Genomic DNA, 56,225 nt, shown 5'->3' on the forward strand with positions numbered 1-56,225 from the left:
GACCGCCGCGCGGGCGGCGGCGACCAGGGGCAGGCGCGCGGCCTCGTCACCGAACCAGCTTTCGCCCGCCTCGCGGACGGCGGCGGCGCTCGCCTGGGCGAGGGCGTAGAGTTCGGCCAGGCGTCCCGCCTGATGCGGGTCAGCGTCACGCCCCGCCGCCGCCAGATGATCGCGCGTTGCGTCGAGCAGCGCGGCGACGCCCCCGGCCTGCACCGCCGCGAAACGCAGCGCGCCGCCGGTGAACCAGGGGTCGCGGACATAATCGCCGGGTAGGCCGATCCGGTCGTCGGGCCGGATCGCGGCCTGGCGCCAGCGAACGACATGCGTTTCCGACCGCTGCATCCCGGTCACCTGCCACACGCTGCGATCGATGTCGGGGGGCGTCCTTGCCAGGTCGAGCAGAAGCAGCTGCCGCCCGCCGGGCGCGTCCACCGTGACCAGCGCGTGCGACAGGATGCCCGCACCCGAGGCGAAGCTCTTGCCACCCGACAGCCGCGTGTCCTCGGCGGTCAGCGGGGCTCCGGGCAGGTCGGCGTTCCACACCCCCAGCGCCGCGCCCGCGTCGACCGCATCGCGCAACCGCGCGCGTTGATCGTCGCTGCCATAGCGGTTGACGATCTGCATGGCGTCGACATGCCCCTCGAACAGCCGCCCCAGCGCCAGGTCGCGACGTCCCACGCGGTAGAGAAGGCGGAGCAACGCCAGCATGTCGCCCGTCCCCGCCGGATCGGCGAGCGTGGGCAGTTCGGCGGTCCGTGCCGCGATCTGCGCGCGAAGATCGCTCATGCCGCGCGTTCCGACCAATGCGTCGTCAGGCCGGCCAGCATCGCCTCCGCCATCGGGAAGGGCAGGGTGCGCATGCCACCGGGCGGCACCGGCACCACCCGCATCGCGAAACCCTCCGCGTTGGGGGCGTCACGCGCGACGCCGACCAGATGGTCGTCATCGAGCCCGATCATCGCCGACAGCGCTGCGAACTCGCGGTCCGCAAAGCCGCGCCGGGCGATGGCGTGCGCGCGATATTGCCAGAGCTGGTCGGCGGGATGGGCGACCGCGATCCCGGCCAGACCCTGTCGGTCCAGCCGGTGAAGCGCCTCCGCCAGGCCGCTGGGTGCCCGCCCGCTGCGCCGGTCGGAGGTGTGAACGACGCTGGCCGCATCGCGCCGCACCCGCAGACCGGCGCGCGCCGCATCGTCGATCAACCGCCCATCCTCGCCACTGGCCAGCGGCGCGAAGCCGCCCAGACGGCGATAGGTGCCGCCGCGCAGGCCCATATTGGCGCCGCTGCCATAATGGTGGGTGACCGACGCTTCCCAGATGACCGGATCGATCCGCCGCCGTAGCGCGAAAAGCCGGTCGTAATAGCGCTCCACCCGGTCCTGGTCGGGGCTGGCACGGTGTCCTGCGCGGATGACCCGCCCCGCCACCAGATCGGCCTGGTCGAGCGCGGCGACCATCGTCTTGATCCAGTCGGTCTGCGGCCAGCTATCGGCATCGCTGGTCAACAGGACATCGTGCGGCGACGACAGCGTCGACAGACCAAGCATCATCGCCCGGTGCCGCGCGAGCCCGGCATTGGAGGCGGTGGCGGGGGGCGCGTGGCCGACGCGCAGATCGAACCGCGCGTGTCGGCGATACGCGTCGCCCACTTGCGCGCTGTCATCGGTACAGCCGTCGAGCAGCAGGCACAGGGTCCAGGGACCACGCCATTCCAGCACGGCCATCGCCTCGAACAGGCGCGGCAGGCGCAGCGCCTCGTTGCGCGCGGGGATGCAGATGGCGACGTGCGTGGTCCGATCGCCCGGCGCGCGAGGGCCGCTCAAGCGGCGACCTCTCCCTCTTCGCCCCCGTCCCAATAGCGGATTCGATCCGCATGGATCCTGATCATCACCACGCCGGGCGTGTCGATGCCATTGGGGAAATAGCGGTCCAGATCCTTGGTCCAGTGCGCCTCGAACTGGCTTTTGTCCTGGATCAGCGTGGCATGGCCTTCGATCGCGATGAACAGCGGCGGGCCGCCCAGCATCCCGACCGCGCCTGTATAGCTGAGTACCACCTGGGGGTGCGCGCGGATGTCGGCGATCTTGCGCGACTGTTCATAGGCGAAGAAATAGCTGTCGCCGTCATAATCGACATCGCCGTTGTTGCTCATCGGTCGCGCCGTCAGCGCCCCCGACGCATCGTGCGTGGCGAGCATGGCGAAGTCGAGCTTCGCCATTTTCTTCGACAGGTCCGATAGGGTCAGCTGCGCCATGTCCTGCTCTCCGTCATACGGGCTGGCGGATCGGCCAACCGATTGATTTTCCTTCCATGGCGAAACGGCTGTCGTCCCGACTTGTTCATCGATGTTATCGCTCGGGGTCATCATTCCATGTCATGAGCGGCGCCGGGCTTGGCGACCTGCATGGCGGCAGGTGCTCCGATGCGGAAAATGATGTGGAGAAAGACGGATTCGTCTGGTCCTGAAGGAACCCCGCCCCCGGTCATGCGCTGGCGACCTCATGACAATAGGCCGCGCCGGCGCCGTGATGCCCAAGACCGCCCCCTTTCGAGCAGCAGGTCCCCGACACTCGTGACGCATGCAACCGACGACCCGATGAGGACACCCGCGAACAAGGTGGAATGGACCGAGGAATCGCGCCTCGCCGCGCTCGATCGCTATGCGATAGTCGACACCGCGCCCGAACCCGAATTCGACGACGTGGTCCGGCTCGCCGCCGATGTCTTCGAAGCGCCGATGGCGATCGTCAGTTTCATCGCCGCCGATCGCCAATGGTTCAAGGCCAGGGTCGGCATCGCGGCGAGCGAGGTCCCCCTCGACGGCACGATGGGCGCGCAGGCGATCCTGCAGCCGGGTACCTTCGTCGTGCCCGACGCCGCGCGTGACGAACGCTTCGCGGACCATCCCCTGGTCGCCGGTGCGCCGCATCTGCGCTTCTATGCCGGCGCGCTGCTCGCCACGCCGGAGGGCTTGCCGATCGGCACGGTCAGCGTCCTCGATACGGCACCGCGCCCGGACGGTGTCACCGAGCGGCAGCGCCTGACGCTGGAATTGCTGGCGCGGCAGGTCATGACCCAGCTCGAACTGCGGCGCGAGATCGCGATGCGCGATGCGCGGGCGGCAAGGATGGAGGCGGAGATCGCCGGGCGGCTCGCCGCCGACCGGGCCCAGCAGGAAAGCGAGCGGCGGCTGAACGCAGTGCTCGACAATACCCGCATGGCCGTGTTCCTGATGGATGATGCGCAGCAGTGCATCTATGCTAACGCCGCCGCCGAGGCGCTGACCGGCTATTCGCTGGCCGAGATGCGGGGGCGGCCGCTGCACGATGTCGTTCATCACACCCGCCCCGACGGCTCGCATTATCCGCTGGAGGAATGTCCCATCGACCGCGCCTTTCCCGAGCGTGCGCAGATGGACGGCGAGGAGATGTTCGTTCGGCCGGACGGCAGCTTCTATCCGGTCGGCTTCACCGCCAGCCCGCTGCACGACGAGCATGGCCGTCCGATCGGCACGGTGATCGAGGCGCGCGACATCACCGCCCGGCGCGCCAGCGAGGCGGCGATCCGCGAATCGGAGGCGCGGTTCCGCAACATGGCCGATCACGCGCCGGTCATGATGTGGGTCACCGACGTCGATGCCCATTGCACCTATCTGAACCGCGCCTGGTTCGACTTTACCGGGCAGGATCCCGAGTCCATCGGCGCCTTCGGCTGGCTGGAGGCGGTCCACCCCGAGGATCGCGGCTGGTCGGGGGAAGTCTTCCTCAAGGCCAACGCCCGGCAGGAAGCGTTCCGGCTGGAATATCGCCTGCGCCACCGCGACGGTCATTATCGCTGGGCGATCGATGCCGCCTCGCCGCGCTTCGACGCGGATGGCGGGTTTCTGGGCTATATCGGCTCGGTCATCGATATCCATGAACGGCGCGAGACCGAACAGGCGCTACGCGCCAGCGAGGAACGCTATCGGACCCTGTTCGAGGCGGTCGACGCCGGTTTCTGCATCGTCGAGATGATCTTCGACGGCGACCGGGCGGTCGATTATCGCTTCGTCGAGGCCAATCCCGCCTTCCGCCATCAAACCGGTCTGGTCGATGCGGTGGGTCGGACGGCGCGTGACATGGTGCCGGACCTCGAATCGGTTTGGTTCGAACGCTATGGCCATGTCGCGCAAAGCGGCGAGCCCGTCCGCTTCGAGGAAGGATCGGAAGCGATGGGGCGGTGGTTCGATGTCCACGCCCTGCGCGTCGGGGCGCCCGAGATGCGCCGGGTCGCCATCCTGTTCAACGACATCAGCGCCCGGCGCATGGCGGAGCTGAAGCTGCGGCGGATGAACGACACGCTGGAGCTGCGGATCGAGGAGGCGGTGGCGGAGCGCAAGCTATGGGCCGACGTCATCGAGAATACCGACGCGCTGATCGGCGTGGTGTCCGCCGATTTCCGCTATCTGGCGCTCAACACCGCCTATGCCGACGCGTTCGAGCGCATCTATGGCATTCGGCCGCGTGTCGGCGACTCGCTGCCCGACCTGATGACGCCATTTCCCGATCACCGCGATGCGGTGCTCGGTGTCTGGAAGCGCGCGCTGTCCGGCGAGGAGTTTACGATCGTCGAGGAATTCGGCGTGCCCGAGCGCGACCGCCCCTGCTACGAACTGCGCTTCAACGCGCTGCACGACCGCAGCGGCAAGTTCGTCGGCGCGTTTCAATATGCGATCGACGTGACCGACCGCCTGCGCGACCAGACGCGGCTCGCCCAGGCGGAGGAACAGCTTCGCCAGGCGCAGAAGATGGAGGCGGTCGGCCAGCTGACCGGCGGCATCGCGCATGATTTCAACAATCTGCTGGCCGGGATCATCGGCAGCCTGGAGATCATCCAGCGGCGGCTGTCGACGGGGCGCACCGACGGGCTCGACCGGTTCATCGACGGGGCGCAGACCTCGGCGCAGCGCGCGGCCGCGCTGACCCAGCGGCTGCTGGCCTTTTCACGCCGGCAGACGCTCGACCCCCGGCCCACCGACGTGAACCGGCTGGTGTTCGGCATGGAGGACCTGATCCGGCGGACGGTCGGCCCGGCCATCACGGTGGAGGTGGTGGGCGCCGGGGGACTGTGGCCGGCGAAGGTCGATGCGGCACAGCTGGAAAGCGCGCTCCTCAACCTGGCGATCAACGCGCGCGACGCGATGCCGGGCGGCGGCCGGCTGACCATCGAGACGGCGAACAAATGGCTCGACGACCGCGCGGCAAGGGCGCGCGACCTGCCACCCGGCCAGTACCTGTCGATCTGCGTCACCGACAATGGCACCGGCATCGCCAAGGACGTCGTCGACCGCATCTTCGACCCGTTCTTCACCACCAAGCCGATCGGGCAGGGGACGGGGCTGGGCCTGTCGATGATCCACGGTTTCGTCCGCCAGTCGGGCGGGCAGGTGCGCGTCTATACCGAGGAAGGGCAGGGCACGACCATGTGTCTGTACCTGCCGCGCCATATGGGCGAGGTGGACGAGGATATGGTCCCCGACGATGTGATCCCCGACGACGGCGCCGGCCGCACCGTGCTGGTGATCGATGACGAGGCGACCGTGCGGATGCTGATCGTCGAGGTGTTGCGGGACGCCGGCTACCGCGCGATCGAGGCGGAGGACGGGCCATCGGGGCTGCGGATCCTGCAATCCGTCGGCGACATCGATCTGCTGATCACCGATGTCGGCCTGCCCGGCGGGATGAACGGGCGACAGGTGGCCGATGCCGCGCGCGAGAGCCGCCCCGACCTGAAGGTCCTGTTCGTCACCGGCTATGCCGAGAATGCAGCGGTCGGCAACGGCCATCTCGCGCCCGGCATGGCGGTGGTGACCAAGCCGTTCGTCATGACCGACCTGGGCAACAAGATCGTCGAGATGCTGAACCCGGTATAGCCGGGCGGCGCGAGGACGAACCCTTTTCCGTCGCGCCATGAAGGCGGATCCGGCGGCGCGGGGGCGTCCGCCTCCACGCGCCGGCGGAGATATATTAACGATTGCGACGCCATATCGGCGCCATGCAGCCGGATTACTCGACCGTGATGTGCCTGGAGCCGGATGGTCCGTCACGGCCCACCCCGCCGGCCGAACACATATCCGATACGCCGATGGGCGAATTGATGCGCCAGTCCGATGTGATGCGCGGCCTGGGAGCGCCGTTCGTGGCCGACCTGCTGGCGGCGGCCGAGCGGCAGCTCGATCATGCACCGCGCACCGCCCGCCTGATCCGAAGCTGGGGAAGTACGGCGGCCTCCTCGGCGATCGCCATGCGGGTCAACGCCGCACTGCACGCCCTGGCGCGGCATGGCGCGGTTCCGCTGTTGAGCTCGCTGTATGCCGGCGAGCATCGCCGCTTCGACGAGGCGGTGGCCCAGGCGCTGGCACGCCATGACGATCTGCTGGTCGCCTGGCTTCATCAGGTGCCGCAGACCAACGAGGTCGGACGTGCGGCGGCGTTCCAGGCCGCGCTGATGCGGCTGGCGCGCGATCATGGTCACGGCTTCGAGCTGTTGGAGATCGGCGCCAGTGCCGGGCTCAACCTCAATCTTTCGCGCTACGCCTATGATCTGGGTGGGGTGCGGGCGGGCCAGCCGGATTCCTCGGTGCGAATCGCGCCGCAATGGCGCGGGCCGCCACCGCCGGACGCGCCGGTCGTCGTCGCCAAGGCGTGCGGCGTCGATCTCCATCCCGTCGACATCCGCGATCCGGGGGCTTGCGAGCGGTTGGCGTCGTTCGTCTTCGCCGACCAGCCCGAACGCGCGGCGCGGCTGGGGCACGCGCTGGCGTTGGCCCGGCATTATCCACCACGGGTCGACGCGGGGCACGCCGCGCCATGGCTCGCGGCCCGATTGGCCATGCCGCCGATGGCGGCCGGGCGGCACCGGGTCGTCCTCCATTCCATGGTGCTGCAATATGTCGCGGCGGACGAACGCGCCGCCATGGAACGGACGCTGGCCGACGCGGCGCGCGGCGCCAGCCCTGCGTACCCCTTGGCCTGTGTCGGTTTCGAATGGGATGCGCGGCGCGAACGCGTCGAGCTTCGGCTGCGTTCCTGGCCGGATGGTGGGGACCGCATCCTGGCCTATTGCCATCCCTATGGCGCCTGGATCGATTGGCAAGACGCGTAACCGGACGTCATGCGAAATGGGGAACCGTTTCATCCATAATTAACGCGCCCATCCTATTCCTCCGGCGGCGGGAATCATAAGATCAACGGGGGAATATGATCGTTTATCGTCTGCTTGCGACGGTCGCATCTTTGTGTTTCGTGACGCCTGCTCTTGCAGAAACTGTCGTGAAACCCGGCGGCGAGTCGCCGCAGACGACCGCGCCATCCCAGGATACGATTTCGACCGGTGTCGCCAAGGGGCGGGACCGCCTCGACAGCGCGACCTCGACCAGCATTCTGCGCCCCGAGGAGATCGAGACGTTCGGCCCGCGCTCGACCGGCGACCTGATGCGCGTCATTCCGGGCATCCGCTCTGAAGCCTCGACCGGTGAGGGCGGGGTCAGCCTGTCGGTCCGTGGCCTGCCGATCGCCAGCCAGGGCCTGAAGTTCGTGCAGTTGCAGGAAGACGGACTGCCCGTCCTGGAGTTCGGCGACATCCTGGGCGCCGGCCCCGATTTGTATCTGCGCACCGATCTGAACATTGCGCAGATCGAGGTGATCCGCGGCGGATCGGCCTCGACCTTCGCGTCCAATTCCCCCGGCGGCCTCATCAACTTCGTATCGAAGACCGGTACGCAGGAGGGCGGCGCCGTCGCGCTGACCGCCGGCATCGACTATCGCCAGTATCGCGCCGATTTCGATTATGGGGCGAAGCTCGGCGATGGTCTGCGTTTTCATATCGGTGGCTTCTACCGGCAGGGCGAAGGCCCGCGCCGTACCGGATATGACGCGCAGAAGGGCGGCCAGATCAAGCTGAACGTCACCAAGGAATTCGCCGGCGGCTATATCCGCCTGTACGGCAAATATCTGGACGACCGCACGCCTTTCTACGACGCCGCGCCCTATCGCGCGACCGGCACCAACGCCGATCCCCAAGTGCGCCCGGTGGTCGGTCTGAACGGCATCCATGACACCATGCTGTCGCGCTATATCCGAACCAGTCTGGTGCTCGACGGCGACAACAACGTCGCCGTGCATGACATCGCCGATGGCTTGCGCAGCAAGGCGGCGACGATCGGGATGGAGACCCGGATCGACTTGGCCGGTTGGACCGTCACCGAACGGTTCCGCTATGCCAGGATGTCGGGTGCCTTCGTCGCGCCGTTCAGCAGTGCGTTCCTGCCGACATCGGCGTTGCCGCTGATCGGCGGGCCGGGCGCGACCCTGTCCTATGCCAATGGTCCGCTTGCGGGGCAGGCGATCGCCAATCCCGGCACGCTGAATGGCAATGGCCTGTTCGCGGTCCTCAACCTCCTCGATCTGCAGAACAACAATCTCGACAATGTCACCAACGACATTCGCGCCAGCCGCGTATGGTCGGTGGGCGGCGGCGACCTGACTACGACGGCGGGCTTCTACGCATCGCGCCAGACGATCGATCGGGATGCGCTCTGGTCGACATTGATCAGCGATGTGCGCGGCGACGGTAGCGCGGCGCTGCTCGACGTTCGGACCCGTACGGGGCAGTTGCTGACGCTGAACGGCATTTATGCCTTCAACCTGGCGCTGGCGAACGGTACGCGGCGCCGCACGATCGATGTCGATTACGCGGTCAATGCGCCCTTCGCCTCGGTCAATTACCATATCGGCCGCATCGCGATCGGCGCCAGCATCCGTTACGATTTCGGATCGGCGAACGGCCGGATCATCAGCGCGGACCTGGGCGGCGGCCGGGTCGGTACGGTGACGCGGGACATGAATGGCGACGGCATCATTTCGCCCGCCGAGCAGAAGGTCGGCGTCTCGCCGTTGAGCGCGCCCGCGCCGGTCGATTACAACTACCACTATCTGTCCTATTCGACGGGCATCAACTTCCGCATTTCCGATCCGCTCGCGGTCTTCGCCCGCTACAGCCGTGGCGCCCGCGCCAATGCCGATCGCCTGTTGTTCACGCCGGTGGTCAGCACCACGACCGGCGGGCTGCTGATGCCGTCGGCCGCCTATGACCCCGTCAAGCAGGCCGAGGTCGGGGTGAAGTATCGCACCGACATGCTGACCCTGAACCTGACCGGCTTCTGGGCCCGGAGTCAGGACAGCAATGTCGACCCCGTGACCTCGCAATTCATTTCGCGGGATTACGAGGCCAAGGGGCTGGAGTTCGAGGGCGGCTTTCGCCGGGGCATATTCGGCCTGACGGCGGGCGCGACCTATACCGATGCGCAGATCGTCAACGACCGCGTCAATCCGGCGTTCGAAGGCAATACTCCCCGGCACCAGGCGGCCTTCATCTTCCAGGCCACGCCGCAACTGACGATCGCGGGCTTCACCATCGGGGCCACGGTCGTCGGCACGACGGACAGCTATGCTCAGGACAATAATGCGCTGAAGGTCCCGGGCTTCGTCACCACCAACGGCTTCGTGCAGGCCAGGGTCGCCGACCGCATGACGATATTGTTCAACGCCAGCAACCTGTTCGACGTCGCCGCCTTCACCGGCTTCGATGAGGCGAGCATCCCCGCATCGGGCATCGTCCGGGGGCGTCCGCTCAACGGACGGACCGTATCGGCCACCGTCCGCTTCGACTTCTGATCGCCAATACGTACCTCCGCCGGCTCTATGGAAAGAAACGAACAATGCTTTCGAACATGAACATCCCCAAGAAACTGGGCGTATCGTTCCTGGTGATCAGCATGTCGGCGGCGGTGATGACGATCGTCTTCTTCGCCAATATCTGGGAAATCCGCAGCGCGACGGCGCGCAGCAACCATGCGCAGGAAGTCTATGCCAAGGCCCTGACGCTGGAGACGTCGATCCTGCGCGAGAACAGCCAGCTGCGCGGCTTCCTGGTCACCGGCGACAAGAGCTACCTCAAATCCTATGACGAGGCGCGCGAGGAATATGACACGACCAGCCGCGAGTTGGAGACGCTGCTGGTCGATCCGGCCAAGCGGGCGCTGCTCGCCAAGTCGGTCGAGGAGAAGGCCCGCTGGCGGCGGCAATGGAGCGACCGGCTGACCGCCTGGGTGAAGGCGGGGCGGCGCGACGAGGCGCAACAGGCGGTGCGCGACGCGGGCAAGGCGGTGCTGACCAGCGCGATCGTGCTGCCGCTGCGCGACATCCGCGCTGAGGAAACCGCCGCCATTCAGGAAAATGCGGCGTCGCAGGAGCGTGCGATCACCACCGCCATCGTCGCGCTGGTCTTGGGCGGCATCATGCTGATCGGCATCGCCATCATGTTGCAGATGCTGCTGAGCCGCAGCATCGCCCGGCCGATCACCCGGCTGACCCAGTTGATGGCGGAACTGGCGAAAGGCAAGAACGACGTCGACGTGCCCGGCAGCGAGCGCGGCGACGAACTGGGCGACATGGCGCGCGCGGTGGTGGTGTTCCGCGACGCCGCGCGGGCCAAGGTCGGCGACGACCGTGAGCGCGAACAGGCGCTGCAGGCGATCGGCGGCGGGCTGCACAGCCTGTCGCAGGCCGATCTGACGGTGCGGCTGACCGGCCTGCCGCCGGCCTTCCACCAACTGGCCGAGGACTTCAACGGCGCGGTGCAGAATCTCTCCAGCCTGACCAGCGACGTGCGCGGCAGCGCCGGCGCGATCCGCACCAATATCGAGGAGATCCGTCAGGCGACCGATCATCTGTCGGCGCGCAGCGAGCAGCAGGCGGCCAGCCTTCGCGAAACGGCGGCGGCGGTCGGCGAGATCACGCAAGGGGTGCGCGACGGCGCGGTCAACGCCAGCGACGCCAATCGCGCGGTGACCGAGGCGCGCGACGAGGCCGAGAAGGGCGGCCAGATCGTCGCCAAGTCGATCACCGCGATGAACGGTATCGACCAGGCCAGCCGCGAGATCGTCGACATCATCGCGGTGATCGACGGCATTGCGTTCCAGACCAATTTGCTGGCGCTGAACGCGGGCGTCGAGGCGGCGCGGGCGGGGGATGCGGGCAAGGGCTTCGCGGTCGTCGCCTCGGAGGTGCGCGCGCTGGCGCAGCGTTCGGCGGATGCGGCGTCCGACGTCAAGTCGCGCATCGTCTCGGCGATCGACCATGTCCGCTCGGGCGTGACCCTGGTGGACGAGACGGGCAACGCGCTGCAACGGATCATCGGCAAGGTGTCCGATGTCAGCGCGGTGGTCGACGTGATCGCCAAATCCTCCGAGCAACAGGCGCACAGCCTGAGCCAGGTGAACATCGCGATCGGCGAGATCGACTCGGTAACGCAGCAGAACGCCGCGATGGTCGAGGAATCGACCGCCGCCGCCACGATGCTGGCCAAGGAATGCGGCGCGCTCGTGTCGTCGGTGATGCGGTTCAACGTCGATGCCGGACCGAACGGCGTATCGCCGGTCGGCGCGACCGAACGCTCCATGCGCCCGGCGCTGCGCCGCGTGTCGTAACGTCGTTATCCCCGCGAGACGCCGGGGCGCGTCACCTGTTTTGTCCAGTCGGCGATGCCCAGCCGTGACGGCAACGCGCGCAACAGCCTGACCAGCCCCTGGCCGGGACCGCCAGGGCAGGCGTCCTGCACGCGCGCGACGGTCTTGCGTCCGGCCGCGTCGGTCCAGGTCACGCTATAGGCTGAGGTGTCGGACACGGCCGCCGTGCAGGCGACCGGCACATCGTCGCCGGTCGCGGGGCGATAGCGCGCGAGGTCGCGGACCAGCGCGCTGGGCACGGGCGCGGGAACCCGCGTCGTGCGCGCGCCGAGCACCGCCGTATGCCGCTCCCCGACGAAATGGACAGCACCATCGGGGGCGACCGACACACTATAGACGGGACAGAAGCCGAAGCACGGACCGACCGCGACGCGCACCGTCTCGCCCGGCGTCGAAGTCGCCGGCCGGCCGGCCCTACCCGTGGTCGCGCATCCACCCAGCATCATCGCCGCCGACAATGCCGCCATCGTCAGGTAGCGGGTCATCGTGCGGCGCTCCGCAGGCCGGGGGGAAGCATGTGGACGGGGCAATAGCGATAGGTCGTGCCCGCGCCGCGCATGCGCAGCGTGAAGGTCAGCGCGTCGGTGACGGTGATCATCTGACGTTCGGTGAAACGCGGGGCCGGGCCCATGCCCGCAGCGATGCAGGACTGGCTGACGTCATAGCGCCGCCCCTTGCGGGACAGGATGCGGACGCGGCAGGCATGGGAATGCGCGCTGCTGATCCCGCGTCCGTCATATTGCCGGATCGCCACATTGGGCGCGGTCCCGCAGGACACGCCCTTTTCAACATAGATGCCGGGCTTGAGGGGATAGACGCCACCCGGTCGGGGCGCCGTATCGACACTGGCGGTGGCCGCCGTCGCGCCGGCCAGCGCCGCCATTCCCATCCATAGCAGCATAAATGTGCCTTTCTCCTTGTCCGGCCGCGGCATAAGCGGGCGACGTTGAACGCAAGACGGCGCGGATCGCGCGGACCCTTGGGGCCGGGAATGGCGGCCGTACGCGCGCGAACGACCGGCCGCCCCCGATCCTGCCGGGGGCGGGGCGTCGATCAGTGACGCAGGCTGTCGGGGACGATGCCGCCATTCTCCGCCAGCTTGTCCATCACCGCCTTGTGAAGCGCGATATTCTGCTCGGCGCTGCCATCCTCGCCGGCATGGACATTCAGTTCGTTCGCCAGTTCCTTGCGCGCCGACAAGCTGGAATCGAGGTCGAGCAGCTTGAGCAGATCGACGATCGAGCGTTGATAATTGCCCCCGCCATTCTTCATCGACGCCATTTCGGACAGTACGGCCCCGACATCGACCGACTGCTGGGCGGGGGCGGGCGTCGGCGCGGCCGCTGCGGGGGTGGGGGCCGCCTGCGTCGGGGCGGGGGTCGGGGCGGGGGCCGCGGCAGGCGTGGCCGGCGCGGTGGCCTTGTCACCGCCGTGGTGGAAGATCTTGCCCAGGATGTTGCCGAAGATGCTCATTCTATGCCTTTCCTTCGCTGTCGCCGCGTTACGGGCGGTCCGCGCTCCAACGATGCAGAGCGGCCTGGGGTCCGCAGGGAACGTCACGCGGCGATGCGGGGTTATGCAGGTGGATCCATGCAATTTCAGGGGTTTGCCGACATGACCATTCGCGCCACCATTCTCGCCACCACCGCTCTGCTGGCCCTGGCCGGCTGCGGTCGCGGCAACGACACCGCGCAGACCAACATGACGAACGACACCGCGATGACGGCGCAGCCCGACGCGACGACGCCGACCCCGGCGGCCAGCGCCTCGCAGAGCTTCGTCAACGCCGCCGCCGCCAGCGACGCCTTCGAGATCGAAACATCGAAGGTGGCGCTGACCAACGGCGCGTCGGCGTCGGTCAAATCCTTCGCCCGCAAGATGATCGAGGCGCACACCGCCTCGACCGCCAAGCTGAAGGCGACCACCGCCGGCCTGTCGCCGGCGCTGACCCCCGATCCGACGCTGAACGCCGAGCAGCAGCAAAAGCTCGACCGACTGAAGGCGCTGAACGGCAACGCCTTCGACCAGGCCTATATCACCGAGCAGACCGCCGCCCATCAGCAGACGCTCGATACGCTGAAGGCCTATGCCGCCTCGGGTGACGTGCCCGCGCTCAAGAGCTTCGCGAACGAGATGATCCCGACCGTGACGGCGCATCTGAACATGGCGAAGTCCCTCAAGGCCTGATCGCCGCCGGACGATCGGACCGGACATGGCCCGCCCGGACCTTCGCGGTTCGGGCGGGCTTTTCCATATCGCCAGCCTTGGCCAACCGCCACGCCGCCGGTTAGGATCGCGGCGGAGACCCATGACGATGCCCAGACCGCAACCCCTTGCCCGTGTCCTTCGCCTGTCGATTCTCGCCGGGCTGTTGGCCTGTCCGCCGGCGATCGCGCGAGAGGCCGGCGCGCGCGACCTGGGCGACTGGACGGTGGCGCGGAGCGGGGACGGGCAGGGCTGTTTCCTCACCCGGCTCTACGATCGCCCCGGCGAGACGACGCTGTTGCTCGGGCTCGATCGTGACGGGACCAACCATCTGACGGTCCTCAATGCCAATTGGTCGATCGAGCCCCGGCAGAAGCTGAAGCTCGATTTCCGCCTGTCCAAGGGCGGCTATGCCAGACATTTCGCGGTCGGCATGGCATCGGATGGCAAGCGCGGCTTCGTGACCAGCTTCGAGACGCAGTTTCCGGCCTATTTCGCCAGTTCGCATATGCTGGCGATCGCGCGCGGCGATGTGCCGGTCGAGCGCCTGCCGCTGGACGGCAGCGGCGCGGGCGTGGCGGCCCTGCGCCAGTGCGTCGCGAAACTGGGCGACGCCCCGCGCGCGGCGAGCGGGGAAAAGGGTGGTTTGCAGGACATTCCGCGCGACCCTTTCGCCACCGGATCGCCCCGCAAGTCGCGTCGATAGCGCGTACCGGACAGGGGCCGGCGACGAAACGCCCTTATTTTACGGTATGTTACGGCCGCGCATCGATTGGTCGAAGATGAGGCACAGTCGATCAGAAAGCGGATTGTCGGATGATTGCGGCTCGGCTTGCTTGATTCAGTTGGTCAACGACTGAAAGTTTAGTGATGTCTGCTTACGCGTCCAAATCCCTGCTCGCCCTGGTCACCCTGGCCGGCGCCGTCAGCCTCGGCGGCTGCGCCACCAAATCCTATGTCCGCGAACAGATCGCCCCCGTCAGCCAGCGCGTCGACACGCTGGAGGCGCGGTTGCAGGAAACCGACGGGACGGCAAAATCGGCGCTGGCCGAGGCGCAGGCCGCCTCGCAACAGGCGCAGAACAACGGCCAGCGGCTCGATCAGTTGAACGGTCGCGTCGATGGCATGGACCAGCGGCTGACCGTGCAGGAACGGCGCCCCGCCAAGCGGGCACGCCACTGATCGCCACCCGGCGATCCTGACAATCCCCTTTCGCCTGTCGGCCGTCCCCGAACGGGGGGCGGCCGATCTTTTGTGAGTATGCCGAACCGATGAAGCAAGTCGTGCGGGCGCTGGCCGGGCTGGCGCTGATCCTGCCGCCGGCGATGGTCGATGCCGCGCCGCTGGCGAAAACCGGCCAGTCCGCCCGGTCCGCCCGGTCCGCCAAGGCGAAAAAGGGAGCAAAGGCTACCCCCGCGCCCACCCCGTCGCCTGCGATCCTGCCGTCAGAGGCGGTCGACCGGGTCGTGGCCTGGGTTACCGGCGCGGGCGACAATCACGGGTTGCCCTGGGTGGTCGTGGACAAGACCCAGGCCGCGATGTTCCTGTTCGATGGCAAGGGCAAGCCGATCGCCGCCGCCCCCGTGCTGATCGGCATCGCGCTGGGCGATGAGGCCAGTCCGGGCGTCGGCAGCAAGAAGCTCGCCGATCTGGGACCGGCCGAGAAGACCACGCCGGCGGGACGCTATCTCGCCCGGTTCGGCCTGCCGGTGGCGGGGGAGCGGGTGCTGTGGGTCGATTACGCGACGTCGGTGGCGATCCACCCGATCCCGACCGATGCCGGCGCGCGCGAAAAGCGGCGCGAGCGGATGCTGTCGCCGACCCCGGACGACAATCGCATCACCTTCGGCTGCATCAACGTGCCGAAGACCGTGTATGCCCGGCAACTGCGCCCGATGTTTCGGCAGAAGGGCGGTTATGTCTATGTGCTGCCCGACACCAAGCCGATCGAGGCGGTGTTCCCGCGCCTGCGCGTGCAGGCGGTGGCGGCGGGGATCGCGGGATAAGCGCCCACCGATCGACGTCCATGCAGCCTTGCGCGCCGGTCGCGCGTTCGGTCGTCGGGGATCACGGGTCCCATCCATTTTCGTAAGGAGACGATCGATGAACACCGACACGCTTACCGGCTCGGCCACCAACATCGGCGGTCAGGTCAAGGAAGGTCTGGGCTCCGCGCTGGGCGACACGTCGATGCAGGCCGAGGGCAAGGGCGATCAGCTGAGCGGCACCGCGCAGAAGACGCTGGGCGAGGCCAAGGATGCCGTGCGCCCGATGATCGATTCGGCGCGCCAGTTCGTCCAGGATCGCCCCTTCGCGGCCGCGGCGCTGGGCGGCGTATTGGGCCTGGCGCTGATCAACACGTTGCGCGGCAAGTAACACATATATCCCGGCGGGCGGGGATCGTCCCCGCCCGTCGCTCACCCCATGCGCCGCCGTATCCAAGTCCGCGCGTGACACCGATGGCGCGCGGCGGCAGAGCGTATGGAATGGCCCGCTCCCTTCCCCGACCGCCCATATGGCAGCGCCTCGTGCGCCGGGGCACGGCCTGGCCCCGCTGGATCGCGAAGCAGGCGCGCTCGATCGAATCGCTGTTCGTCGTCGTCGCGGTGGTCGTCGGCATGGGCGCCGGATTGCTGACCGTCATCCAGGGTGCGGTCGCCCGCACCCTGCAACATATCGCCTTCGGGCTGCCCGCGAACATGCGGTTGAGCGGCATGCCCGACCTGGACTGGCGACAGCTACTGATGCTGCCGGTAGGCGGGGCCGTGCTGGTCCTGTTCAACCGTCTGGTGCGCGCGCGCCGCCGGTCGCTGGTCGACGCGGTGGAGGCCAATGCGCTGCACGGCGGTCGCCTGTCGGTGCGCGACAGCGCGATCGTCTCGGGCCAGACCATGTTGTCCAACGGGTTCGGCGCGTCGGTGGGGCTGGAGGCGGCCTATGCCCAGCTCGGCGGGCTGATCGCCTCGCTGATCGGGCGGTGGCTGAAGCTGCGGCGGATCGAGGTGCGCACGCTGGTCGGGGCGGGCGCGGGCGGCGCGATCGCGGCCGCCTTCGGGGCGCCGCTCGCCGGGGCCTTCTACGCGTTCGAGGTCGTGATCGGCGCCTATACGCCCGCCGCCATCGCCCCGGTCGTCGCGGCGGCCCTGGCGGGTGCGCAGACCGCGCAGCGGCTGGGCGTCGTGCCCTATATCGTCCATGTCGAGCGGGGGCCGGCCATCCATGGCCTCGGCTATCTCGTCTATGGGGCGCTGGGCGTGATCTGCGCGGTGGTGGGCATCGTCATCATGCGCGCGGTCGGCATGGTGGAGGGACGCGCCCGCGCCGTCCTGCCGGGCTGGGGGCGGCCGATCGCCGGCGGGCTGCTGCTGGCCGCTCTAGCCGCCGTTTCCCCGCAGGTCCTGTCGGCGGGGCACAGCGCGCTGCACATCAACATGATGGCGGCCATACCCTTGACCGTTATCGCCACCGTGCTGGTGATGAAGGCGCTGGCGTCGATCATATCGCTGGGCTTCGGCTTTCGCGGCGGGCTGTTCTTCGCGTCGCTGTTCCTCGGCACGCTGATCGGGCATCTCTATGCCGGGCTGCTGGGGTGGATGATCGGCGCCTCGGTGCTCGATCCAGGCAATGCGGCGATGGTCGGCATGGCGGCGCTGGCCGTGGCGGTGATCGGCGCGCCCTTTACCATGACCATGCTGGTCCTGGAGGCGACGGGCAATTTCAGCCTGACCGGCGCGGTGCTCGCCGCCAGCCTGGTGTCCTCGACGATCGTCCGGCAGTTCTTCGGCTATTCCTTCTCGACCTGGCGGCTTCACCTGCGCGGCGAGACGATCCGCAGCGCGCGCGATGTCGGCTGGGTCAAGGCGCTGACCGCCGGGCGGATGATGCGCCGGCAACCCAATCTGGTGCCGCAGGACATGACCGTTGTCGAATTCCGGCGCCGCTTTCCGCTGGGCTCGACCAGCCGGGTGGTGCTGGTCGATGCGGACGAACGCTATGTCGGCATCGTCACCCCCGTCGCCGCGCATGACGCGACGGTGGAGGGGGATGCCGCCATCGGCACGCTGGCGGACGGACAGGATCAGGCGCTGCGGCCCGACATGGACATCCAGATGGTGATGGCGGCGTTCGACGCCGCGCGCCGCGACGAACTGGCGGTCGTCGATGCCGAGGGCCGCGTCCTGGGCCTGTTGACCGAGGCGCATGTCCGGCGCCGTTATGGCGAGGAACTGGAAAAGGCGCAGCGCGAATTGTTCGGCGAAGCCTGAGCCCTCATGCACCGACCGGACGCCTGGGGCATCGGCGTCGGCCACGCGATGCGGATCGCTGGTGGGAGCATTGGCAGCGTGACGAAAGCTGATAGGCAAGGGGCCATGCCCGTGCGCGATCCGCTCCCCCCATCCTCATCCGTACCCGATGCGGCGCGGACGGCGACGTTGCTGTTCCGGCTGTCGATCGGGGTATTCTTCATCGGCGGGTTCATCGCATCGTCGATCAGCCTGTTGGTGCCGCGCGTGCGCCTGGCCTGGGGATTGGGTTACGGCGCGGCGAGCGCGGTACAGTTCGCGTCCTTCTCCAGCTATCTGCTGTTCGCCTTTCCCGCCGCCGCGCTGGTCGCGCGGGCCGGCTATATGCGCGCCAATGCCACCGGGCTGGCGATCATGGCGCTGGGCAGCGGGCTGCTGATCCTGGGGCTGGGGATGCAGGCCTATCCCGCCGTACTGATCGCGCTGCTGGCGCTGTCGACGGGCGCGACCTTTCTTCAGATCGCCAGCAATAATGCGGTGGCGATGGCGGGTGATCCCCGGTTGGCGGCGACGCGGCTGAACCTGCTTCAGGGATTCAACTCGCTAGGCACCGTCATCGGCCCGGTGCTGGGCGCGAGCACGCTGATCCCGGCGGCACGGGGGGCGGGCGGCTGGCTGCCCGTGCTGCCCTTCGGCCTGGCGGCGCTGGTGCTGACGGGGCTGGCGCTGGGCTTTGCGCGGTACCGCGATCTGTTGGGCGGGCTGGCACCCAAAGCGCGTGCGCGTGGGACATGGATGGCGGCGCTGCGCCATCGCCGGTTGCAGGGCGGCGCGCTGGCGATCTTCGCCTATGTGGGGGCGGAGGTGACGATCGGCGCGCTGCTGACCGACTTCCTGATGACGCGGCACGGCGGGGGCTGGTCGCCGGTCGCCGCCGCGCGGCTGGTCGCGCTGTACTGGGGCGGGGCGATGGTCGGGCGGTTCGCGGGCGCGTGGCTGCTGCGGCGGATGGAGCCGGGGCGCTTGCTCGCCGGGGCCGCGACGCTGGCGCCGTGCCTTGTGCTGGTGGCGCTGTCGGGGCAGGGGATGGTGGCGACGATCGCGCTGCTGGCGGTTGGGATCGCCAATTCGATCATGTACCCGACCATCTATGTCCTGGCATTGCCGCCGCGTGCGGAGGAGGCGCCGGCCGGTGGCATGGTGCTGTGCATTGCGGTGGTGGGCGGGGCGGTGGTGCCGCTGCTCACCGGGCTGCTCGCCGATCGGATCGGGTTGCTGCCGGCGCTGTTGCTGCCCGCCGCCTGTTACCTGCCGGTTTGGGGCTTTGGCTGGACCTCGCGCGCGTCGTCCACGCGCGAGCTGGCCCTGACGATCAGTTCATAGGGAAGCTCCAGCGCGGGCATGACGCCGTCATCGGGTGGCCGGTCGACCAGCAGGTCGATCGCGGCGGCGGCCATTTCGACATTGGGCTGGCGGATCGTGGTCAGCTGCGGCCAGGCCATGCGCGCCAGTTGCGCATCGTCGAAGCCGGCGATGGCGAGCGATTGCGGCACGGCGATCTGCGCGGCACTCGCGGCGGTCAGCACGCCCAGCGCCATTTCATCGTTGCTGGCGAAGATCGCGCTGGGCGGGTTGGCCCCGCGCAACAGCGTCTCGGCGGCCAGCAGGCCGGAGCGGAAGGTGAAGTCGCCCTGCGCCACATGCGCCATGTCGGGCACGATGCCGAAATCGGTCATCGCCTCGTAAAAGCCCATCCAGCGCCGCTCGGACGCGGTGTGCTGCGGATTGCCGCGCACGAAGCCGATGCGGCGATGCCCCTGCGCCAGCAGATGCTCGGTCATCGTGCGCGCCGCCGCGCGGTCGTCCATCCAGACGCGCGGGGTGCGCCCGGTGTGGGTGCCCGGCGCGATCCGCACGACCGGCACGTCATGCCGTTCGAAGATCGCGATCAGGTCGTCGCGGTCGCCAATCGGCGGCGTCAGGATCGCCCCGCCCAGCCGCAGACCACGCAGGCTCTCCTCCAGCCGCTCGCGCCAGTCCGCCCGGTCGAACGCCACCGTCTCGATCACCAGATGCCGGCCCAGCGCCCGCGCCCGGCCCAGCGCACCCAGCAGCACGTCATTGGCATAGCTGCACGCCGGATCGTCGAAGAACAGCCCGATCAGGAAGGAGCGCGTGCTCGACAGCCCGCGCGCGAATGCGTTGGGCTGGTAGTTCATCTCGGCGACGACGCGCGCCACCGCCTCGCGCACTTCGGGGCGGACATGCGCCTCGCCATTGATGACGCGCGACACGGTCTTGGGCGAGACGCCGGCCTGACGCGCCACATCCTTGATGGTCAGCGGCTTCATCGCGGCGCACCGAAGGGAAGGGGAATCGAAGAACGCCGCATAATCTGTCCATTTTAGTCACGCCGCGCCCGCCCGCAACGCGCGACGCGGGAAGGCCCTGTCCCGGCCTTGGGCAGGCGCCGCGCCGAGCCGTCTCCGTCGATTGAGCGTTGACACCGATGTCATACATGGCGATCATCACAAGCGAAACGGGGTTTCACCGGGAGAGGATCGCGTGGGCAGGGGAGGCATGGCTCCCCCGTGCCGTGACGGTCGTTGGCGCTCCTGCCCCACCCCGACCGCCAGGAGCCGTTCATGACCTATCGCCTTGCCCTTGCCGCCGCCCTTCTCGTCGGGGCCGCCCCCGTCGCCCTGTCGGCGCAGCAGGCGGCCCCTGTCGATGGCGCGTGGCGCAACACGGATGCCCCCGCCGCCGAGCGCGCCCGTGCGCTGGTCAAAGCGATGACGCGCGCCGAAAAGCTCGCCTATGTCCATGGCCTGTTCCCGCCGATGACCAAGGAACGCCATGCCGACATGATCCCCTCGGCGGGCTATGTGCCGGGCGTGCCCCGGCTGGGCGTGCCGACGCTGCGGGAGAGCGACGCCAGCCTCGGCGTCGCCAACCAGGTCGAACAGCGCAAGGGCGACACTGCGACCGCCCTGCCGTCCAGCCTGGCCACGGCAGCCAGTTTCGATCCCGCCATCGCCTATGCCGGCGGCGCGATGATCGGCGCGGAGGCGCGGGCCAAGACCTTCAACGTGCTGCTGGCGGGCGGGGTCAACCTGACGCGCGACGCCTGGAACGGCCGCAATTTCGAATATCTGGGCGAGGACCCGCTGCTGGCCGGCATCATGGCGGGCGAGTCGATCCGGGGCGTCGAATCGAACCACATCGTATCGACCGTGAAGCATTACGTGCTCAACGCGCAGGAGACCGGGCGCAACATCCTGGACGCGCGGATCGACGAAAAGGCTTTGCGCGAGAGTGACTTGCTGGCGTTCAAGATCGCGATCGACGGCGGTCGGCCGGGATCGGTCATGTGCGCCTACAACAAGATCAACGGCGACTATGCCTGCGAGAACCGCTTCCTGCTGACCGACATATTGCGCGGCGAATGGCGCTATCCGGGCTTCGTCATGAGCGACTGGGGCGGGGTCCATTCGACCGAGAAGGCCGCGCTCGCCGGGCTCGACCAGGAATCGGGGCAGGAGCTCGACAAGCAGATCTATTTCGGCCAGCCGCTCGCCGACGCGATCGCGGCCGGGCGTGTGCCCGAGGCGCGGCTGGACGAGATGGTGGAGCGTATCCTGACCGGCGTCATCGCCAGCGGGCTGTACGACGATCCCACGCCCGCGACTGCGCAGGCCATCGACTATGCCGCGCATGCCAACGTCGCCCAGCGCACCGCCGAGGCCGGCATCGTCCTTCTGAAGAACGACCGCGACGTCCTGCCGCTGGCAGCGAGCGCCAAGCGGATCGTGGTGATCGGCGGCCATGCCGATGTCGGCGTGCTGTCGGGCGGCGGGTCGAGCCAGGTGCGCTCGGTCGGTGGCGTGCCGATCGAGATTCCGCTGGCCAAGGGTGCGGCGGCGTCCTTCGCGCGGATCACCTATCACAGCTCGTCGCCGCTGCGCGCGATCCGGGCGGCGGCGCCCGGTGCGCAGGTGAGCTTCGTCGACGGGCGCGATCCGGCGGCGGCGGCCGCCGCCGCCAAGGCGGCCGATGTCGCCATCGTCTTCGCCACCCAGTGGCAGACCGAGGCGCAGGATGCCCCCTCGCTGTCGCTGCCCGACAATCAGGATGCGGTGATCGCGGCGGTGGCCAAGGCCAATCCGCGCAGCGTCGTCGTGCTGGAGACGGGCGGCCCGGTGCTGATGCCCTGGGTGAATGATGTCGCCGGCATCGTCCAGGCCTGGTATCCCGGCCAGCGCGGTGGCGAGGCGATCGCGCGCGTGCTGTTCGGGCAGGTCGACGCCTCGGGCCGCCTGCCGATCAGCTTCCCGCGCACCATTGCACAACTGCCACGTCCGCGCCCGGTGCTGCCCGCCGGCGTCACCGCGCTGACCGATGCGTCGAGCAATGCCGGTGTCGTCGATACCGGCGACCTCGCCCCCTTCCCGGTCGATTATCGGGAGGGCAGCGATGTCGGCTATCGCTGGTATGCCGCGCGCGGCGACCGGCCTTTGTTCCCGTTCGGCCATGGCCTCAGCTACACCCGCTTCCGCTTCGGCACGCCACGCTTCACCGGTGGCACCACCCCGGCGGTCGCGGTCTCTGTCACCAACAGCGGCAAGCGCGCGGGCGTCGTCGTGCCGCAGCTATACGTGACAGGTGAGGGGCAGGGGCCGCTGCGGCTGGCGGGGTTCCAGCGGGTGACGCTGGCCCCGGGCGAGACGCGGCAACTGTCGATCGCCGCCGATCCGCGCATCCTGGCACGCTGGACCAAGGGCAAAGGCTGGGCGACGGCGACCGGGTCCTATCGCCTGACGCTGGCCACCGATGCCGAACATCCGGTCGCCTCGGGCGATGTGACTGTGGCGGCGGGGGCACAGTCGACCAACTGATCGATCCGACCGGCATAGGTGAAGGGCAATTTCGTTGACACCGATGTCGGTCGGTATAGCAAGGCTTTGATACAAAGACTTGGCCGATAAACGGCCGGGCAGAACACAGCGGCGCGATGACGTCGCGAACAGGGAGAGGTGGGATGAAGGGGAAGACGCTTGCGCGCGCACTTGTGCGCTCGACATCGATACTGGGGCTGAGCGCCGGGCTGTTGCTGGCCACACAGGCCCAGGCACAGGTCGCCGCCGGTGATCCGCAGCAGGGCACGCCGCAGGCCGATACCGGCAACCCGCCGCCGCCCGCCGGCGAGGCCAGCCCCACCAACGCCCAGCCCGAAACCAATAGCGGCGATATCGTCGTTACCGGCGTGCGCGCCTCGCTGGAGCGCTCGATCGCGATCAAGCGCGACTCGAACGGCGTGGTCGACGCGATCAGCGCCGAGGACATTGGCAAGTTCGCCAACACCAACCTGGCCGAATCGCTGCAGCGCATCACCGGCGTGTCGATCGACCGGCGCAACGGCGAAGGCTCGACCGTGACGGTGCGCGGCTTCGGCGCGCAATATAATCTCGTCACGCTGAACGGGCGTCAGCTCGCCACCTCGAACATCGTCGCGGTCGGCGGCGACCAGGGCGGCGACGGCGCGGGCGGCTTCGGCCGGTCGTTCGACTTCTCCAACCTCGCCTCCGAAGGTGTCAAGACGCTGGAGGTCTACAAGACCGGCCGCGCCGCCATCCCCTCGGGCGGGATCGGTGCGACGATCAACGTGGTCAGCCGCCGTCCGCTCGATGCGGCCGATACCGGCTTCATCGGCTCGCTGGGCGTCAAGGGCAGCTATGACAACAGCTCGGCCGACTGCATCGACTGCGGCGCGCGCGTCACGCCCGAGGCATCGGGCACGGTTGGCTGGTCCGACAGCGAGCAGCGCTTCGGCGTGTCGCTGTTCGGCAGCTATCAGAAGCGCAATTTCAGCTTCGCCAGCGTCGCGCCGGACAATTGGAACATCCGCTCGCTGAGTGACTTCCTGAACCCGTCCAACGGCTTCGTGAACGGCGCGACCAAGATCAACAACCGCCCGACCGGCAACCCGCTGGTCTCGGTGCCTAACGATTTCCGCTATCACTTCTCGGAGGCCAGCCGCGAGCGCATCAACGGTCAGGCGATCATCCAATTCCGCCCGACCGACACGCTGACCTTCACTGCCGATGGCCTGTACGCGCAGCTCCGCCAGTCGGAGCGCCGGTCGAGCCAGTCCAACTGGTTCAACCGTCCGTTCGGCGAGGTGACGTTCGACGATGCCAGCAACGGCATCGCCACCACCCAATTCCTGGCCGAGACGATCAACGGCGTGAAGGACGCCGCGTTCGAGCAGGCGTATCGCGCGCAGAAGAACAAGCTGTACGATTTCGGCGGCAATATCGAATGGAAGCCGACCGACCGCTTCAGCCTGTCGATCGACGGCCATATCGGCGAGGCGCAGAGCGCGCCGGACAATCCCAACGGCCAGACCTCGACCACCGTCGCGATCAACGCGCCGATCGTGGCGGCGCACAGCCTGTTCTGGACGCCCGACGGCTTCCCGCAGCAGACGCTGACCATCAATGACGGCACGCGCAGCACGACGCCGACCGGCCAGAGCTTCATCAAGGGCAACAACAACGGCATCCTCGATGTCGGCGATCTGTCGAGCGCGGTGCAGCGCCAGTTCGCGTCGAACCAGACGCAGCGGATCAAGGAGATCCGCGCCGATGCCGGCTGGGAGCTGAACGACCAGTTCCGCTTCGACGCCGGTGGCGACTATCGGACCACCACCACGCGCCAGACCCAGTATAACACCCGCCAGGTACTGGGCGACTGGGGCAACTCGCTGCCGCCCGACGTCGCGCAGCTGGCCCCGGGCCAGGTCTTCCAGTTCTGCAACACCTGCAAGTTCGAGCATAACGACCCGAACGCCGACGCGAACACCCAGATCGCGTTCCGCACGCAGGACGCGACCAAGCTCTACAACACGCTGTTCAACCATTATATCGGCGTGACCAACGACGGCGTCGACCATCGCAACAATATCGACGCCAACAGCGACAATTCGGTGCGCGAGAATATCTGGGCCGGTTACCTCCAGGGCACCTGGAACGGCACCGTCTTCGGCCGCACCGCGCAGATCGTCGCCGGCCTGCGGTACGAGAACACCAAGGTCAGCGCGGTCTCGCTCCAGCCGGTGCCGCTGGCCATCGTCTGGACCGCCGACAACGACTTCGTCGTCCAGAACAGTACCGATCGCCAGGCGATCACCGCGCGCGGATCGTACAACAACTGGCTGCCCGCGATCGACGCCAAGCTGGAGGTGATGGACAATCTGTTCGCCCGCGCCTCGTACAGCAAGACGATCTCGCGTGCGCCCTATGGCAACCTTTTCGCCTCGACCGGTGTCGGCGCGCCGGGGCGGCCGACCGCGATCGGCGGCATCGCCACGGGCTCGGCCAACAACACCGGACTGCTGCCGCTGTCCTCGGACAATATCGACGTCACGCTGGAATGGTATCCGCGCAAGGACGTGTTCCTGTCGGCGGGCTTCTTCGACAAGCGGGTGCATAATTTCATCGGCAACACGGTCGTCAACCGCAACCTGTTCGGCCTGCGCGACGCGACCTCGGGCGCGGCGGGCACGCGCTCGGGCGTGGCGAAGGAGCAGCTGACAGGCACCTTCGGCGCCGACATTACGGACGTGAACCTGTTCACCTATACCGCGCTGCTCCAGCAGAATGGCGGCAATGTCGCGGCGACCAACGCGCAGTTCGGGGCGAACTACAATACCCAGAGCCGCGCGCTGAACCAGGGTTTCGTCGACCAGGTGCTGGGCGCGCTCGACGTCAGCTCGAACGCCAGCGATCCGCTGTTCAACTTCGCGGTGAATACGCCGATCAACAACCGCGACGCGCATATCTATGGCGTCGAGCTCGCGGGCCAATATTTCCTCGGGGAAACTGGTTTCGGCATCGCGGCGAGCTACACACTGGTGCGCGGCAATATCGGCATCGACATCGCCGCCGATCCGACGGTCAACACCTTCGCGCTGGTCGGCCTGTCGGATACCGCCAACGCCACGCTGATCTACGACAAGCACGGCATCTCGATGCGCCTGTCGTACAACTGGCGTGACAAGTTCCTGAGCGACATCAACCGTGGCGGCGACCGCAACCCGGTCTTCACCGCGCCCTATGGCCAGCTCGACCTCTCGATGAGCTTCGACCTGACGCCGCGCTTCGCGCTCGGCTTCGAGGCGATCAACCTGACGGAGGAGGGCGTCCAGACCTATGGTCGCGACCGCATGAACACCTGGTATCTGGCGGAAGGCTCCGCCCGCTATCTGGTCGGTGCCCGCTATCGTTTCTGATCCCGGAACTCGGAAGGCCGCTGCCCCCCCGGCGGTCTTCCGGGTATAGAGGGTGATCATGACCTTCGTGCTGCTCAACAATGTCGACCACCGCGACCTTCGCGTCGCGGTCGGTCATCACGCGCGTTACGGCGACGCGATCAACCAGACGCGCGTCTTCCCGCCCGAGTTCGAGGAATTGCAGCGCGACTATGCGATCCTGCTGCGCCGCGACGAGAGCGACAGGCTCTATGCCACGGTGCTGCTGGGCCTCGACCCCGACGAGAATCTGTTCCTCGACGGGGAGCGTTGGGACGCGCGCTATATCCCCGCGACGCGGGCGCGCGGGCCGTTCTCGATCGGGCATGATGCGGACGGCGCGCCGATGGTGTTCGTCGATCCCGATCATCCGCGCCTGACCCCGGAGGGTATGCCGGTGTTCCGCGACCACGGCGGCAACGCGCCGCTGCTCGACCATGTCTCGGCGATGCTCCAGCGCATCTATGTCGGGGTGCAGACCGAGGCCGCGCTGTTCGACGCGCTGGAGGGCGCGGGGTTGCTGACGCCTGCGCTGCTGCAACTCGATCTGGACGAAGGGCGGCGCTACAATATCCCCGATTGCCTGACCATCGACACCGACCGGCTGGCGGCGCTCGACCCCGAGACGCTGGCGATGCTGCACGCGCAGGATCATCTGCGCCCCGCCATCTGGATCGCCTCGTCGCTTGGCAATCTGCGCCATCTGATCGATCGCAAGATCCGGAAGGACGCGCATGGCTGACCGCCTGCCCGTGACGGCGCGGGTGCGCGAAGTGGCACCAACCGGTGCGCCCGATCTGGCGGCGCTGGTCGCGGACGGCGTGCCGGTGATCCTGCGCGGCCATGCCGCCGACTGGCCGCTGGTCCGCGAGGGGAAGCGTTCGGCAGCAGCGGCGGCAGACTATTTGCGGCGCTTCGATCAGGGGCGGCCCGTCACCGGCTATGTCGGCGATCCGTCGATCCGGGGGCGTTTCCATTATGACGCGAGCGGCACCGCGCTGAACTTTCAGGCGCGGCCCTTCGCTTTACGCGAATTTCTGGACCGGCTGCTCGGCGACCGGTCGGGTACGGCCTATTATATGGGGTCGACCGATCTCGATACCTATTTGCCCGGCTTTCGGACCGAGAACGAGCTGGCGCCGGCGGGGGCGTTGTTCGCGCAGCATCCGCCGCTCGCCAGCATCTGGGTCGGCAACCGCACCATCGCCTCGGCGCATTACGACATGGCGAACAATGCCGCGATCTGCGCGGTCGGGCATCGTCGCTTCACGCTGTTCCCGCCCGACCAAATCGGCAATCTCTATCCGGGGCCGCTGGCGCCGACGCCGGGCGGGCAGGTGGTGAGCATGGTCGATTTCGCCGCCCCCGATCTCGACCGCTTTCCCCGCTTCGCCGATGCGGTCGCGCATGCGCAGGTGGCCGAACTCGGCCCCGGCGATCTGCTCGTCTATCCGGCGCTCTGGTGGCATCATGTCGAGGCGCTGGACGATTTCAACGTGCTCGTGAATTACTGGTGGAACGCCGCCCCCGACTTCCTCGACAGCCCGATGGACACGGTGATGCACGCGATCCTGTCGCTGCGCGACCGGCCGGCGGCGGAGAAGCGGGCCTGGCGCGCGATCCTCGATCATTACATCTTCGGGTCCGACGAGGCGGTGACCGGCCATCTGCCGCCGGCGGTGCACGGGCCGCTTGCCCCGCTGGATGATCAGGGTGCGCGGCGGCTGCGCGCCTATCTGCTGCACAGGTTGAATCGATGAGCGATACGCCCCCGCCCACTTGTGTCGTCATCGCCGGGGGCGGCACCGCCGGCTGGCTGGCGGCGACGGCGCTCGTGCGGCAGCTGGGGCCGCTGGTCGATGTCACGCTGGTCGAATCGGACGAGATCGGCACGGTGGGCGTCGGCGAGTCGACCATCCCCACCGCGCGCAGCTTCCACGCCTTTCTGGGGGTGGACGAGGCGGCGTTCATGTCCGCGACCCAGGCGACGTTCAAGCTGGGCATCGCGTTCGAGCATTGGCACGAAGTGGGCGCGCGCTATTTCCACCCCTTCGGCACGGTGGGCCGGTCGATCCCGATCGCCGATTTCCAGCATTTCTGGCTGGAGGCGCGCGCGCAGGGCTTCGGGCGCGACTATACCGATTATTCGCGTGAGGCGCGTGCGGCGGCGGCGGGGCGGTTCGCACGCGATGCGAACGAGACGCTGGCCTATGCCTATCATCTCGATGCCACCGCCTATGCGCGCTTCCTGCGCGCCATCGCCGAGCCGGCCGGCGTGCGCCGGGTCGAGGGGCGGATCACCCGGATCGAGCACGACGGCGAGGGTGGCGACATCGCCGCGCTGCATCTCGAACGCGGTGAGCGGATCGCGGGCGACCTGTTCATCGACTGCACCGGCTTTCGCGCGCTGCTGATCGAGGGCGCGCTGGAGACGGGGTTCGAGGACTGGAGCCACTGGCTGGCCTGCGACCGCGCGCTGGCGGTGCAGACCGAGGCGGTGCGCGAACCCGTGCCCTATACCCGCGCCACGGCGCACCGTGCCGGCTGGCGCTGGCAGATCCCGCTTCAGACGCGGGTCGGCAACGGTCTGGTCTATGCCGGCGATCATATGAGTGACGACGAAGCCACGGCGACCCTGCTCGGCGCGGTCGAGGGGCGGCCGTTGTTCGACCCGCGCCCCTTGCGTTTCCGCGCAGGCGTGCGGCAGCGCGCATGGAACCGCAATTGCGTCGCGCTGGGGCTGGCGGCGGGGTTCATTGAGCCGCTGGAATCGACCAGCATCCATCTGGTGATGATCGCCGTGATGCGGCTGATCCAGTCCTTCCCGTTCCGTGGCGGCGATACGGGTGCGCTGGCGGCGCGGTTCAACGCGCAGTCGGCGCACGAATGGGCGCATATCCGCGACTTCATCATCCTGCATTACGCGCAGACCGAGCGCGACGATTCCCCCTTCTGGACGCGGTGCGCCGCCATGCCGCTCCCCGACAGCCTGAAGGAACGCATCGCGCTGTTCGCCGAGAGCGCGGGCGCGTGGCAGGGGCAGGACGACCTGTTCCGCATCGACTCCTGGGTATCGGTGATGCTGGGCCAGGGGCTGGTGCCGCGTGCGCATCATCGGATCGCGACGATGCTCGGTTCCCAGGCGCTGCGCGAGTCGCTGACCGGACTGGACCGCCAGATCGAACAGGCCATCGCGCCGATCCCGCCGCACGCGGCGTTTCTGCGCGACTATTGCCCCGCCGCGCGCGCATAGCGTTCGGCCTATCCCCGGCGCGGCGGCGCGTCCTGCACCAGGCGGGTCAGCAGGTCGAGCAGGACCCGCTTGCTGAACGGCTTGTGACACAGGTCGATGCCGGGATAGCGATCCCCGATCATCCGGTGGTCATAGCCGCTGGCGAACAGGAACGGGATGTGTCGCACGGCCAGGGCATCGGCGACCGGGAACGCCATCTCGCCGCGCAGATCGACGTCGAGCACGGCGGCGTCGATCCGTGCCTCCAGCGCGATCCGCGAGAGCGCCTGCGGGACCGAGGGTTCGGGGCCGATGACCACCGCGCCGGCGGCCTCCAGATCGGCCTGGACGTCATAGGCGAGCATATATTCGTCCTCGACGACGAGGATATGGCGATGATGGAGGGGCATGGCGCATCTCCGCTGGTGCCGGACCTTGGAAGGCCCGGCGAGCAATAGAGCAGCGGTGCCGGGCGCCCGCCATAACCTGGATGGGGTGGGCAGGTGATTGATAGGAAAGACGTTTCCGATCGCCCCGGATCGGGGGCGCCGTGCAGGGCGGATAGACGCCACCCGCCGGCCCCATCGACGAGAGACGAACTGCCCCCCGACATGCGGACCGATCTCTATCAAGACGCGTTGCTGTCGCCGAATGGGTGAACAGGAGGACGACATGGTGGGGCGGTTGGTGATCGTGACCGGTGGGGAATCGGGTATCGGGGCGGCCTGTGCCCAGGCATTCGGGGCGGAGCGGGCGCGGGTCGCCGTCTACTATCATTCCGACAAGGACGGGGCCGACCGCACCGCCGATGCGGTCGTCAGGGCCGGTGGCGAGGCGATGACCGTCCAGGCCGATGTCGATGACGAAGCCTCGGTCGACCATGCCTTTACGACGGTCGAGCAACGCTGGGGCGTGGCCGATGTGCTGGTCAACTCGGCGGGGCTCAACATGTCGGGCGTGACGGTGCGCGAGATGACGCTGGCCCAGTGGCAGCGATTGCTCGACACCGATCTGACCGGCGCCTTCCTGACATCGCGGCGCTTCCTGAACGGGCGGGGGGATCGCACCGGAGATGCGGCGATCCTCCACATCTCGTCGATCCACGCCTATGCGGTGCGCGCGGGCGGCGCGGATTACTGCGCGGCCAAGGGCGGGCTGTCCAATCTGGTCGAGACGCTGGCCATCGAGGAAGCGCCGCGCGGCATCCGGGTCAACGCGATCGAACCGGGCATGATCCTCACCCCGATGAACGCCAAGGCGCAGGAGGACCCCGTCTATCGCCGCACGCTGGAGCAGAACATCCCGATGGGTCGCGCGGGCCATGCGTCGGAAGTGGCGGACCTGGCCGTGTTCCTGGCTTCCGACCAGGCGCGTTACATCACGGGCGCGCGGATCGTCATCGATGGCGGCCTGTCGCTGATGCAGGCGCTGGGCGCATGATGGCCCCCGATGCCGATCGGTCGGTCGCCGACCCGCACCGCAAGGACCGGGTGGCCGATGCCCCCATCGATCTCGATTTCAACGTCAAGCGGATCGAGGACGTCACCATCGCCGGGCCGCCCGCGCTGATGGCCCGCGACCTGATGAGCCCCTATGTCTGGCGGGAGGCCGATGGACGCTGGGCGATGATGGTGCGCGCCGTCGTCCGGCCGGGCGAAGCGCTGACCGATACCGGCGTGATCTGGGCGGGGTGGAGCGAGGACGGACGGCATTTCACGATGCTGGACGCACCCTCGATCGAACCCGGGCCCGGCGATCATGACGCGGGCGGGGTCGAGGACCCGACCGTGGTTCGCCGCGACGACGGCTATGTGGTCTATTATTCGGGTGTCCTGTCGGACCATTCGCATGGCGAGCTGTCCTATGCGACCGGCCCCGCGCTCGACCGGCTGACCAAGAGCGGCGTCGCGCTCGCCTCCTCCAAGTCGGAGGGCAATACCAAGGAGGCGACGGTCGACCGGACGGCGGATGGCCGCTGGCGGCTATTCTACGAATATGCGGCGGACGAGGCGTCGCGAATCGGGCTGGCGATCGGCGCGGATGTCGATGGTCCCTGGACCGAACAGCCGACCCCGTTCATGCCGCGCGAGGACAGCTGGGACGACTGGCATCTGTCGACCGGGCCGCTGTTGACCGACGATCCCGCCCGCCCCGTCATGTTCTACAACGGCGCGACCCGCGATGCCCGCTGGCGGATCGGCTGGGTAGCGTTCGACGCCGACTATGCCCGCGTCGTGGCGCGCGGGATCGAGCCGCTGGTGACGCCGCCGCCGGCCGATGATCGCGGCGCGACCGACATCGCCTTCGCCGCCTCGGTCGTGGTCGCGCAGGACGGCATATGGCTCTATTATTCGCTGGAGGATCGCCGGTTGGCGCGGGCGCTGATCCGGCGGAGTTGAGCGATGCCACTCGTCGTCGCGGTTTTGGGGCCGTTCGACTGGTCTTTGCGCAGCCAACACGTGTAGAGCCACGGCATGGCCCAGTCGAATCCGCCTCGCCCCGACCATCGCCTCTGGACGCCCGCCCGCTACCGCGCGCTGCTCCGCCGACAGGGGCCACGTTCGGTGCAGTTTCGCACCCGGCTGGCGATTTTGATCGGTGCGGTGGCGATCGGGCTGGCCGCGACATTGTTCGCGCGCGGGGCCGATACGGCGAGCGAGGTGTTCGGACATTTCGCCGCGCAATATCACTGGGCGCCGCTGGTCGTGACGCCGCTGTTGTTCGCGGGGCTGGTCTGGATCACCCGGCGCTTCGTGCCGCTGGCGCGCGGATCGGGCATCCCGCAGGTGATGGCGGCGCAGGCCGATCCGAGCCGCGCGACCGAGGGGCTGGTCTCGGTTCGCACCGTGGTCGGCAAGGCGGGGCTGACCCTGGCGGCGGTGCTGGGCGGCGCGTCGGTCGGGCGCGAGGGGCCGACCGTGCAGATCGCGGCGGCGATCATGGGACTGACCCACCGTATCCTGGGCGTGCCGCTGCGCGGTGCGGTGCTGATCGCGGGCGGCGCGGCGGGCGTCGCGGCGGCGTTCAACACGCCGCTCGCCGGGCTGTTGTTCGCCATCGAGGAACTGGCCTCCGCCTATGAACAGAAGGTCACGCTGCTGGTCGTCGCCGCCATCGCCATCGCGGGCATGGTCGCGCAGTCGGCGCAGGGCGACTATATCTATTTCGGGCTGATCGGCGCGCACATGCCGATCGCCACGGCGCTGGTGGCGGCGCCGTTGGCGGGCATCGTCGGCGGTCTGGCGGGCGGCGGCTTTGCGCGGCTGATGTTGATGCTGGCGACCGGAACCAATCGCGTGACCCTGTGGAGCAAGCGATATCCGGTCCTGTTCGCCGGGCTCTGCGGGGTCATCGTGGCCGGTCTGGGCGTCGGCACCGGGCTGACCTGGGGCACGGGGTACGGCGCGGCACGCGCGATGATCGTCGGCGTCGACGCGCCCTTGTGGTTCGGGCCCGCCAAGTTCCTCGCCACATTGGCGACGGCGGTGGCGGGGTTGCCCGGCGGCATCTTCGCGCCGTCGCTGTCGGTGGGGGCGGGGCTGGGCAACCTGCTGCGCTCGGTCTTTCCCGGCTCGCCCGCCTCGGCGATCGTGATCCTGGGCATGGTCGGCTATTTCGCGGGCGTGGTCCGCGCTCCGCTGACCGCCGTCATCATCCTGTCGGAGACGACCGCGAGCCGTGGCCTGATGCTGCCCATGTTCGCCGCCGCGTTCATCGCCGACGGGGTCAGCCAGCTGGTGTGCCGCGAAAAGCTCTATCACGGCCTGTCGCACACCTTCGCGATGCGGTGACGCTCAACCCGTCGGCTGGCGCAGCGGCGGCCTGGCAAGCGCGATGCCCGCCAGATTCTGCGTCCGCCTGACATGGCGCAGGCGGAACCGGCCCGGCGGGCGGGGTAGCGCGGACCAGAGCTGGAACTGCGCACGGTGCGCCGGGGGGACGCGCACATCGCCGCTGGCCTGGGCGATCACTGCCGCCGCATCACCCAACAGAACGGCATCGACGATCCCTTGCGCATGGGCCAGCCGGGTCGCGGCGATCAGCGCCAACCACTCGGCCGCCATGCTGGTGCCGGCGCCCAGCCCGCGCGCCATATGGGTGTGCCCGCCCAGCACCACCGCCCATTCCATGCCAGCGGGCATGGGGCGCAGGCCGCCGTCGAAGAAGATCTTCACGACCCGCCGATGCTGTGTGCCACCGCCTCGGCCGTCTTGATGCCGTCGACCGCCGCCGACAGGATGCCGCCGGCATAGCCCGCGCCCTCGCCCGCCGGGAACAGTCCGCGCGTGTTCAGGCTGTGTCCGTCCTCGCCGCGGGTGAAGCGGACCGGCGAGGAGGTGCGCGTCTCGACGCCCGTCATCACCACATCGGGATGGTCGTATCCCGCGATCTGGCGACCGAAGGCGGGGATCGCCTCGCGCATGGCCGCGATCGCGAAATCGGGCAGGCATTGCGACAGGTCGGTCGGCGTCACGCCGGGGCGGTAGGAGGGGGTGACCGATCCCAGGCTGGTCGAGGGACGCCCGGCCAGGAAGTCGCCGACCCGCTGCGCCGGCGCCTTGTAGTTCGATCCGCCCGCGACGAAGGCCCGTTCCTCCAGCGCGCGTTGCAACTTGATCCCGGCCAGCGGATCGCCGGGATAGTCACGTTCGGGATCGATCGCGACGACGAAGCCCGAATTGGCGTTGCGTTCGTTGCGCGAATATTGGCTCATGCCGTTGGTCGCGACGCGGCCCTCCTCGGACGTGGCGGCGACCACCGTGCCGCCGGGGCACATGCAGAAGCTGTAGACGGTGCGCCCGTTCGAACAGTGGTGCGAGATATGATATTCGGCTGCGCCCAGGATCGGGTGCCCCGCCTGATGCCCGAAGCGCGCCCGGTCGATCCAGCTTTGCGGATGTTCGATGCGTACGCCGATCGAAAAGGGCTTGGCCTCGACATGGACGCCCGCCGCCTGCAGCATCTCGAAACTGTCGCGTGCGCTGTGCCCGATGGCGAGCACGACATGATCGGCCTCCAGATAGCCGCCGCCGTTCAGGTGCAGCCCGCGCACCCGTCGCTCACCCGATCCGTCGGTCTCGACATCCAGTCCGTCGACGCGGGTGGAGAAGCGATATTCGCCGCCCAGTTCCTCGATCGAGGCCCGCATGCTCTCGACCATCGTCACCAAGCGGAAGGTGCCGATATGCGGATGCGCCTCGGTCAGGATTTCGGGCGGTGCGCCGGCCTTTACGAACTCGGTCAGCACCTTGCGGTTCAGATGGCGCGGGTCCTTGATCCGGCTATAGAGTTTGCCGTCCGAAAAGGTGCCCGCGCCGCCTTCGCCATATTGGACGTTGGATTCGGGGTTCAGCACGCTGCGCCGCCACAGGCCCCAGGTGTCCTGGGTGCGTTCGCGCACCACCTTGCCGCGCTCCAGGATGATCGGGCGGTGCCCGGCCTGCGCCAGAATCAGCGCGGCGAACAGGCCGCAGGGGCCTGCACCGATCACCACCGGGCGCCGGGCGCCGGCGGGCGGCGCGCTGGGCAAATGATAGCGCTGGTCGGGGGTGCGCTGCACATCGCGGTCGCGGCGGAAACGCTCCAGCACCGCCGGCTCGTTCTTGAGCGTCACGTCGAGCGAATAGACGAGCTGAATGTTGTTCTTGTCGCGCGCGTCATGGCCGCGCCGGGCGACGGCGAAGCGGATCATGTCGCGTGGGGTGACGCGAAGGCGGCGACAGATGGCGGCGGGCAATGCCTCGTCCGCATGATGGAGAGGCAGTTTCAATTCACTGAGGCGGATCATGGCCTGCGCCATACATGGTCCGCCGGGGCGCTGCCACTCCCGCAAGCGGATGGGCAGGCGCGGTCGGAATGACGGACGATCGGCCTCAGCCGGTACCGACCTGCCGCCACTGGGGTGGCTCCGGCTCGACGGTCCGGGCCATGATCTCGTCATACAGGTCGGGCCAGCGTTCGCCGAACCAGTAATCGCCCCGCTCTCCGCGCAGAATCGGATCGGTGGCGGTCGCCACATCCTCGGGGGGCAGCGCCTGCTGGTCGGGAATGTGGAAGAACGTGCGCACGATCGGCGTCTGCGGCGTAGCCCCCTCATGGACCACCAGGCCCAGCCGGTTGGAATGCAGCCGGACCAGCGCGCCATAGGGTTGGATGCCCAGGCTGGCGATGAAGGAACGCAGCAGATCGGTGTCGAAATGCCCGCACCAGGTCGTCATCCGCGCCAGCGCTTCATGCGGCGACCAGGCGCGCTTGTACGAACGGATCGACGTGACCGCATCATACACGTCGCAGATCGCCGACATGCGGACGAACAGGCTGAGCTGATCGCCCTTCAAATTGTCGGGATAGCCGGTGCCGTCCATCTTTTCATGATGATGGCGGCACACGTCCAGGATGCGCGGATCGAGATCCTCGACATTGCGCAACACATTATACCCCCAATGCGGATGCTGGCGCATTTCGGCCAGCTCGCTGATGCTCAGCTTGCCCGCCTTGTCGACGATGGAGGATGCGACCTGCATCTTGCCAATATCGTGCAGCATGCCCGCCATACCCGCGACGCGGATATCGTCCTTGCTCAGGCCCAGATGCTGCGCCAGCCCCATCATCAGCGTCGCGACGGCGACCGAGTGGATATAGGTATATTGATCGCCTTCCTTCAGCCGGGTCACCGCGATCATCGTCGCGGACCCCTTGGCGATGGCCTGGGCGATCTCCTCGACGACGGGGGCCAGCGCGGGAACGTGGATCGAATGCCCCAGCCGCGCTTCGCCGAACAGGCGCGAGACGGTGCGGGCGGCGTCATCGGCGATCGCCGTCGCCAGTTCGGCCTCGGTCGGGGGCTTGCGGCGGCGCGGGCGGATGCGCGCGACGATGGCGTCGTCGGCGGGGACTTCCTCGACGATGGCGGCGGCGGCGGCGGCGGCGGGGGCGGGGGCGGCGGTAAGGGTCAGGCCGCGACCCTTGGCCAGATCGATGGTGATATGGGGTACCGACGCGTGAATCTGGTCCCGGTCGCGCGGGTCGTTCAACAGGAAGCTGGTGCGCCAGAACGGGTTGTCCAGCCACGAACAGTGCAGCGCATCGATGTACATACCCAATTCCGCTTGCCGCCCTTCGATGCGGAGATAGCGATTCGGGTCAGAACGGTCGGTCATGCAGCCAGCCATAGCGCCAAGGCGGTAAAGGCTTCGTTGAGTGCCATAGCGAAACGTGACGGTACGGTGGCGGCTAAGTCCCTGTGTTATATGGCGGATCGCTGATCCCTGCGAAATTCACCTGTAATAAATGTTGCAAATTTTGGAATGAGGACTGCCGAACATGGCCAAGTCGAGCCGGTGTTCAGTCCTGCCAAAGCTATAGCGCTATCCGCCATGCTGTGCGGCTCCGTGAGGGGTGGGGCCGATTGATCGGCTGGGGCACGAATCGCATCGATAAGGCAGATACCCAAAAGATCGATCGCAGTTTGGCACCGTACGACAGCCTACCTATACTGCTCAGAAATGAGAATAACTATCAATCTCATTGACAGTGCGATTAGTTCGCAATAGCGATCCCCCGCAAAGGGGAAGAGAACATGTCGCACTCGTTTATCGCGCTCACCTGCGTCGGCTTTCTGGCGACCGCGCCGCATATCGCCGCAGCCGAGGAGGGACCACGCACCGGGCCAAACTCGCGGATCCAGGACGCGGCGGGGCCGCGCGATACGGTGATCGTCACCGGCCAACGCGCCCAAGCGGCTGCGCTGGAAAGCCCCAAGGCGACCGCGCCGCTGCTCGACACGCCGCAGACGATCACGGTGGTCAGCGAACAGACCATTCGCAAACAGAATCTCCAGACGCTGCGCGATGTGCTCCAGACGGTGCCCGGCATCACCTTCGGCGCGGGTGAGGGCGGCGGCGGCTATGGCGATTCGATCAACCTGCGCGGCTATTCGGCGAACAACGACGTCACCATCGACGGCGTCCGCGACAGCGCGCAATATAGCCGTACCGACCCGTTCAACCTGCAACAGGTCGAGGTCTATAATGGCGCCAACAGCGTCTTCAACGGATTGGGGTCGGTCGGCGGCACGATCAACCTGGTCTCTAAGGTTCCCACGCCCGAAACGCTGACCATCGTCCAGGGATCGGTCGGCACCGACAACTATTATCGCGGCGCGATCGACAGCAATGTGCGCGTGTCCGATCTGGTCGCGGTGCGGCTGAACGGCGCGTACCACCATAACGACGTGCCGGGCCGTAACGTCGAGAAGATGGAGCGGTGGGGCATCGCGCCCTCGGTCACCATCGGCATCGGCGGGCCGACCAGCCTGACGCTGGCCTATGTTCATCAGGAAGATCGCAACACGCCGGTCTATGGCATTCCCTGGTTCGACAACGGCATCGTCGACGGCTTCGTGCCGGGCGCGCGGCGCGACAGCTATTTCGGCATCGCCAATCTCGATCGCCAGGCGATCACCGTCGACCGGCTGACCGCGACCTTTCGCCACGCGATCGACGACCAGTGGAGCGTGCGCAACCTGACCCGCTGGCAACAGGTGAAGCAGGACAGCGTGACCTCGGCACCGCAGGGGATTTTCTGCCTCGGCTCGACCGGACTTCAGCCGGTAATCGATCCGAAAACGGGTGTCGGCGCAGTTTGTGGCTCGGTTCCCCCGGGCTTCTATCAGCCCTCGGGGCCGCGCGGGCTGGTGCGGAACCAGGAGAACCAGCTGCTCTACAACCAGACCGATCTGCGGCATGAGGCCGGCGCGAAGGGGGGGCTGCACAATGTGCTGAACATCGGCGTGTCGGGGATGATCGAGAATTATCGGATCACCCAAGGCTCGCTGCTGCGCAACGCCGATGGCAGCGCGGTGACGCTGCCCCCGATCAACATCGCCGCGCCCGACACCAACTATGCCGGGCCGATCAACTTCGTCACCACCGCCCAGTCGCGCAGCGAGACGCGCAACCTGGCCGTCTATGCCTTCGACACGCTGGAGCTGAACCGCTTCTTCGAGCTGAACGGCGGCGTGCGCTGGGAGTATCAGGAGGCGAACTTCCGGTCGCTCCCGCTGACGACGGCGGCGGTGAACACGCTGGCCACCCAGCCGCAGGTCAGCCGCGAGCGGCTATTCTCATGGCGAGTCGGGGGCGTGTTCCACCCGGTCGAGAATGTCAGCCTCTATGCCGGCTATGGCAATGCCAGGACACCGTCCTCGACGACCGTGCGGCTCGGCTGCGGCGTGCCGGCCTCGGCGACCGCCGCCAACCCGTGCGCGGTCGCGCCCGAAACCGCGAAGAATTACGAGGTCGGGGTGAAGGCCGGGCTGTTCGACCGCCGGCTGGAGCTGACCGCCGCCGTCTTCCGCAACGAACGCACCAATTACCGCGTGCCCTCCAACGATCCGTCGCTGCCCGCCAATCTCCAGGTGCTCGACGGGCGCAGCCGGGTGGACGGCATCGCGCTGGGCATCTCGGGATCGATCACGCCGGCCTGGACGATCTTCGCCAACTATACCTATCTCGACGGCAAGGTGCTGCAGAGCATCTCCAACCGCGACAAGGGGGCGGGCGTCGCCGATGTGCAGGCGGGCGGCCGGTTGATCCAGACGCCCGAGCATTCGGGCAGCCTGTTCACCACCTACAAGCTGCCCTTCGGCCTGGAGATCGGCTACGGCCTGACCTATCAGGGCGCGTTCGCGACCAATGTCCCGGTGGCGGGCAACCGGGTCCAGTTCGAGGCACCCGATTACCTGATCCACCGCGCCTATCTGGCCTATACCATCGCGCAGCGCTGGACGATGCAGCTCAACGTCCAGAACTTCACCGACGAGAAATATGTGACCGGCGTGCGCAACAACATCAACGCGACGACCGGCATCGTCACCGGCGGCTGGGCGGTGCCCGGCGATCGGCGGCAGGCGACGCTCAGCCTGTTCTACAACTTCTGAACCGGATAGCGTCGCCGTCATGCTGATCGCGATTCCGAACATACTCGATCCCGCCGGCGTCGCCGCCATTCGCGGGATCATCGACGACAGCCCCTGGGTCGACGGCAACGCGACCTCGGGGCCGCAGGCCGCGCTCGCCAAACGCAATGAACAGTTGCCAGAGGATAGCGCCGCCGCCGTCCAGGCGGGGCGGATGGTCCTCGACGCGCTGGGGCGTTCGCCACTGTTCGTGGCGGCGGCCTTGCCGCTCAAGGTCTATCCGCCGCTGTTCAACCGCTATGCCGGCGGCCAGGCGTTCGACGTCCATGTCGACAATGCGGTGCGGCTGAAGCGCGGCAGCGATTTTCGCATGCGCTCCGACCTGTCACTGACCCTCTTCCTGGAAGACCCGACCGCCTATGACGGCGGCGAGCTGGTGGTCGAGGATCTGTTCGGCGAACAGCGGGTCAAGCTGGGCGCGGGCGACGCCGTCCTCTATCCCGCCTCCAGTTTGCACCGGGTCGAGGCGGTGACGCGCGGCGCCCGCGTCGCGTCGTTCCTGTGGATCCAGTCGATGGTCCGCGACGACGGCGAGCGGCGCATCCTGTTCGACCTCGACCGGGCGATCCAGCGGCTGGGCGCGGACAAGGGGCAGGGGGACCGCTCGGTGGTCGAGCTGACCGGGGTGTATCACAATCTGCTGCGTCGCTGGGCCGACGCCTGAGCCTCCACCCTTCCGCGATGCGGGCGGGCCCCTTCCCTCTCCCGATGGGAGAGGGAGGGAGGCGCGAAGCGCCGGAAGGGTGAGGATGGGGATCTTAGAACCGCCCCCGCAACGTCACGCGCACATTCCTCGGCGCGCCCGGCATCGTCCAGACATCGGCATAGCTGCTGGCGATGTAATAGGTGTCGAAGATATTCTCGAGGTCGACGCGCACGTCGAACTGCGGATTGACCCGCCACGTCGCATCGGCGCGCAGCGTCGTATAGGCGGGCAGGCGATAGCCCGAGGCGAAGGGATCGCCGTTGCGCGCGCCGACATGGTTCACCCCGCCGCCGATCGTCACCGCCCCGATCCGCTGATGCAGGTCGAGCGCACCCAGATAGCGCGGCACGTTGGACAGCATCGTACCGATCAGCGCGGCGTTCTTGTCGTTGCGCACCGTCGCATCGGTATAGGTGAAGGTGCCGGTCGCGGTCAGCCCGCTGGTCAGCGCCAGATCGGCGACCGTCTCCACCCCGCGCGAACGCTGGCGGCCGATCTGCGTCTTGACGAAGACGTCGGTGGCATTGGGGTTCAGCACGTTGCGCTTGGTCATGGTGAACAGCGCGGTCTGGCCGGTCAGCGCGCCGCCGAACAGCGTGTATTTCGCGCCGATCTCGGCCGAATCGCTCTTCTCCGCATCGAAGCTGGCGACGCCGTCCGACGGGTTGAGCCGCAGCGACTGGCCCCAACTGGTGAACAGCGACAGGCCCGGCGTCGCCGCCCAGGTCAGCGCGGCGCGCGGCGTGATGCCGCGATCCACCGTCTCCAGGCGCAGATCCCGGATGCGGTTGAGCATGGATTCGCGGAAGTTGTTCCAGCGCGCGCCGATCAGCGCGGTGAAGTCGCCGAAGCGGATCAGGTCCTGCGCATATACGCTCTCGCTGCGGAAGGAATGGTGCCGGTCCTGGAACGGCGTCGGCACCGGCAGCGTCTGACCATAGACGGGGTTGAAGGCGTCGATGGTCAGGATCGGCGCGCCCGGTCGTCCGCGCGCCTGGTCCATGCGGAAGTCCATGCCGTGCCGCACCCGGTCCGCGCCGAAGCGCAGCTCGTGCGACAGGCCCAGCCAGTCGAGCCTCGCGGTCATCTCGATCCGCGCGGTCAGGTCCTGCCAGCGGAAATCGTGGAAACGCCGCGACCGCCCGATCGTCCGGCCATCGGCCTGCACCCCGCGCGCGCCGAAATCGACCTGCGTCGCATAGCCGGTCAGGAAGCCGTCGCGGCTCGATACTCCGCCCTCCAGCGAGACGCGGTCGCTGATCGCGGCGAAGACGCTGCCCTGTTGCCACAGCATCCGCTGCGTCATGCGGCCATCGGCGGGCTCGCCCAGGAAGGTGGCGCGGTCCATCGCGCGGGCATCGCCGCGAATCGCCGCCACGCCGCGATCGATCGGCGCGCGGTTGCGCATGAACTCGGCCTGATAGAGCAGGCGCAGGCTGTCGGTCGGCGTGAACGCGACCGAGGGGGCGAGCAGCAGTCGGTCGGTATGGACATAGCGGCGGAAACTGTCGCCTTCCTCCGCCACGCCGATCATCCGCACCGCCAGCGTGTCGGTGACGGGGCCACCGATGTCGCCGGTCGCGCGCACCCGGTTCCAGCTGCCATAGCTGAGCGAAGCTTCGCCCTGCCGGGTCGCGGTCGGCGTCTTGGTGACGATGTTGAGCGAGCCCCCCGGTTCGCCCAGCCCGGACAAGGCGGCGGCCGCGCCCTTCAGAAATTCGAAGCGCTCGACCGTGGCGGTGTCGATGGGGGCGTTGAACCCCAGATTGCTGCTGAACCGGTTGATGAGGACATCGGGGCCGCTATTCTCGTTGCCGGCGAAACCGCGGATCGAATATTTGTCCCACAGGCCGCCAAAGTCGTTCTGGCGCGCCACGCCGCCGGCCAGTTCGATCGTGTCGTCCAGCCGGGTCGCACCCAGCCGGTCGATCAGCGCGCGATCGATGATGCGCAGCGACTGGGGATAGCGACGCGCGGAGGCATCGGTGCCGGTGATGCTGGCGCTCGCGTCGCGCAGGCCGGTGACGACGATGTCGCTCTGCGCGTCGTTGGCGGCGGTCTTGTCGTCGACGGGCGAAGGGGGGCCGGCCGGCCGGTCCGCAGCCCAGCCGGGCTGCGCCATGACGCATCCGGCCAACAGCATGACGCGGCCCATTGTCTTCGACATTTCCGAACGACCCCCATTCAATCGATTTGCACGGCGCCAATATCGATAATGCTAATAACTCTCAATCAAAAATTGGATCGATTTTGGTCTTGGCGTGTGTCACGACGCTGCCATGCTCGCTTGCCAAGGGGGTTTGGCTCGGGCGGGTTGGTGTAAGGGACGATGATATGACCGGCTTTCGACGCGTGTTGCGGATCACGGCGATGATGGCGGCGGTGCTCGCGCCGTGGGGTGCGATGGCTGATCCGCTCAAGGTCATGACGTTCAACGTCCGCTATGCCTCGGACGAGGGGGCGCAGCGCTGGGCGGTGCGGCGGCCGGTCATGGTCGAACTGATCCGCCGCGCCGCGCCCGATGTGATCGGGACGCAGGAACTGCTACAGCGCCAGGGCGACGACCTGACCCAGGCGCTGCCCGGCTATCGCTGGTTCGGGCGCGACCGGATGGGCGGGCATGCTAATGAGCATATGGGCATCTTCTACCGCCCCGACCGGCTGACATTGGTTGAACACGGTGATTTCTGGCTGTCCGACACGCCCGAGGTCGTCGGCAGCCAGAGCTGGGGCACCGACCTGCCGCGCATGGCGAACTGGGCGGTGTTCGAGACGAAGGAGGCGACGCCGCACCGCTTCCTGTTCGTCGACACGCATCTGGCACACCGCGACGCAGATGCCGAGGCGCGCGACAAGGCGGCGGCGCTGATCCTGGCTCGGCTGCCCGCGCTGGCGCAGGGCCTGCCGGTGGTGGTGGCGGGCGACATGAACGCGCGCCCCGATACGGCGGCCTATCGACGTTTCGCGGGGGCGCTGACCGATGCCTGGCCCAGCGCGAAGCGGCGCGCGGGGCCGGCGATGACCTTCCACGACTTCACCGGCACACCCGACCGGCGGATCGATTATCTGTTCGTGCGCGGCTTTCGTGCGGAGGCGGTTGCGACGAACACCTACCATCAGGGGAAGACCTACCCGTCGGATCACTTCCCGGTTCAGGCAACGCTGACATTTGATCATTGAAATCCTCCCCGGTACGGGGAGGTGGCAGGGCGAAGCCCTGACGGAGGGGGGCTTCCACACAGGACACCCTATGCGGCACGCCCCCTCCACCAGCGTCGCTGGTCCCCCTCCCCGTTCCGGGGAGGATCGTTTCCCGATAGCGTTATCATTTGCCCGCTCCTATGATCCACCAGACAGCCGATCGGGGCGCGGAATCGCGCGTGCGAGGCACAGGAGAGGGATTGATGCGGATGGGGCATTCACGGTCCGGCGCCGGGCGGCGCATGGCTTGGGCGCTGTTGCTGGGAACAGCGGCGGCCTGGCCCGTAATGGCGGAGGCGCGACCGCGTATCCTGACCCCGATGAGCGCGCATGCCGTCCTCCAGCGGGACCTCCCGATTATCGTCGAGGGCTCGGCGGATGCCGGCGAGGGCGTCACCGTGACGCTGGGCGGCAACAGCGCCACCGCAAACGCCGATGCCAAGGGTCGCTGGCGCGCAACGCTCCCTGCGATGGCGGCGACCGCGACCCCGCTGACCCTGACCGCCACCGGCAAGGACGGCGCGACGGACACGATGGACGACCTGCTGGTAGGCGATGTCTGGCTGTGCTCGGGCCAGTCCAACATGGAATATCCGACCAAGCAGGCGCTGAACGGCGAGGGGCTGGTCCGGGGCGCGGCCGATGACCGTATCCGGCTGCTCGACGTGGCGCATCATGTCGGGCTGTCCGCCGACGAGCCGCTGGAGAAGCGCCCGGTCTGGGCCGCTGCGTCGCCCGCCAGCGTCGCCGATTTCTCCGCCGCCTGCTATCTGATGGTCAAGGACTTGGCCGCCAAGAATAACGTGCCGATGGGGGCGATCGATTCGAGCTGGGGCGGGACCAAGATCCTGCCCTGGATCGACGCCACCGACGCGCGCAAGCTGCCCGGCCTGTCGGCCGATGCCGATCTGCTGGCGCTTTATGCACGCGACCATGCGGCGGGGCTGCGCAGCTTCGGGGATCGCTGGGGCGACTGGTGGCGCAAGGCGAGCGGGACCAAGCGCGGGCAGGAGCCGTGGAACGCACCCGATCGGCTGACATGGTCTCCGGTGCCCAAGTTCAGCCCCTGGGAAGAATGGGGCGTGCCGGAACTCACTGACTATAACGGTCTGGTGTGGTTCCGGCAGGGCTTCGATCTCCCCACCGCCCCGACCGGCGACGGGGTGATCGAGCTGGCGGGGATCGACGAACTCGATACCGTCTGGGTCAATGGCGTGGTCGTCGGTGCGACCTTCGGCTGGGGCGACTGGCGGCGTTACACCGTGCCGCGCTCGGCGCTGAAGAAGGGGCGTAACGAGATCGTCGTCGGGCTGGGCGACACCTATGGCCCGGGCGGCATGTTCGGCCCCGCCGACCATATCCAGTTCACGCCTGCGGGCGGTCCGCCGATTCCGCTCGGCACCGGCTGGCGCTATTCGGTCTACAAGGCGAACGACCAGAGTTATCCGCGCAGCCCCTGGGAAAGCCATGCCGGGCTCGGCACGCTCTATAACGGCATGATCGCGCCGCTGGGACCGATCGGGTTGAAGGGCGTCGCCTGGTATCAGGGCGAGTCCGATGTCGGCCTCGCCAGCTATGGCGATCGGCTGGCGGCGTTGATGACCGGCTGGCGGCGGCAGTTCCAGAACCCGGAATTGCCCTTCCTGATCGTGCAGCTCGCCAATTTCGGCGCGCCGCCGGTCAAGGTCGGCGACAGCGGCTGGGCGGCGTTGCGCGAGACGCAGCGGCGGGCGGTGCTGCGCGATGCCCATGCCGCGCTGGCGGCGACGATCGATATCGGCGTGCGCAACGACATCCATCCGGCCGACAAGAACGAACTCGCCAAGCGGCTGGTCTTCGCCGAACAGCATCTGATGGCGGGCGACCGCGCCAATGCCTCCGGGCCGATGATCGCCTCGGCAACCCGTGCGGGCGGTGAGATGGTGCTGCGCTTCAACGGGGTGCAGGGCGCGCTTCATGCGTGGAGCGCGGCGGCGCCGATCGGGTTCGAGCTGTGTGACGCGAGCGCCTGCCGTTATGCCAATGCGATGGTGAATGGCTCTGAGGTGCGGCTGGCCGATGTGCGTCCAAGCGACATACGGGTGCGCTATGCCTGGGCCGATGCACCGGTCGTTAATTTCTATGACGAAGCACCGCATCCGGTGGTGCCGTTCGAGATGACGATTACGGGGGATTGATCCGAGCTACCCTCACCCTTCCGGCGCTTCGCGCCTCCCTCCCTCTCCCAATGGGAGAGGGAAGGGGCCCGCCCGCGACAGCGGGTGGGAAGGGTGAGGGTAGTCCAGCGGAAAGAGGGAGAAACACCACCACTCGACGCGTTCAGCCGATCAACGCCCCCAAAAGGCGCTTGAAATAAAATGTCATCCGGTTGAAAGATAGCAACGACCCGAGCAGAATCGGGCGAAGCGTTGAGGAGAGAGCATGGCCGTGCCGCCCGAAGGCCATTCGCGCGCCAATTTGGCCCCGTTGCAACTGCATGTGCCCGAGCCGAAATTCCGGCCGGGCGATGCGGTCGACTTCGCCAGTGTCGAGGTTCCGCCCGCCGGTGCCCAGCGCCGCCCGGACACTGCCGCGCCCGCCGACAGCTTTCACGAACTCGCCTATACGCTGGTCCGCGTGCTGGACGACGAGGGCCGCGCCATCGGCCCCTGGGACCCCAAGCTCTCGCCCGATCGGCTTCGCCGGATGCTGCGCCACATGGTGCTGCTCCGTGCGTTCGACGAGCGCATGTTCCGCGCGCAGCGTCAGGGCAAGACCAGCTTCTACATGAAGGCGCTGGGCGAGGAGGCGGTCGCCGTCGCCGCCGCCCATGCGCTGGATTATGAGGATATGTGCTTCCCCTCCTACCGTCAGCAGGGGCTGCTCATCGCGCGCGACTGGCCGCTCACCGACATGATGAACCAGATCTATTCCAACAGCGCGGATCGGCTGGGCGGCAAGCAGTTGCCCATCATGTATTCCGCCAAGGAAGCCGGCTTCTTCTCGATCTCGGGCAATCTGACGACGCAATATCCGCAGGCGGTGGGCTGGGCGATGGCCTCGGCCGCCAAGGGCGATACCCGCATTGCCGCCGTATGGTGCGGCGAGGGCTCGACGGCCGAGGGCGATTTCCACTCGGCCTGCACCTTCGCCGCCGTCTACCGCGCGCCGGTGGTCATGAACGTCGTCAACAACCAATGGGCGATCTCCAGCTTCTCCGGTTTCGCGGGCGCGGAGGCGACGACCTTTGCCGCGCGCGCGATCGGCTATGGCATTGCGGGGTTGCGCGTCGACGGGAATGACGCACTGGCGGTCTATGCCGCGACGCAATGGGCCGCCGAGCGTGCGCGGACCAACCAGGGCGCGACGCTGATCGAGCATTTCACCTATCGTACCGAGGGCCATTCGACCTCCGACGATCCTACGCAGTACCGCTCGGCGGGCGAGCCGACCGCCTGGCCGCTGGGCGATCCGATCCGGCGGTTGAAGGACCATCTGATCGCGCTCGGCGAGTGGGACGAGGATCGTCACGCGCAACAGGACCGCGAAGTCGCCGAGGAAGTCCGTGCCGCGCAAAAGGCGGCCGAGGCGAACGGTATCCTGGGCCACGGCCTGCACCAGCCGCTCGACAGCCTGTTCGACGGCGTGTTCGAGGAGATGCCCTGGCACTTGCGCGAGCAGCGCCAGCAGATGCTCGACGAAGAAGAAGCGAGCGGACGGCCATGGGCGCGGAAATGAACTCCCCCGCTTGGACCCTCACCCTCCCGGCGCTCTGCGCCTCCCTCCCTCTCCCGATGGGAGAGGGACAGTGAGCGACACTATGACGGATACCCCTGACGAAACGGGCGAAACCACCCGCATGAACATGATCCAGGCGATCAACTCCGCCATGGACGTGGTCATGGCGCGCGACCCAGACGTGGTCGTGATGGGCGAGGATGTCGGCTATTTCGGCGGCGTTTTCCGCGCCACCGCCGGCCTGCAGAAGAAATATGGCAAGACCCGCGTCTTCGACACGCCGATCACCGAATGCGGTATCATCGGGGTCGCGGTTGGCATGGGCGCATACGGCCTGCGCCCAGTGCCGGAAATCCAGTTCGCCGACTATATCTACCCCGCGCTCGACCAGCTGGTCAGCGAGGCGGCGCGGCTGCGCTATCGCTCGGCGGGGGAATTCACCGCGCCGATCACCGTGCGCTCACCCTTCGGCGGCGGTATCTTCGGCGGCCAGACGCATAGCCAGAGCCCCGAGGGCATCTTCACCCATGTCTCCGGCATCAAGACGGTGATCCCGGCGACTCCGTACGATGCCAAGGGCCTGTTGATCGCCGCGATCGAGGACAATGACCCTGTCCTCTTCTTCGAGCCCAAGCGCATCTATAACGGCCCGTTCAACGGCCATTGGGATCGCCCGGCGGAGAACTGGTCCAAGCATCCCGGCGGCGCGGTGCCGACCGGCTATTACCGCATCCCGCTGGGCAAGGCGGCGACGGTGCGCGCGGGAGAGGCGGTGACGATCCTGTGCTACGGCACGATGGTCCATGTCTGCGCCGCCGTGGTGGCCGAGATGGGGGTGGATGCCGAGATCATCGACCTGCGCACGCTTATCCCGCTCGACATCGAGGCGATCGAGGAGTCGGTGAAGAAGACCGGCCGCTGCATGATCGTCCACGAGGCGACCCGCACGGCGGGCTTTGGCGCCGAGCTGTCCGCGCTGGTCCAGGAACGCTGCTTCTATCACCTCGAAGCGCCGATCGCGCGCGTGACTGGCTTCGACACGCCCTATCCGCACAGCCTGGAATGGGCCTATTTCCCCGGCCCGGTCCGTATCGGCCAGGCGCTCAAGAACTTGCTGAAGGACGCCTGACATGGCTCGTTTCACCTTCCGCCTGCCCGATATCGGCGAAGGCATCTCCGAGGCCGAGATCGTCGCGTGGCACGTCAAGCTCGGCGACCGGGTCGAGGAAGACCAGTCAGTCGCCGACATGATGACCGACAAGGCGACGGTCGAGATGGAATCGCCCGTGTCGGGTACGATCGTCGAACTGGCGGGCGAGGTCGGCGACCAGGTACCGATCGGCGCGGCGCTGATGGTGATCGAGACCGATGTGGTCGAAGAAGCCGTATCGCCCGCCACCGAGGAAGCGGTGCTGGAAGCCGAAAACCCCGGCGTCGAAGAAGCGCAATCTCCCTCTCCCCTCGTGGGAGAGGGCGGGGGTGAGGGGGCAGCGCCGCAAGCCGAAACCCCTGCCGAATCGCCCGTGGCCACCCCTCACCCCGACCCTCTCCCACAAGGGGAGAGGGAGCAGGAGAAGAAGGTGTTAGCCTCGCCCGCTGTTCGGGCGCGGGCGCAGGACTTGGGCATCGATCTCGCCAGTGTGAAGCCTGCCGAGGGCGACCGGGTGCGCCATTCGGACCTGGACGCGTTCCTGCGCTACGGTTCGGGCCAGGGTTATACCCCCGCCCGCAGCCCCCGCGCCGACGAAGCCGTGCGCGTCATCGGCATGCGGCGCCGCATCGCCGAAAACATGGCCGCGTCCAAGCGCGCCATCCCGCACTTCACCTATGTCGAGGAAATTGACGTCACGGCGCTGGAGGAGACGCGCGCACAGCTGAACGCAGGCCGGGGCAACCGACCCAAGCTGACGATGCTGCCGCTCCTCATCGTCGCGATCTGCAAGACGCTGCCCAACTTCCCAATGCTCAACGCGCGTTATGACGACGAGGCGGGCGTGGTGAACCGTTCGGGTGCGGTGCACATGGGCATGGCGACGCAGACTCCGGCGGGGCTGATGGTCCCCGTGATCCGCAATGCCGAGAGCCGCAATGTCTGGCAGCTGGCGACCGAGATCGGCCGTCTGGCGGAAGCCGCGCGGGCGGGCAGCATCGCGAGTGGCGACATGGGTGGCGGCACGATCACTCTGACCTCGCTCGGGCCGCTCGGCGGTATCGCGACGACGCCGGTCATCAACCGGCCCGAGGTGGCGATCATCGGGCCGAACCGGATCGTCGAGCGTCCCGTCTTCCGCTCCGACGGGCGCGGCGGCGAGACGATCGCGCGGGCCAAGCTGATGAACCTGTCGATCAGCTGCGATCACCGGGTGGTCGATGGCTATGACGCGGCGAGCTATGTTCAGGCGTTCAAGCGGCTGCTGGAAACGCCGGTGATGCTGTTCGCGGATTGAGGTTGCTCGCTGGGCGAGGGCGGGGCGTGCGCTTCGACTTCGCTCAGCGCGAACGGCTGTTGGTATTGTTTTCCAACCTCCGTTCAGCCTGAGCGAAGTCTAAGGCCATGCTCAGGCCTCGAACCAAATCCCGCCCCCGGGCGTCCTACCTTCGACAGGAGGATGCCATGCGTGGAATGACGGCGGGATCGGTCGCAGTGACGTCGGACGGAACGGTGCGCGGGATGGTCGGCGGTGATGTCGTCGTCGCCCCCGGCGTCCATGCGACGATCAAGGGCATGATCGCCGGCGACGTCATCGTCGAGCCCGGCGCACGGGTGCGGATCACCGGCATGGTGTCGGGCCGGGTCGTCAACCATGGCGGCGCGGTCGAGGTCGAAGGCATGGTCGCGGGCTGAACCCCGGCCTTGCCATCCGCCGCCCGAGCGTGAACAGGGGCGGCATGACGACCGCTCAACCTGCCCGCACCGGCCTGCTGCTCGGTATCGGGGCCTATGTCAGCTGGGGCATATTACCGCTCTATCTCAAGCTGTTGAAGGGTGTGCCCGCGCTTCAGGTACTGGCGCATCGTATTCTTTGGTCGCTCATCCTGCTGGCGGCGATCGTGCTGATCCTTCGGCGGGGCAAGGCGATCTTGGCGGCGACGCGGGGGCGGACGCTGTTGCTGCTCTGCGCCAGTGCCGCGCTGATCGCGATCAACTGGATGGTCTATATCTGGTCGGTCCAGAACAACCATGTGCTGGAGGCGAGCCTCGGCTATTTCATCAATCCGCTGATCAATGTCGCGCTCGGCGTCGCGCTGCTGGGCGAGCGAATCCGCCGGGGGCAGGCGATCGCGGTCGGCATCGCGGCGATCGGCGTGGCGATACTGGCGATCAGCGGGGGCGGGGCGATCTGGATCTCGCTGGCACTGGCGCTGTCCTTCGGCTTCTATGGACTGGTGCGCAAAATCGCCGCGATCGACGCGCTGGGCGGCCTGACGGTCGAGACGCTGTTGCTGGCCGCGCCCGCATTGGCGGTGCTGCTTCAGGCGAGCGGGAATGGGACGGCGGCGTTCGGCGTCGACCGGCATCTCGACATGCTGCTGATCCTGGCGGGGGCGGTGACGGCGGCGCCGCTGCTGATGTTCGCGGCGGCGGCGCGGCGGATGCGTTATTCGACGCTGGGGCTGCTGCAATATCTCGCCCCGACGCTGCAATTCGCGCAGGCCGTGCTGCTGTTCGGCGAGCCGTTGAAGCCGGTCCACATCGTGACCTTCGCACTGATCTGGGCCGGGTGCGCGCTCTATGCCTTCGACAGCGTGCGGGCGACCCGTAGCGGAGAATAGGTTCGCGCGGAGGCGCGGAGACGCGGGGGTGGCTGGACGTGCCGGACTGGAGTCCGCCCCATCGATCGGCAGACGAAGCCGCGCTGCTTGGAACGGAGGCAGCCTGCGGCTGGGCCGATCACCTCCGCGTCTCCGCGCCTCCGCGCGAACAAAAATCTATTGCCGCCCACTCTGAAGCCTGGCGACAGCCCGCCGTAACACCCCGCGCGGTGCGACCCGCGTACTCGCGGCGGTCAGCCGGTTGAGCAGCCCCGACACCATCACCGCCTGGCCGCGTTCCAGGGCCTCCAGCCCGTCGCGCACCACTTGCTCGGACGTACCGGCAAAGCGCTCGAACAGCGGCGTCTGCGCCATGCCCGCCACATCGGCGAACTCGGTGTCGGTCGGCCCCGGACACAGCGCGGTGACGGTCACGCCACGTCCCTTCACCTCCTCGTGCAGCGCCTCGGAGAAGTGCAGCACGAACGCCTTGCTGGCATAATAGACCGCCATATACGGCCCCGGCTGGAAGGCGGCGGTCGAGGCGACGTTCAATACGCGGCCACGTCCGCGCGCCAGCATCGGCGGCAGCAGCGCATGGGTCAGCGCGACGAGCGCGCGGGCATTGAGGTCGATCATCCCCAGCTGCGTCGCCAGATCGCCCTCGGCGAACGGCCCCAGCGCGCCGTAACCGGCATTGTTGATCAGCGTGTCGATATGCAGCCCGCGATCCGCGATACCGTCGAGGAGCGCCTTCACCCCTTCGGCCTGCCCCAGGTCGGCGGAGACGACATGCACCTTCACGCCCGGCCGCTGGCCCAGTTCCTGTGCCAGCGCAGCCAGCCGGTCGGTCCGCCGGGCGGTCAGCACCAGCGTCACCGGCTTCTTCGCCAGCGCCCGCGCGAAGTCCGCGCCCAGTCCGGCCGATGCGCCGGTGATCAGGATGGTGTCGGTCATGGCCGCCTTCCCAAAAGGGGGCGGCCGCTATCCGTTCAGCCAGCCGCCGGTGAATCCTGCCCTTAGCAATCCGCGCCGGAGATGCGGGTTCCGTCGCATCGTCTTCCAGATCAGGCCGGTGCGGTGATTCTCGATCATCGTGACGATCGGCCCCTGGTCGATCCCCAGATAATCCCTGTCGACCCAGCCGATGCCGGGGACGATCTCGCCATGCTTCAACGGCTCGGGCGGGGCGGTCAGCGTCGGGTTGAACGCATCGAGAAAGCCGTATTTGCCATAGATGGCCGAACCATAGCGGTCGTGCATCGTGCGCACCGCCGGGATGGCGATGTCGGGGGCGAAGGCGATCGATCCCGCCGCCGCGGTCGGGGCCAGCGTGCCGTCGTCGCGGTCGCCGGGGCCGCGTGCCGAATAGCTGTAGAATTGCCGGCGTACGCCGTCGATCGTCAGGCCGAAATCGCCCGGCCCGTCACAGGCGGTCAGCCCCCAGACATCCGCACCATAACCCCGCCAGCGTCCGGCATTGGCGATCGCATAACGCTGCTGCGCATAGGCGGCGCGGCGGCTGTTCTCGAAATAATCGATGCCCTTGGACGCGATATAGGGGTCGCGGATGCCTTTGAAATCGACCCAGACATGGCTGTACTGATGGCCGAACAGCGGCGGGAAGTGCAGATGCGGCTCGCCCCAGCGATCGGTCCAGCTGCTCTCGAACCGGCTCGACCAGGCGGCCCAGGTGCCTTCGGGCAGCGGATGGGTCGGGGAGCCGAGCGCCAGCAGATAGAGCAGCATCCCCTCGTTATAAATGTCCCAGTCGGACTTGATGAACCCGCTCTCGGGATGCCAGCCCATCGAGAGGAGCGGCGCACGCGGGGTGATCCAGGTCCAGTCGACCGCGCCGTAGATCTGGTCGGCGAGCGTGCGGATCCGCGCCTCGTCGGGATGATCGGCGTCGTACCAGCTTTGCGCGAAGAGGATGCCACCCAGCAGCAGCGCGGTGTCGACCGTCGACAGCTCGCACCGGGCGAAGCGCAACCCCTTGGTCACGCCGAGAAAGTGATAGAAAAAGCCTTTGTAGCCGCTGAACCCCGTCTCGCCCGGCCCCTGCGGCGCGTCGGCGAAGAATTGCAGCGTGGTCAGCGTGCGTGCGCGCGCCTCCTCGCGGGTGATCCAGCCATTGACCACGCCGACCGGATAGGCGGTCAGCGCGAAACCCACCGCCGCGATCGAGGCGAAAGACGGCGTCGGCCAGCGATCGGGCGCGAGGCCCGTCTCGGCGTCGGTCGTCTCCCAGAAGAAGCGGAAGGTCCGCTCCTGCAAATCGCGGATCAGGTCGGGCTGGGCGGCGGGGATGATCCGCGGCGGTGCAACGCGCCCCTGCCGGTCCGTGCAGCCCGTCATCAACGCGGCCAGGCTCAGGCCGCCCAGACCCAGCAAGCGGCGGCGATCATACATGGTCGGTCCTTCGTATTCAGAGCCTTGCCGGGCCGGGGGATCGCACCCCCGGCCCGGCCGATCGTCAGAAGCGATAGCCGACCCGGAACTGCACCCGGCGGGGCAGGGTGATCAACTCGCGCGGCAGCTGCGTCAACGGATCGGTGGCGTTGGTGAAATCGTCGAAGCCGCCGAAATTCTTGCTGTTGAACGCATTGAGCAGATCGACCGCGACGTTGAGCTTGTGGCCCGAGAAGATCTCGATGTCGTTCTGGAGCGTCATGTTGACCTCGCAGAAGGCGGCGACGCCCTTGATGCAATTCTTGGGCGGATAGACGGTATAGACCTGCACCTGGCTGGGCGTGCTGCCCCGCGTCTCGTCGGTCACCTGATAGGCGCTGCCGCTGCCCAGCGTGGTGATGGTCGAGAATTTGAAGCCCAAGGGCAGGTCGACGATGCCCGACAGGACCAGCCGGTGACGCTCGTCACCCGGGCGCGGGCGATAGCCATAGGCGTCGGGCGTCGCATATTGCAGGCTGAACAGGTCGTTGCCGTTCTGCTCGCCCTTCGACAGCGTATAGGCCAGGTTGAAGCCCCAGCCCGAGCTTTGCGTATAGGTCTTGTCGAGCGTGAAGAAGAGCGCCTTGTAGCGGGTCTTCAGCCCGTCATAGCCGATCAGCACGTTCGAGAAGCCGGCATTGCGCGTCGGGCTGCCATCCCCGACATTGCAGCATGTGCCGTCGGCGTTCCGGGTGGCGAACAGATGCGTATAGCCGTTGCGCCCCGCGACATAGCTGCCGCTCAGGCTCGCCTGGAAGATGCCGACGCGCTGGCGCACACCCAGCGTGAACTGGTCGGTGACGGGCGGGCGGGCGTTGTTCTTGACCGCGAACAGCTCGGGCTGGCCGGTTTGCGCATTGGCGATCAGCGAGAGCAGGCCGTCGCGCGTCAGATAGCGGTCGTTCCACACCACGGTCGGCGTGCCATCGGCACGCGGGCGGCCATCGCGCGAGAAGAACAGCGAGCCGTAAGCATATTGCAGGCGGAATTGCTCATCCAGCGTGTTGTTGAACACGTTGCGGTCGTAATAGCGGCCATAGCCGCCGAACAGCACCGTGCTCTGATCCCCCTTGAAGTCATAGGAGAAGCCGGCGCGCGGCTGGAACGCGCCCAGGAAGGGCGGGCGGTTCGTGCCGTCGGTGATGTAATCGGCCGAGTTGAAATAGGAGGTCTGCGGCAACTGGCGCAGCAACGCGGCGGCGGCGTCCGGCGTGCGATAGTTATTGTTGAACAGGTTGCTCTCATAATCCCAGCGCAGGCCGACATTGACCTGCAGCTTGTCGGTCACGTCCCAGTCGTCCTGCAGATACAGGCCGAGCTGCGAGTTGGACGCGGCGATGCGCGGATTGCCGATGCCGATCTGCGCGGTCGCGGGGAAGGAGAAGTCCAGCCCGTTGGTCGGATCGTTGCGGAAGTCGTAGAAGGGTTGAACGAAGAAGTTCTTCAGGAACGTATAATCCTGGAAGGCGAAGCGGATGCCGCCCTTGATGACGTGGTTGTCGATCCCGGTCCAGGTCAGGTCGTTGCGCAGCGTATAGCTCGACTGGCTGATCCGCTGCGTGCTTTCCTTGCCGCCGAAGCGGATCACGCCCTGATAGTTGAACGTGCTGCTGTTCGGATCGAGCGAGGTCGGGTTGTAGGTGTAGTTCAGATAGCTGGCGTTGAACTCGTTGATGAAGCTGTCGCCGCGATAGGTCCAGCGATAGATATAGGTGTCGACGTTGTTCTTCTTGTTCAGCGCGTTGGAATAGGCGTTGGTCGACGCGCCGCCAAAGCCGGTGATGTCGGTTTCGACGCGCTTGCTGACGATCAGGTCGAAGGTCTGGCGATCGTCGGGGACGAAGGTCAGCTTGCCGAAATAGAAGTCGCCGCGGAACGGGCTGACGAACGCGCCTTCATATTGGCCGAAGCGCGCGACGTTTTCGGGCGTGCGGTTCTGGAGGCGGACGTTGAACGCGCGGTTCTGGTCATTGCCTTCATAGGCGGCGAAGAAGAACAGCTTGTCCTTGATGATCGGACCGCCCAGCGAAATGCCATATTGCTTGCGCTCGAAGGCGGGCTTGGGCAGCCCGGCCTGCTTCACGAAATAGTCGGTCGAGGACAGGTTGCGGTCGGTATATTGCGCGAACGCCTCGCCATGGAATTCGTTGGTGCCCGACTTGGTCGTCGCGGTGATGATCGCGGCGCCGGCCTGTTCATATTCGGCCTTGTAATTCTGGGTCAGGACGCGGAACTCGCCGACCGCCAGCTGGCCGAAGGGATTGCCGCGGCTGTCCTCCTGGCCTGCGACGCCGCTGTCGAGCACGTTGTTCTTGTAGCTGACGCCGTCGATGAAGACGTTGACCTGGCCGGCGGGCGAGGCGCCCGAGGAGAAGCTCTTGTCGGTCTCGCTGTCATTGTAGCGGACACCCGGCGCGAGCGCGGCGAAGCTGAGGAAGTTGCGATCGGTCTGTGGCAGGGTGCGGATCTGCTCCTGCGAGATGTTGGTCGCGATTTCGCTGGTCTTGGTTTCGACCAGGCGGCCGCCGGTGACGACGATCTCGTTGCCCTCGACGGTGTCGGTGCCGCCGCCGGCGATGTCCGCCGCGTCCGCGCCGCCCGGTTGCGTCGCGGTGCCCAGCGTCAGGTCGAGCGTCGCCGACTGGCCGATGGACACGACGACCACCTGAGTCACCGTCTCACCCGAGGTCGCGGTGGCGGTGATGCGATATTGGCCGGGACGAAGCCCGCCGAGCACGTAATTGCCCTGCGCGTCGGCGGTCTGGCGGAAGGTCTGGTTGGTGCCGGTGTTGACGGCGGCGATCTGCGCGCCGGCGGCGGGGCCGCCATCGGCGTTGCGCACCGTGCCGCGCACCTGCGCCGT

At 67.6% G+C, this 56,225-nt stretch carries 43 protein-coding genes; 28 read left to right on the forward strand and 15 right to left on the reverse strand.

Annotated features, from left to right (window positions below; translation table 11 throughout):
• The 3 genes from ACQKJZ_RS01760 to ACQKJZ_RS01770 all read right to left on the reverse strand — a co-directional run.
• Positions 1-786 (reverse strand): acyl-CoA dehydrogenase (locus tag ACQKJZ_RS01760; RefSeq protein WP_427729753.1); only part of this gene is annotated, 786 nt, incomplete at its 3' end.
• The gene (locus tag ACQKJZ_RS01765) at positions 783-1,823 is read right to left on the reverse strand and encodes a glycosyltransferase (protein ID WP_427729754.1); all 1,041 of its coding nucleotides are present in this window, start codon (positions 1,821-1,823) and stop codon (positions 783-785) included. The genes ACQKJZ_RS01760 and ACQKJZ_RS01765, both read right to left, overlap by 4 nt.
• Positions 1,820-2,254, reverse strand: a complete 435-nt coding sequence (locus tag ACQKJZ_RS01770; protein WP_427729755.1) for a pyridoxamine 5'-phosphate oxidase family protein — start codon at positions 2,252-2,254, stop codon at positions 1,820-1,822. The genes ACQKJZ_RS01765 and ACQKJZ_RS01770 overlap by 4 nt, the downstream gene beginning before the upstream one ends.
• A gap of 342 nt (positions 2,255-2,596) precedes the next feature.
• Between ACQKJZ_RS01770 and ACQKJZ_RS01775 the strand changes: the two genes are divergently transcribed.
• The 4 genes from ACQKJZ_RS01775 (at position 2,597) to ACQKJZ_RS01790 (ending at position 11,527) form a co-directional block, all read left to right on the forward strand.
• Entirely contained in the window at positions 2,597-5,911 is a 3,315-nt protein-coding gene (locus tag ACQKJZ_RS01775; RefSeq protein WP_427729756.1) for a PAS domain S-box protein, read from the forward strand.
• Positions 5,912-6,012: 101 nt separating this feature from the next.
• Entirely contained in the window at positions 6,013-7,143 is a 1,131-nt protein-coding gene (locus ACQKJZ_RS01780) for a DUF2332 domain-containing protein (RefSeq protein WP_427729757.1), read from the forward strand.
• A 95-nt stretch (positions 7,144-7,238) separates the two neighbouring features.
• A complete protein-coding gene (locus ACQKJZ_RS01785; RefSeq protein WP_427729758.1) occupies positions 7,239-9,713 on the forward strand; it encodes a TonB-dependent receptor domain-containing protein in 2,475 nt (824 codons plus the stop codon).
• A gap of 44 nt (positions 9,714-9,757) precedes the next feature.
• On the forward strand, positions 9,758-11,527 hold the full coding sequence (locus tag ACQKJZ_RS01790) for a methyl-accepting chemotaxis protein (RefSeq protein WP_427729759.1): 1,770 nt from the start codon (positions 9,758-9,760) through the stop codon (positions 11,525-11,527).
• 5 nt (positions 11,528-11,532) lie between these two features.
• Here ACQKJZ_RS01790 and ACQKJZ_RS01795 read toward each other — a convergent pair whose 3' ends face one another.
• The 3 genes from ACQKJZ_RS01795 to ACQKJZ_RS01805 all read right to left on the reverse strand — a co-directional run bounded on the left by ACQKJZ_RS01795 (position 11,533) and on the right by ACQKJZ_RS01805 (position 13,039).
• The gene (locus tag ACQKJZ_RS01795; RefSeq protein WP_427729760.1) at positions 11,533-12,051 is read right to left on the reverse strand and encodes a DUF6438 domain-containing protein; all 519 of its coding nucleotides are present in this window, start codon (positions 12,049-12,051) and stop codon (positions 11,533-11,535) included.
• Complete coding sequence (locus ACQKJZ_RS01800; protein ID WP_427729761.1) at positions 12,048-12,467, reverse strand: hypothetical protein; 420 nt, start codon at positions 12,465-12,467, stop codon at positions 12,048-12,050. Before ACQKJZ_RS01800 ends, ACQKJZ_RS01795 begins: the two co-directional genes overlap by 4 nt.
• A 152-nt stretch (positions 12,468-12,619) precedes the next feature.
• Entirely contained in the window at positions 12,620-13,039 is a 420-nt protein-coding gene (locus ACQKJZ_RS01805) for a DUF3597 family protein (RefSeq protein WP_427729762.1), read from the reverse strand.
• A gap of 141 nt (positions 13,040-13,180) precedes the next feature.
• On the opposite strand from ACQKJZ_RS01805, the gene ACQKJZ_RS01810 reads away from it, so the two are divergent.
• From ACQKJZ_RS01810 to ACQKJZ_RS01840, 7 genes are all read left to right on the forward strand, one after another.
• Positions 13,181-13,753 (forward strand): DUF4142 domain-containing protein, encoded by a 573-nt coding sequence (locus tag ACQKJZ_RS01810; protein ID WP_427729763.1) that lies wholly within the window; start codon positions 13,181-13,183, stop codon positions 13,751-13,753.
• 121 nt (positions 13,754-13,874) lie between these two features.
• Entirely contained in the window at positions 13,875-14,477 is a 603-nt protein-coding gene (locus ACQKJZ_RS01815) for a hypothetical protein (RefSeq protein WP_427729764.1), read from the forward strand.
• 164 nt (positions 14,478-14,641) lie between these two features.
• Positions 14,642-14,953, forward strand: a complete 312-nt coding sequence (locus ACQKJZ_RS01820; protein ID WP_312490924.1) for a hypothetical protein — start codon at positions 14,642-14,644, stop codon at positions 14,951-14,953.
• An 89-nt stretch (positions 14,954-15,042) separates the two neighbouring features.
• The gene (locus ACQKJZ_RS01825) at positions 15,043-15,777 is read left to right on the forward strand and encodes a hypothetical protein (RefSeq protein ID WP_427729765.1); all 735 of its coding nucleotides are present in this window, start codon (positions 15,043-15,045) and stop codon (positions 15,775-15,777) included.
• Positions 15,778-15,874: 97 nt separating this feature from the next.
• Positions 15,875-16,147, forward strand: coding sequence for a CsbD family protein (locus ACQKJZ_RS01830; protein WP_427729766.1), 273 nt, complete (start codon positions 15,875-15,877; stop codon positions 16,145-16,147).
• Positions 16,148-16,257: 110 nt separating this feature from the next.
• Entirely contained in the window at positions 16,258-18,036 is a 1,779-nt protein-coding gene (locus ACQKJZ_RS01835) for a chloride channel protein (protein ID WP_427729767.1), read from the forward strand.
• A gap of 105 nt (positions 18,037-18,141) precedes the next feature.
• Positions 18,142-19,398 (forward strand): MFS transporter, encoded by a 1,257-nt coding sequence (locus ACQKJZ_RS01840; protein WP_427729768.1) that lies wholly within the window; start codon positions 18,142-18,144, stop codon positions 19,396-19,398.
• On the opposite strand, the gene ACQKJZ_RS01845 is transcribed toward ACQKJZ_RS01840, so the two are convergent.
• Positions 19,320-20,366 (reverse strand): LacI family DNA-binding transcriptional regulator, encoded by a 1,047-nt coding sequence (locus ACQKJZ_RS01845; protein ID WP_427729769.1) that lies wholly within the window; start codon positions 20,364-20,366, stop codon positions 19,320-19,322. The genes ACQKJZ_RS01840 and ACQKJZ_RS01845 overlap by 79 nt on opposite strands.
• A 294-nt stretch (positions 20,367-20,660) precedes the next feature.
• On the opposite strand from ACQKJZ_RS01845, the gene ACQKJZ_RS01850 reads away from it, so the two are divergent.
• The 5 genes from ACQKJZ_RS01850 to ACQKJZ_RS01870 all read left to right on the forward strand — a co-directional run bounded on the left by ACQKJZ_RS01850 (position 20,661) and on the right by ACQKJZ_RS01870 (position 29,576).
• Complete coding sequence (locus ACQKJZ_RS01850) at positions 20,661-22,910, forward strand: beta-glucosidase family protein (protein ID WP_427729770.1); 2,250 nt, start codon at positions 20,661-20,663, stop codon at positions 22,908-22,910.
• A 143-nt stretch (positions 22,911-23,053) separates the two neighbouring features.
• A complete protein-coding gene (locus ACQKJZ_RS01855; RefSeq protein ID WP_427729771.1) occupies positions 23,054-26,305 on the forward strand; it encodes a TonB-dependent receptor in 3,252 nt (1,083 codons plus the stop codon).
• A gap of 58 nt (positions 26,306-26,363) precedes the next feature.
• Positions 26,364-27,065: a SapC family protein gene (locus ACQKJZ_RS01860; RefSeq protein ID WP_427729772.1), complete on the forward strand. Its 702-nt coding sequence runs from the start codon at positions 26,364-26,366 to the stop codon at positions 27,063-27,065.
• Positions 27,058-28,083 (forward strand): cupin-like domain-containing protein, encoded by a 1,026-nt coding sequence (locus tag ACQKJZ_RS01865; RefSeq protein WP_427729773.1) that lies wholly within the window; start codon positions 27,058-27,060, stop codon positions 28,081-28,083. The genes ACQKJZ_RS01860 and ACQKJZ_RS01865 overlap by 8 nt, the downstream gene beginning before the upstream one ends.
• Positions 28,080-29,576, forward strand: a complete 1,497-nt coding sequence (locus ACQKJZ_RS01870; RefSeq protein WP_427729774.1) for a tryptophan halogenase family protein — start codon at positions 28,080-28,082, stop codon at positions 29,574-29,576. Before ACQKJZ_RS01865 ends, ACQKJZ_RS01870 begins: the two co-directional genes overlap by 4 nt.
• A gap of 8 nt (positions 29,577-29,584) precedes the next feature.
• Here the strand turns inward: ACQKJZ_RS01870 and ACQKJZ_RS01875 are convergent, their stop codons facing one another.
• Positions 29,585-29,965, reverse strand: coding sequence for a response regulator (locus ACQKJZ_RS01875; protein ID WP_427729775.1), 381 nt, complete (start codon positions 29,963-29,965; stop codon positions 29,585-29,587).
• A 262-nt stretch (positions 29,966-30,227) separates the two neighbouring features.
• On the opposite strand from ACQKJZ_RS01875, the gene ACQKJZ_RS01880 reads away from it, so the two are divergent.
• The 3 genes from ACQKJZ_RS01880 (at position 30,228) to ACQKJZ_RS01890 (ending at position 33,346) form a co-directional block, all read left to right on the forward strand.
• The gene (locus ACQKJZ_RS01880) at positions 30,228-30,995 is read left to right on the forward strand and encodes an SDR family oxidoreductase (RefSeq protein WP_427729776.1); all 768 of its coding nucleotides are present in this window, start codon (positions 30,228-30,230) and stop codon (positions 30,993-30,995) included.
• A complete protein-coding gene (locus tag ACQKJZ_RS01885; RefSeq protein ID WP_427729777.1) occupies positions 30,992-31,954 on the forward strand; it encodes a glycosidase in 963 nt (320 codons plus the stop codon). The genes ACQKJZ_RS01880 and ACQKJZ_RS01885 overlap by 4 nt, the downstream gene beginning before the upstream one ends.
• Before the next feature lie 75 nt (positions 31,955-32,029).
• Positions 32,030-33,346 (forward strand): chloride channel protein, encoded by a 1,317-nt coding sequence (locus ACQKJZ_RS01890; RefSeq protein WP_427729778.1) that lies wholly within the window; start codon positions 32,030-32,032, stop codon positions 33,344-33,346.
• A gap of 3 nt (positions 33,347-33,349) precedes the next feature.
• On the opposite strand, the gene ACQKJZ_RS01895 is transcribed toward ACQKJZ_RS01890, so the two are convergent.
• The 3 genes from ACQKJZ_RS01895 to ACQKJZ_RS01905 all read right to left on the reverse strand — a co-directional run bounded on the left by ACQKJZ_RS01895 (position 33,350) and on the right by ACQKJZ_RS01905 (position 36,715).
• On the reverse strand, positions 33,350-33,730 hold the full coding sequence (locus ACQKJZ_RS01895; protein ID WP_427729779.1) for a ribonuclease H family protein: 381 nt from the start codon (positions 33,728-33,730) through the stop codon (positions 33,350-33,352).
• The gene (locus ACQKJZ_RS01900) at positions 33,727-35,343 is read right to left on the reverse strand and encodes an NAD(P)/FAD-dependent oxidoreductase (RefSeq protein WP_427729780.1); all 1,617 of its coding nucleotides are present in this window, start codon (positions 35,341-35,343) and stop codon (positions 33,727-33,729) included. The genes ACQKJZ_RS01895 and ACQKJZ_RS01900 overlap by 4 nt, the downstream gene beginning before the upstream one ends.
• Before the next feature lie 85 nt (positions 35,344-35,428).
• Entirely contained in the window at positions 35,429-36,715 is a 1,287-nt protein-coding gene (locus ACQKJZ_RS01905) for an HD-GYP domain-containing protein (RefSeq protein WP_427729781.1), read from the reverse strand.
• A gap of 419 nt (positions 36,716-37,134) precedes the next feature.
• Between ACQKJZ_RS01905 and ACQKJZ_RS01910 the strand changes: the two genes are divergently transcribed.
• Together ACQKJZ_RS01910 and ACQKJZ_RS01915 are read left to right on the forward strand one after the other, a co-directional pair.
• On the forward strand, positions 37,135-39,495 hold the full coding sequence (locus ACQKJZ_RS01910) for a TonB-dependent receptor (protein WP_427729782.1): 2,361 nt from the start codon (positions 37,135-37,137) through the stop codon (positions 39,493-39,495).
• A gap of 19 nt (positions 39,496-39,514) precedes the next feature.
• The gene (locus ACQKJZ_RS01915) at positions 39,515-40,198 is read left to right on the forward strand and encodes a Fe2+-dependent dioxygenase (protein WP_312487688.1); all 684 of its coding nucleotides are present in this window, start codon (positions 39,515-39,517) and stop codon (positions 40,196-40,198) included.
• Between the two features lie 94 nt (positions 40,199-40,292).
• Here the strand turns inward: ACQKJZ_RS01915 and ACQKJZ_RS01920 are convergent, their stop codons facing one another.
• Positions 40,293-42,407 (reverse strand): TonB-dependent siderophore receptor, encoded by a 2,115-nt coding sequence (locus ACQKJZ_RS01920; RefSeq protein WP_427729783.1) that lies wholly within the window; start codon positions 42,405-42,407, stop codon positions 40,293-40,295.
• A 167-nt stretch (positions 42,408-42,574) separates the two neighbouring features.
• Between ACQKJZ_RS01920 and ACQKJZ_RS01925 the strand changes: the two genes are divergently transcribed.
• From ACQKJZ_RS01925 to rarD, 7 genes are all read left to right on the forward strand, one after another.
• A complete protein-coding gene (locus ACQKJZ_RS01925) occupies positions 42,575-43,420 on the forward strand; it encodes an endonuclease/exonuclease/phosphatase family protein (protein WP_427729784.1) in 846 nt (281 codons plus the stop codon).
• Between the two features lie 263 nt (positions 43,421-43,683).
• Positions 43,684-45,618: a sialate O-acetylesterase gene (locus tag ACQKJZ_RS01930; RefSeq protein ID WP_427729785.1), complete on the forward strand. Its 1,935-nt coding sequence runs from the start codon at positions 43,684-43,686 to the stop codon at positions 45,616-45,618.
• Positions 45,619-45,862: 244 nt separating this feature from the next.
• Entirely contained in the window at positions 45,863-47,158 is a 1,296-nt protein-coding gene (locus ACQKJZ_RS01935; protein WP_427729786.1) for a 3-methyl-2-oxobutanoate dehydrogenase (2-methylpropanoyl-transferring) subunit alpha, read from the forward strand.
• 121 nt (positions 47,159-47,279) lie between these two features.
• A complete protein-coding gene (locus tag ACQKJZ_RS01940) occupies positions 47,280-48,287 on the forward strand; it encodes an alpha-ketoacid dehydrogenase subunit beta (RefSeq protein WP_427729792.1) in 1,008 nt (335 codons plus the stop codon).
• Position 48,288: 1 nt separating this feature from the next.
• Positions 48,289-49,605 carry a dihydrolipoamide acetyltransferase family protein gene (locus ACQKJZ_RS01945; protein WP_427729787.1) on the forward strand — a complete coding sequence of 439 codons (1,317 nt, stop codon included), beginning with the start codon at positions 48,289-48,291 and terminating at the stop codon, positions 49,603-49,605.
• 167 nt (positions 49,606-49,772) lie between these two features.
• Complete coding sequence (locus ACQKJZ_RS01950) at positions 49,773-50,003, forward strand: hypothetical protein (RefSeq protein WP_312487700.1); 231 nt, start codon at positions 49,773-49,775, stop codon at positions 50,001-50,003.
• A gap of 44 nt (positions 50,004-50,047) precedes the next feature.
• Positions 50,048-50,932: an EamA family transporter RarD gene (gene rarD, locus ACQKJZ_RS01955; protein WP_427729788.1), complete on the forward strand. Its 885-nt coding sequence runs from the start codon at positions 50,048-50,050 to the stop codon at positions 50,930-50,932.
• A gap of 156 nt (positions 50,933-51,088) precedes the next feature.
• On the opposite strand, the gene ACQKJZ_RS01960 is transcribed toward rarD, so the two are convergent.
• The 3 genes from ACQKJZ_RS01960 to ACQKJZ_RS01970 form a co-directional block, all read right to left on the reverse strand.
• The gene (locus tag ACQKJZ_RS01960) at positions 51,089-51,868 is read right to left on the reverse strand and encodes an SDR family NAD(P)-dependent oxidoreductase (RefSeq protein WP_427729789.1); all 780 of its coding nucleotides are present in this window, start codon (positions 51,866-51,868) and stop codon (positions 51,089-51,091) included.
• Between the two features lie 27 nt (positions 51,869-51,895).
• Positions 51,896-53,323, reverse strand: coding sequence for a glucoamylase family protein (locus ACQKJZ_RS01965; protein WP_427729790.1), 1,428 nt, complete (start codon positions 53,321-53,323; stop codon positions 51,896-51,898).
• Positions 53,324-53,387: 64 nt separating this feature from the next.
• On the reverse strand, positions 53,388-56,225 hold a 2,838-nt coding region (locus tag ACQKJZ_RS01970), incomplete at its 5' end, for a TonB-dependent receptor (protein WP_427729791.1).

The organism is Sphingomonas sp. NPDC019816, from assembly GCF_050274375.1.
Lineage (GTDB): Bacteria > Pseudomonadota > Alphaproteobacteria > Sphingomonadales > Sphingomonadaceae > Sphingomonas.

Coding starts and splice junctions, on each gene's coding strand:
- ACQKJZ_RS01770 (WP_427729755.1), bottom strand. CDS start 2,254: ATGGCGCAGCTGACCCTATCGGACCTGTCGAAGAAAATGGCGAAGCTC.
- ACQKJZ_RS01775 (WP_427729756.1), top strand. CDS start 2,597: ATGAGGACACCCGCGAACAAGGTGGAATGGACCGAGGAATCGCGCCTC.
- ACQKJZ_RS01785 (WP_427729758.1), top strand. CDS start 7,239: ATGATCGTTTATCGTCTGCTTGCGACGGTCGCATCTTTGTGTTTCGTG.
- ACQKJZ_RS01790 (WP_427729759.1), top strand. CDS start 9,758: ATGCTTTCGAACATGAACATCCCCAAGAAACTGGGCGTATCGTTCCTG.
- ACQKJZ_RS01795 (WP_427729760.1), bottom strand. CDS start 12,051: ATGACCCGCTACCTGACGATGGCGGCATTGTCGGCGGCGATGATGCTG.
- ACQKJZ_RS01800 (WP_427729761.1), bottom strand. CDS start 12,467: ATGCTGCTATGGATGGGAATGGCGGCGCTGGCCGGCGCGACGGCGGCC.
- ACQKJZ_RS01805 (WP_427729762.1), bottom strand. CDS start 13,039: ATGAGCATCTTCGGCAACATCCTGGGCAAGATCTTCCACCACGGCGGT.
- ACQKJZ_RS01810 (WP_427729763.1), top strand. CDS start 13,181: ATGACCATTCGCGCCACCATTCTCGCCACCACCGCTCTGCTGGCCCTG.
- ACQKJZ_RS01815 (WP_427729764.1), top strand. CDS start 13,875: ATGACGATGCCCAGACCGCAACCCCTTGCCCGTGTCCTTCGCCTGTCG.
- ACQKJZ_RS01820 (WP_312490924.1), top strand. CDS start 14,642: ATGTCTGCTTACGCGTCCAAATCCCTGCTCGCCCTGGTCACCCTGGCC.
- ACQKJZ_RS01825 (WP_427729765.1), top strand. CDS start 15,043: ATGAAGCAAGTCGTGCGGGCGCTGGCCGGGCTGGCGCTGATCCTGCCG.
- ACQKJZ_RS01830 (WP_427729766.1), top strand. CDS start 15,875: ATGAACACCGACACGCTTACCGGCTCGGCCACCAACATCGGCGGTCAG.
- ACQKJZ_RS01835 (WP_427729767.1), top strand. CDS start 16,258: ATGGCCCGCTCCCTTCCCCGACCGCCCATATGGCAGCGCCTCGTGCGC.
- ACQKJZ_RS01840 (WP_427729768.1), top strand. CDS start 18,142: ATGCCCGTGCGCGATCCGCTCCCCCCATCCTCATCCGTACCCGATGCG.
- ACQKJZ_RS01845 (WP_427729769.1), bottom strand. CDS start 20,366: ATGAAGCCGCTGACCATCAAGGATGTGGCGCGTCAGGCCGGCGTCTCG.
- ACQKJZ_RS01850 (WP_427729770.1), top strand. CDS start 20,661: ATGACCTATCGCCTTGCCCTTGCCGCCGCCCTTCTCGTCGGGGCCGCC.
- ACQKJZ_RS01855 (WP_427729771.1), top strand. CDS start 23,054: ATGAAGGGGAAGACGCTTGCGCGCGCACTTGTGCGCTCGACATCGATA.
- ACQKJZ_RS01860 (WP_427729772.1), top strand. CDS start 26,364: ATGACCTTCGTGCTGCTCAACAATGTCGACCACCGCGACCTTCGCGTC.
- ACQKJZ_RS01865 (WP_427729773.1), top strand. CDS start 27,058: ATGGCTGACCGCCTGCCCGTGACGGCGCGGGTGCGCGAAGTGGCACCA.
- ACQKJZ_RS01870 (WP_427729774.1), top strand. CDS start 28,080: ATGAGCGATACGCCCCCGCCCACTTGTGTCGTCATCGCCGGGGGCGGC.
- ACQKJZ_RS01875 (WP_427729775.1), bottom strand. CDS start 29,965: ATGCCCCTCCATCATCGCCATATCCTCGTCGTCGAGGACGAATATATG.
- ACQKJZ_RS01880 (WP_427729776.1), top strand. CDS start 30,228: ATGGTGGGGCGGTTGGTGATCGTGACCGGTGGGGAATCGGGTATCGGG.
- ACQKJZ_RS01885 (WP_427729777.1), top strand. CDS start 30,992: ATGATGGCCCCCGATGCCGATCGGTCGGTCGCCGACCCGCACCGCAAG.
- ACQKJZ_RS01890 (WP_427729778.1), top strand. CDS start 32,030: ATGGCCCAGTCGAATCCGCCTCGCCCCGACCATCGCCTCTGGACGCCC.
- ACQKJZ_RS01900 (WP_427729780.1), bottom strand. CDS start 35,343: ATGATCCGCCTCAGTGAATTGAAACTGCCTCTCCATCATGCGGACGAG.
- ACQKJZ_RS01905 (WP_427729781.1), bottom strand. CDS start 36,715: ATGACCGACCGTTCTGACCCGAATCGCTATCTCCGCATCGAAGGGCGG.
- ACQKJZ_RS01910 (WP_427729782.1), top strand. CDS start 37,135: ATGTCGCACTCGTTTATCGCGCTCACCTGCGTCGGCTTTCTGGCGACC.
- ACQKJZ_RS01915 (WP_312487688.1), top strand. CDS start 39,515: ATGCTGATCGCGATTCCGAACATACTCGATCCCGCCGGCGTCGCCGCC.
- ACQKJZ_RS01920 (WP_427729783.1), bottom strand. CDS start 42,407: ATGTCGAAGACAATGGGCCGCGTCATGCTGTTGGCCGGATGCGTCATG.
- ACQKJZ_RS01925 (WP_427729784.1), top strand. CDS start 42,575: ATGACCGGCTTTCGACGCGTGTTGCGGATCACGGCGATGATGGCGGCG.
- ACQKJZ_RS01930 (WP_427729785.1), top strand. CDS start 43,684: ATGGCTTGGGCGCTGTTGCTGGGAACAGCGGCGGCCTGGCCCGTAATG.
- ACQKJZ_RS01935 (WP_427729786.1), top strand. CDS start 45,863: ATGGCCGTGCCGCCCGAAGGCCATTCGCGCGCCAATTTGGCCCCGTTG.
- ACQKJZ_RS01940 (WP_427729792.1), top strand. CDS start 47,280: ATGAACATGATCCAGGCGATCAACTCCGCCATGGACGTGGTCATGGCG.
- ACQKJZ_RS01945 (WP_427729787.1), top strand. CDS start 48,289: ATGGCTCGTTTCACCTTCCGCCTGCCCGATATCGGCGAAGGCATCTCC.
- ACQKJZ_RS01950 (WP_312487700.1), top strand. CDS start 49,773: ATGCGTGGAATGACGGCGGGATCGGTCGCAGTGACGTCGGACGGAACG.
- rarD (WP_427729788.1), top strand. CDS start 50,048: ATGACGACCGCTCAACCTGCCCGCACCGGCCTGCTGCTCGGTATCGGG.
- ACQKJZ_RS01960 (WP_427729789.1), bottom strand. CDS start 51,868: ATGACCGACACCATCCTGATCACCGGCGCATCGGCCGGACTGGGCGCG.
- ACQKJZ_RS01965 (WP_427729790.1), bottom strand. CDS start 53,323: ATGTATGATCGCCGCCGCTTGCTGGGTCTGGGCGGCCTGAGCCTGGCC.